At 49.8% G+C, this 57,671-nt stretch carries 52 protein-coding genes, 4 tRNA genes, 3 rRNA genes, 1 pseudogene and 1 riboswitch (2 of these 61 only partly in view); of the genes and pseudogenes, 4 read left to right on the top strand and 56 right to left on the bottom strand.

Annotation, left to right across the window (positions count from 1 at the left end; translation table 11 throughout):
* The 14 genes from VV089_RS22580 to tsaE form a co-directional block, all read right to left on the bottom strand.
* Nucleotides 1-2,631, bottom strand: a 23S ribosomal RNA gene (locus VV089_RS22580) (it extends 263 nt beyond the left edge of the window).
* Nucleotides 2,632-3,028: 397 nt separating this feature from the next.
* Nucleotides 3,029-3,101: transfer RNA gene (locus tag VV089_RS22575), tRNA-Ala, on the bottom strand.
* A 94-nt stretch (nt 3,102-3,195) separates the two neighbouring features.
* Nucleotides 3,196-3,269 (bottom strand) — tRNA-Ile (locus tag VV089_RS22570).
* Between the two features lie 45 nt (nt 3,270-3,314).
* Nucleotides 3,315-3,432 (bottom strand): 5S ribosomal RNA (gene rrf / locus VV089_RS22565).
* 132 nt (nt 3,433-3,564) lie between these two features.
* Nucleotides 3,565-5,100 (bottom strand): 16S ribosomal RNA (locus VV089_RS22560).
* The 16S, 23S and 5S rRNA genes sit together here with 4 tRNA genes alongside, the layout of an rRNA operon.
* A 265-nt stretch (nt 5,101-5,365) precedes the next feature.
* Nucleotides 5,366-5,455: transfer RNA gene (locus tag VV089_RS22555), tRNA-Ser, on the bottom strand.
* Between the two features lie 47 nt (nt 5,456-5,502).
* Nucleotides 5,503-5,588: transfer RNA gene (locus tag VV089_RS22550), tRNA-Ser, on the bottom strand.
* 54 nt (nt 5,589-5,642) lie between these two features.
* Complete coding sequence (gene ispD, locus VV089_RS22545; protein WP_334337494.1) at nt 5,643-6,419, bottom strand: 2-C-methyl-D-erythritol 4-phosphate cytidylyltransferase; 777 nt, start codon at nt 6,417-6,419, stop codon at nt 5,643-5,645.
* Entirely contained in the window at nt 6,416-7,447 is a 1,032-nt protein-coding gene (tsaD, locus tag VV089_RS22540; protein ID WP_334337493.1) for a tRNA (adenosine(37)-N6)-threonylcarbamoyltransferase complex transferase subunit TsaD, read from the bottom strand. The genes ispD and tsaD overlap by 4 nt, the downstream gene beginning before the upstream one ends.
* Before the next feature lie 85 nt (nt 7,448-7,532).
* Entirely contained in the window at nt 7,533-8,447 is a 915-nt protein-coding gene (locus VV089_RS22535) for a ribonuclease Z (RefSeq protein ID WP_334337492.1), read from the bottom strand.
* A gap of 112 nt (nt 8,448-8,559) precedes the next feature.
* Nucleotides 8,560-8,808: a hypothetical protein gene (locus VV089_RS22530; RefSeq protein ID WP_334337491.1), complete on the bottom strand. Its 249-nt coding sequence runs from the start codon at nt 8,806-8,808 to the stop codon at nt 8,560-8,562.
* A gap of 224 nt (nt 8,809-9,032) precedes the next feature.
* Nucleotides 9,033-9,482, bottom strand: a complete 450-nt coding sequence (gene rimI, locus VV089_RS22525) for a ribosomal protein S18-alanine N-acetyltransferase (protein WP_334337490.1) — start codon at nt 9,480-9,482, stop codon at nt 9,033-9,035.
* On the bottom strand, nt 9,475-10,206 hold the full coding sequence (tsaB, locus tag VV089_RS22520) for a tRNA (adenosine(37)-N6)-threonylcarbamoyltransferase complex dimerization subunit type 1 TsaB (protein WP_334337489.1): 732 nt from the start codon (nt 10,204-10,206) through the stop codon (nt 9,475-9,477). Before tsaB ends, rimI begins: the two co-directional genes overlap by 8 nt.
* Before the next feature lie 22 nt (nt 10,207-10,228).
* Entirely contained in the window at nt 10,229-10,690 is a 462-nt protein-coding gene (gene tsaE, locus VV089_RS22515; protein WP_334337488.1) for a tRNA (adenosine(37)-N6)-threonylcarbamoyltransferase complex ATPase subunit type 1 TsaE, read from the bottom strand.
* A 186-nt stretch (nt 10,691-10,876) separates the two neighbouring features.
* Here tsaE and VV089_RS22510 point away from each other — a divergent pair, with 186 nt between their 5' ends.
* On the top strand, nt 10,877-11,605 hold the full coding sequence (locus tag VV089_RS22510) for a GntR family transcriptional regulator (protein WP_172541327.1): 729 nt from the start codon (nt 10,877-10,879) through the stop codon (nt 11,603-11,605).
* Nucleotides 11,606-11,763: 158 nt separating this feature from the next.
* On the opposite strand, the gene VV089_RS22505 is transcribed toward VV089_RS22510, so the two are convergent.
* From VV089_RS22505 to VV089_RS22400, 22 genes and pseudogenes are all read right to left on the bottom strand, one after another.
* On the bottom strand, nt 11,764-12,330 hold the full coding sequence (locus tag VV089_RS22505; protein ID WP_334337487.1) for a chromate transporter: 567 nt from the start codon (nt 12,328-12,330) through the stop codon (nt 11,764-11,766).
* A complete protein-coding gene (locus VV089_RS22500) occupies nt 12,323-12,868 on the bottom strand; it encodes a chromate transporter (protein WP_172541329.1) in 546 nt (181 codons plus the stop codon). The genes VV089_RS22505 and VV089_RS22500 overlap by 8 nt, the downstream gene beginning before the upstream one ends.
* A 326-nt stretch (nt 12,869-13,194) precedes the next feature.
* Nucleotides 13,195-14,805 (bottom strand): gamma-glutamyltransferase family protein, encoded by a 1,611-nt coding sequence (locus VV089_RS22495; RefSeq protein WP_334337486.1) that lies wholly within the window; start codon nt 14,803-14,805, stop codon nt 13,195-13,197.
* A gap of 42 nt (nt 14,806-14,847) precedes the next feature.
* A complete protein-coding gene (locus VV089_RS22490) occupies nt 14,848-15,330 on the bottom strand; it encodes a PTS system mannose/fructose/N-acetylgalactosamine-transporter subunit IIB (protein WP_334337485.1) in 483 nt (160 codons plus the stop codon).
* 313 nt (nt 15,331-15,643) lie between these two features.
* Nucleotides 15,644-16,447, bottom strand: a complete 804-nt coding sequence (locus tag VV089_RS22485; RefSeq protein ID WP_172540558.1) for a PTS system mannose/fructose/sorbose family transporter subunit IID — start codon at nt 16,445-16,447, stop codon at nt 15,644-15,646.
* 1 nt (nt 16,448) lies between these two features.
* On the bottom strand, nt 16,449-17,195 hold the full coding sequence (locus tag VV089_RS22480) for a PTS mannose/fructose/sorbose/N-acetylgalactosamine transporter subunit IIC (protein ID WP_334337484.1): 747 nt from the start codon (nt 17,193-17,195) through the stop codon (nt 16,449-16,451).
* Between the two features lie 275 nt (nt 17,196-17,470).
* Nucleotides 17,471-18,297, bottom strand: a pseudogene (gene folK / locus VV089_RS22475) (2-amino-4-hydroxy-6-hydroxymethyldihydropteridine diphosphokinase).
* A 28-nt stretch (nt 18,298-18,325) separates the two neighbouring features.
* Entirely contained in the window at nt 18,326-19,147 is an 822-nt protein-coding gene (gene folP / locus VV089_RS22470) for a dihydropteroate synthase (protein ID WP_334337483.1), read from the bottom strand.
* A gap of 11 nt (nt 19,148-19,158) precedes the next feature.
* Nucleotides 19,159-19,635, bottom strand: coding sequence for an HD domain-containing protein (locus tag VV089_RS22465; RefSeq protein WP_334337482.1), 477 nt, complete (start codon nt 19,633-19,635; stop codon nt 19,159-19,161).
* The gene (gene folE, locus VV089_RS22460; protein ID WP_334337615.1) at nt 19,632-20,192 is read right to left on the bottom strand and encodes a GTP cyclohydrolase I FolE; all 561 of its coding nucleotides are present in this window, start codon (nt 20,190-20,192) and stop codon (nt 19,632-19,634) included. Before folE ends, VV089_RS22465 begins: the two co-directional genes overlap by 4 nt.
* A gap of 200 nt (nt 20,193-20,392) precedes the next feature.
* A riboswitch (THF riboswitch) is annotated at nt 20,393-20,502 on the bottom strand.
* Nucleotides 20,503-20,589: 87 nt separating this feature from the next.
* A complete protein-coding gene (locus VV089_RS22455) occupies nt 20,590-21,627 on the bottom strand; it encodes a CPBP family intramembrane glutamic endopeptidase (protein ID WP_334337481.1) in 1,038 nt (345 codons plus the stop codon).
* A gap of 160 nt (nt 21,628-21,787) precedes the next feature.
* Nucleotides 21,788-22,537, bottom strand: coding sequence for a LytR/AlgR family response regulator transcription factor (locus tag VV089_RS22450; protein ID WP_334337480.1), 750 nt, complete (start codon nt 22,535-22,537; stop codon nt 21,788-21,790).
* Between the two features lie 3 nt (nt 22,538-22,540).
* On the bottom strand, nt 22,541-23,905 hold the full coding sequence (locus VV089_RS22445) for a sensor histidine kinase (protein WP_172541064.1): 1,365 nt from the start codon (nt 23,903-23,905) through the stop codon (nt 22,541-22,543).
* Between the two features lie 165 nt (nt 23,906-24,070).
* A complete protein-coding gene (locus VV089_RS22440) occupies nt 24,071-25,357 on the bottom strand; it encodes a M24 family metallopeptidase (protein ID WP_334337479.1) in 1,287 nt (428 codons plus the stop codon).
* Between the two features lie 68 nt (nt 25,358-25,425).
* Nucleotides 25,426-26,502, bottom strand: coding sequence for a M24 family metallopeptidase (locus VV089_RS22435; RefSeq protein ID WP_334337478.1), 1,077 nt, complete (start codon nt 26,500-26,502; stop codon nt 25,426-25,428).
* Between the two features lie 89 nt (nt 26,503-26,591).
* Nucleotides 26,592-28,163, bottom strand: coding sequence for an ABC transporter substrate-binding protein (locus VV089_RS22430; protein ID WP_334337477.1), 1,572 nt, complete (start codon nt 28,161-28,163; stop codon nt 26,592-26,594).
* 140 nt (nt 28,164-28,303) lie between these two features.
* A complete protein-coding gene (locus VV089_RS22425) occupies nt 28,304-29,251 on the bottom strand; it encodes an ABC transporter ATP-binding protein (RefSeq protein ID WP_334337476.1) in 948 nt (315 codons plus the stop codon).
* Entirely contained in the window at nt 29,244-30,221 is a 978-nt protein-coding gene (locus VV089_RS22420) for an ABC transporter ATP-binding protein (protein ID WP_442891591.1), read from the bottom strand. Before VV089_RS22420 ends, VV089_RS22425 begins: the two co-directional genes overlap by 8 nt.
* A 17-nt stretch (nt 30,222-30,238) precedes the next feature.
* The gene (locus VV089_RS22415) at nt 30,239-31,117 is read right to left on the bottom strand and encodes an ABC transporter permease (protein WP_334337475.1); all 879 of its coding nucleotides are present in this window, start codon (nt 31,115-31,117) and stop codon (nt 30,239-30,241) included.
* Entirely contained in the window at nt 31,098-32,075 is a 978-nt protein-coding gene (locus VV089_RS22410; RefSeq protein ID WP_334337474.1) for an ABC transporter permease, read from the bottom strand. The genes VV089_RS22415 and VV089_RS22410 overlap by 20 nt, the downstream gene beginning before the upstream one ends.
* 27 nt (nt 32,076-32,102) lie before the next feature.
* Nucleotides 32,103-33,326 (bottom strand): pyridoxal phosphate-dependent aminotransferase, encoded by a 1,224-nt coding sequence (locus tag VV089_RS22405; RefSeq protein WP_334337473.1) that lies wholly within the window; start codon nt 33,324-33,326, stop codon nt 32,103-32,105.
* A 27-nt stretch (nt 33,327-33,353) separates the two neighbouring features.
* Nucleotides 33,354-35,294 (bottom strand): DUF4910 domain-containing protein, encoded by a 1,941-nt coding sequence (locus tag VV089_RS22400; protein WP_334337472.1) that lies wholly within the window; start codon nt 35,292-35,294, stop codon nt 33,354-33,356.
* Nucleotides 35,295-35,644: 350 nt separating this feature from the next.
* Between VV089_RS22400 and VV089_RS22395 the strand changes: the two genes are divergently transcribed.
* Nucleotides 35,645-36,472 carry a hypothetical protein gene (locus VV089_RS22395; RefSeq protein WP_334337471.1) on the top strand — a complete coding sequence of 276 codons (828 nt, stop codon included), beginning with the start codon at nt 35,645-35,647 and terminating at the stop codon, nt 36,470-36,472.
* A gap of 27 nt (nt 36,473-36,499) precedes the next feature.
* Here VV089_RS22395 and VV089_RS22390 read toward each other — a convergent pair whose 3' ends face one another.
* Nucleotides 36,500-38,653, bottom strand: coding sequence for a Tex family protein (locus VV089_RS22390; protein ID WP_334337470.1), 2,154 nt, complete (start codon nt 38,651-38,653; stop codon nt 36,500-36,502).
* Between the two features lie 149 nt (nt 38,654-38,802).
* Here VV089_RS22390 and VV089_RS22385 point away from each other — a divergent pair, with 149 nt between their 5' ends.
* The gene (locus VV089_RS22385) at nt 38,803-39,177 is read left to right on the top strand and encodes a hypothetical protein (RefSeq protein WP_172543502.1); all 375 of its coding nucleotides are present in this window, start codon (nt 38,803-38,805) and stop codon (nt 39,175-39,177) included.
* The gene (locus VV089_RS22380; protein WP_334337469.1) at nt 39,174-39,935 is read left to right on the top strand and encodes a DUF975 family protein; all 762 of its coding nucleotides are present in this window, start codon (nt 39,174-39,176) and stop codon (nt 39,933-39,935) included. The genes VV089_RS22385 and VV089_RS22380 overlap by 4 nt, the downstream gene beginning before the upstream one ends.
* Before the next feature lie 121 nt (nt 39,936-40,056).
* Here the strand turns inward: VV089_RS22380 and VV089_RS22375 are convergent, their stop codons facing one another.
* The 19 genes from VV089_RS22375 to VV089_RS22285 form a co-directional block, all read right to left on the bottom strand.
* Nucleotides 40,057-41,265, bottom strand: a complete 1,209-nt coding sequence (locus VV089_RS22375) for an aspartate kinase (RefSeq protein ID WP_172543500.1) — start codon at nt 41,263-41,265, stop codon at nt 40,057-40,059.
* A gap of 70 nt (nt 41,266-41,335) precedes the next feature.
* Complete coding sequence (locus tag VV089_RS22370; RefSeq protein ID WP_334337468.1) at nt 41,336-42,538, bottom strand: cofactor-independent phosphoglycerate mutase; 1,203 nt, start codon at nt 42,536-42,538, stop codon at nt 41,336-41,338.
* Nucleotides 42,539-42,544: 6 nt separating this feature from the next.
* Nucleotides 42,545-43,759, bottom strand: coding sequence for a homoserine dehydrogenase (locus tag VV089_RS22365; RefSeq protein WP_334337467.1), 1,215 nt, complete (start codon nt 43,757-43,759; stop codon nt 42,545-42,547).
* Between the two features lie 6 nt (nt 43,760-43,765).
* Nucleotides 43,766-44,215: an ACT domain-containing protein gene (locus tag VV089_RS22360; RefSeq protein WP_334337466.1), complete on the bottom strand. Its 450-nt coding sequence runs from the start codon at nt 44,213-44,215 to the stop codon at nt 43,766-43,768.
* A 436-nt stretch (nt 44,216-44,651) separates the two neighbouring features.
* A protein-coding gene (gene prfB, locus VV089_RS22355; RefSeq protein WP_172543496.1) for a peptide chain release factor 2 occupies nt 44,652-45,771 on the bottom strand; the annotation gives its coding sequence in 2 pieces (ribosomal slippage) (nt 44,652-45,695 and nt 45,697-45,771; 1,119 coding nt in all).
* Between the two features lie 178 nt (nt 45,772-45,949).
* Nucleotides 45,950-46,141, bottom strand: coding sequence for a PspC domain-containing protein (locus VV089_RS22350; protein WP_172543495.1), 192 nt, complete (start codon nt 46,139-46,141; stop codon nt 45,950-45,952).
* Between the two features lie 162 nt (nt 46,142-46,303).
* Nucleotides 46,304-47,386: a DUF4097 family beta strand repeat-containing protein gene (locus tag VV089_RS22345; protein WP_172543494.1), complete on the bottom strand. Its 1,083-nt coding sequence runs from the start codon at nt 47,384-47,386 to the stop codon at nt 46,304-46,306.
* On the bottom strand, nt 47,383-48,093 hold the full coding sequence (locus VV089_RS22340) for a DUF1700 domain-containing protein (protein WP_172543493.1): 711 nt from the start codon (nt 48,091-48,093) through the stop codon (nt 47,383-47,385). The genes VV089_RS22345 and VV089_RS22340 overlap by 4 nt, the downstream gene beginning before the upstream one ends.
* Complete coding sequence (locus VV089_RS22335; RefSeq protein WP_172543492.1) at nt 48,093-48,413, bottom strand: PadR family transcriptional regulator; 321 nt, start codon at nt 48,411-48,413, stop codon at nt 48,093-48,095. The genes VV089_RS22340 and VV089_RS22335 overlap by 1 nt, the downstream gene beginning before the upstream one ends.
* A gap of 413 nt (nt 48,414-48,826) precedes the next feature.
* Nucleotides 48,827-49,303, bottom strand: coding sequence for a low molecular weight protein-tyrosine-phosphatase (locus tag VV089_RS22330; RefSeq protein ID WP_334337465.1), 477 nt, complete (start codon nt 49,301-49,303; stop codon nt 48,827-48,829).
* A gap of 176 nt (nt 49,304-49,479) precedes the next feature.
* Complete coding sequence (locus VV089_RS22325) at nt 49,480-51,288, bottom strand: DUF4209 domain-containing protein (RefSeq protein WP_334337464.1); 1,809 nt, start codon at nt 51,286-51,288, stop codon at nt 49,480-49,482.
* Between the two features lie 101 nt (nt 51,289-51,389).
* Nucleotides 51,390-52,673, bottom strand: coding sequence for a site-specific integrase (locus tag VV089_RS22320; protein ID WP_334337463.1), 1,284 nt, complete (start codon nt 52,671-52,673; stop codon nt 51,390-51,392).
* Nucleotides 52,639-52,884, bottom strand: coding sequence for a DNA-binding protein (locus VV089_RS22315; RefSeq protein ID WP_334337462.1), 246 nt, complete (start codon nt 52,882-52,884; stop codon nt 52,639-52,641). The genes VV089_RS22320 and VV089_RS22315 overlap by 35 nt, the downstream gene beginning before the upstream one ends.
* A 110-nt stretch (nt 52,885-52,994) precedes the next feature.
* Nucleotides 52,995-53,219: an excisionase gene (locus VV089_RS22310; RefSeq protein WP_300858409.1), complete on the bottom strand. Its 225-nt coding sequence runs from the start codon at nt 53,217-53,219 to the stop codon at nt 52,995-52,997.
* Nucleotides 53,220-53,415: 196 nt separating this feature from the next.
* Nucleotides 53,416-54,363 (bottom strand): phage major capsid protein, encoded by a 948-nt coding sequence (locus VV089_RS22305; RefSeq protein WP_334337461.1) that lies wholly within the window; start codon nt 54,361-54,363, stop codon nt 53,416-53,418.
* Nucleotides 54,364-54,375: 12 nt separating this feature from the next.
* Nucleotides 54,376-54,678 carry a hypothetical protein gene (locus VV089_RS22300; RefSeq protein ID WP_300858411.1) on the bottom strand — a complete coding sequence of 101 codons (303 nt, stop codon included), beginning with the start codon at nt 54,676-54,678 and terminating at the stop codon, nt 54,376-54,378.
* 23 nt (nt 54,679-54,701) lie between these two features.
* The gene (locus tag VV089_RS22295) at nt 54,702-54,986 is read right to left on the bottom strand and encodes a hypothetical protein (protein WP_172545641.1); all 285 of its coding nucleotides are present in this window, start codon (nt 54,984-54,986) and stop codon (nt 54,702-54,704) included.
* A gap of 3 nt (nt 54,987-54,989) precedes the next feature.
* Complete coding sequence (locus VV089_RS22290) at nt 54,990-55,616, bottom strand: hypothetical protein (protein ID WP_172545642.1); 627 nt, start codon at nt 55,614-55,616, stop codon at nt 54,990-54,992.
* A gap of 330 nt (nt 55,617-55,946) precedes the next feature.
* A protein-coding gene (locus VV089_RS22285; protein ID WP_334337460.1) for a phage/plasmid primase, P4 family crosses the window boundary here: on the bottom strand, nt 55,947-57,671 show its 3' portion. 612 nt of this gene lie beyond the right edge of the window; 1,725 of the gene's 2,337 nt are visible here — the last part of the coding sequence; its start codon lies off the right edge, out of view; its stop codon occupies nt 55,947-55,949.

Raw genomic sequence — 57,671 nt, 5'->3', positions numbered from 1 at the left:
ATATCCTGCGCCCACGCCGGATAGGGACCGAACTGTCTCACGACGTTCTGAACCCAGCTCGCGTACCGCTTTAATGGGCGAACAGCCCAACCCTTGGGACCTGCTGCAGCCCCAGGATGCGATGAGCCGACATCGAGGTGCCAAACCACTCCGTCGATGTGAACTCTTGGGAGTGATAAGCCTGTTATCCCCAGGGTAGCTTTTATCCGTTGAGCGATGGCATTCCCACTTAATACCACCGGATCACTAAGTCCTACTTTCGTACCTGCTCCACCCGTCGGTGTCACAGTCAAGCTCCCTTCTGCCTTTGCACTCTTCGAATGGTTTCCAATCATTCTGAGGGAACCTTTGAGCGCCTCCGATACCCTTTCGGAGGCGACCGCCCCAGTCAAACTCCCCGCCTGACATTGTCCCACCGCCGGTTCACGGCGGCTGGTTAGAAACCCAATACTGCAAGGGTGGTATCCCAACAGCGGCTCCGGGACAACTGGCGTCATCCCTTCTCTGCCTCCCACCTATCCTGTACATGCAGTACCGAATCCCAGTATCAAGCTGGAGTAAAGCTCCATGGGGTCTTTCCGTCCTGGCGCGGGTAGCCAGCATCTTCACTGGCACTTCAATTTCACCGGATGCATTGTTGAGACAGCGCTCAAATCATTACGCCTTTCGTGCGGGTCGGAACTTACCCGACAAGGAATTTCGCTACCTTAGGACCGTTATAGTTACGGCCGCCGTTTACTGGGGCTTAAGTTCAAAGCTTCGCGTTTCCGCTAACCTCTCCCCTTAACCTTCCAGCACCGGGCAGGCGTCAGCCCATATACCTCACCTTTCGGTTTCGCATAGACCTGTGTTTTTGCTAAACAGTTGCTTGAGCCTATTCTCTGCGGCCGGTTCGCACCGGCACCCCTTCTCCCGAAGTTACGGGGTCATTTTGCCGAGTTCCTTAACAATGCTTCTTCCGTCGGCCTTAGGATTCTCTCCTCATCTACCTGTGTCGGTTTACGGTACGGGTACCATATAAACAATAGCGGCTTTTCTTGACGCATGGCTCACGGACTTCCCTACTCTAATTCGGTACGCATCACGCCTTTGGATTGCAAGGGGGATTTGCCTCCCCTGCTCCTGCTTCGCTTGCACCGGCTTTTCCATTTCCGGCTCCCGCTCTCCACACGTGTCCCCACAGTTCTGTTATACGGCAGTACAGGAATCTCAACCTGTTGTCCATCGGCTACGCCTCTCGGCCTCGCCTTAGGTCCCGACTTACCCAGGGCAGATCAGCTTTACCCTGGAAACCTTAGATATTCGGCCGGAAGGATTCCCACCTTCCTCTCGCTACTCATTCCGGCATTCTCTCTTCTTAACAATCCACAGCTCCTTACGGTACTGCTTCGTCTCGTTAACAATGCTCCTCTACCAATTGACATTCATCAATTCCTGAGCTTCGGCGGCGTGTTTTAGCCCCGGACATTTTCGGCGCAGGACCTCTCGACCAGTGAGCTATTACGCACTCTTTTAATGTATGGCTGCTTCTGAGCCAACATCCTGGTTGTCTTTGAAATCCCACATCCTTTTCCACTTAACACGCACTTTGGGACCTTAGCTGCAGGTCTGGGCTCTTTCCCTTTTGACTGCCCAACTTATCTCGTGCAGTCTGACTCCCGGTCATCATCTCCATGGCATTCGGAGTTTGATATTCTTCGGTAAGCTTTGACGCCCCCTAGGAAATTCAGTGCTCTACCTCCATGAGACTAAACCGAGGCTAGCCCTAAAGCTATTTCGAGGAGAACCAGCTATCTCCGGGTTCGATTGGAATTTCTCCCCTACCCACACCTCATCGCCACCCTTTTCAACGGATGTGCGTTCGGCCCTCCATCGCCTTTTACGGCGGCTTCAGCCTGGACATGGGTAGATCACCCGGTTTCGGGTCTGCCTGGTCTGACTTAATGCCCTGTTAAGACTTGGTTTCCCTTCGGCTCCGGACGTATGCGTCCTTAACCTCGCCAGACCCGGCAACTCGCCGGACCGTTCTACAAAAAGTACGCGGTTGACCTCTTAAGGGTCTTCCACAGCTTGTAAACACAGGGTTTCAGGTTCTCTTTCACTCCCCTCCCGGGGTCCTTTTCACCTTTCCTTCACAGTACTATGCGCTATCGGTCACTAAGGAGTATTTAGGCTTACGGGGTGGTCCCCGCTCGTTCCCACAAGGTTCCACGTGTCTCGTGGTACTCTGGATACCGCCTTGTCAGCTCATCTTTCATGTACGGGGCTTTCACCCTCTCTGGCCGGCTTTCCCAAAACCGTTCCATTAAACCTGCTGAATCAATTATGCGGTCCGAACCCCAGGATGCACGCATCCTGGTTTGGCCTCTTTCCATTTCGCTCGCCGCTACTTTGGAAATCGATGTTTCTTTCTTTTCCTCCGGGTACTTAGATGTTTCAGTTCCCCGGGTTCCCCTCCATACGTTATGGATTGGCGTATGGATACCTGAGGTTTGCTCAGGTGGGTTTCCCCATTCAGATATCTCCGGCTCATAGGATATTTGCTCCTCCCCGAAGCTTTTCGCAGCTTATCACGTCTTTCATCGGCTCTTAGTGCCAAGGCATCCACCCTGCGCTCTTTATGCTTGACCATTCAGACAGCGGCAGTATGGCAGGAAGATTCTTGATTCTTCCCATTCTCTTTCCGCTCTCTGCCCGTGCATAGCGTTGCACGTTTGGCCATAGGGTTATTTTTTTAAGAAGTTTTCTTCTTCTAATGACTATTCTCTTGATATCTCTATCTTAAGGATAATCACCTCGGATGTCTTGTCCAGATTCTCTCTTTCGATTGAATCTGACTTAGATATTTTCAGTATATAGTTTTCAAGGTACATGGCTACACGATAGTCCGAAGTGCCGCCCGAGTCCGCCCTGCGGCCTCTCGCTCACGGGCTTCGCCCTATAAAATTTGAAAACCCTGTCTGCTTACGTGCGGGCACGACGCAGCCATGCTTTCCAAATTTTGCACTTCTCATTGCCTTCGTGTAAATGGAGATGGAGAGATTCGAACTCTTGACCCCCTGCTTGCAAGGCAGGTGCTCTCCCAACTGAGCTACACCCCCACGAAAGGAACTCTATTCGTTTCTTTCCGACTGGTGCGGGTCTTTCCTTCCAGTCATTGGATTTGACAATCTTCTTTTTAATTCTCAAATCCTATGGGCTTAAGTGGACTCGAACCACCGACCTCACGCTTATCAGGCGTGCGCTCTAACCGGCTGAGCTATAAGCCCTCTTGCTTTCTATCAAACACTCTCTCGAGCTGTTCTCTTTTGATAATCTGGCAGCCACCTGCTCTCCCATATCGTCTCCAATATAGTACCATCGGCCGCTTAAGGCTTAACCAGCGTGTTCGGGATGGGTACGGGTGTGCCCCCTAAACGTATCGCCACCAGATATCTTCTTTGATTCAATTGTTTCTCAGTTCCGCTGCTTCTTCTCTTTGCAGCTCTCCTGTCTTCAACCGAACCCTCATAACTAAACAGTGCTTATCACATTCCTGCGTTTCCCTCTACTCGTTCTCCCTAGAAAGGAGGTGATCCAGCCGCACCTTCCGATACGGCTACCTTGTTACGACTTCACCCCAGTTATCGGTCCCACCTTCGACAGCTCCCTCCTCTAAAGGTTGGGTCACTGGCTTCGGGCGTTACCAACTCCCATGGTGTGACGGGCGGTGTGTACAAGACCCGGGAACGTATTCACCGCGACATGCTGATTCGCGATTACTAGCGATTCCAGCTTCATGTAGTCGAGTTGCAGACTACAATCCGAACTGAGACGTTATTTTTGAGATTTGCTTACATTCACACGCTCGCTTCCCTTTGTTTACGCCATTGTAGCACGTGTGTAGCCCAAATCATAAGGGGCATGATGATTTGACGTCATCCCCACCTTCCTCCAGGTTATCCCTGGCAGTCTCTCTAGAGTGCCCGGCTTCTTCCGCTGGCTACTAAAGATAAGGGTTGCGCTCGTTGCGGGACTTAACCCAACATCTCACGACACGAGCTGACGACAACCATGCACCACCTGTCTCGGATGCCCCGAAGGGAAGGAACGGTTAAGTTCCGGTCATCCGGATGTCAAGACTTGGTAAGGTTCTTCGCGTTGCTTCGAATTAAACCACATGCTCCACCGCTTGTGCGGGTCCCCGTCAATTCCTTTGAGTTTCATTCTTGCGAACGTACTCCCCAGGTGGAATACTTACTGCGTTTGCTGCGGCACCAAAGAGCCTTGCTCCCTGACACCTAGTATTCATCGTTTACGGCGTGGACTACCAGGGTATCTAATCCTGTTTGCTCCCCACGCTTTCGAGCCTCAGCGTCATTTACAGTCCAGTAAGCCGCCTTCGCCACTGGTGTTCCTCCTAATATCTACGCATTTCACCGCTACACTAGGAATTCCACTTACCTCTCCTGCAATCTAGCAACACAGTTTCAAAAGCAGTCCCGGAGTTGAGCCCCGGGCTTTCACTTCTGACTTGCATCGCCGCCTACGCTCCCTTTACACCCAGTAAATCCGGATAACGCTTGCCCCCTACGTATTACCGCGGCTGCTGGCACGTAGTTAGCCGGGGCTTCTTAGTCAGGTACCGTCATTTTCTTCCCTGCTGATAGAAGTTTACATACCGAAATACTTCTTCCTTCACGCGGCGTCGCTGCATCAGGGTTTCCCCCATTGTGCAATATTCCCCACTGCTGCCTCCCGTAGGAGTTTGGGCCGTGTCTCAGTCCCAATGTGGCCGTTCACCCTCTCAGGCCGGCTACTGATCGTCGCCTTGGTGGGCCGTTACCCCGCCAACCAGCTAATCAGACGCGGGTCCATCCCATACCACCGGAGTTTTTCACACTGTTCCATGCGAAACCGTGCGCTTATGCGGTATTAGCAGTCATTTCTAACTGTTATCCCCCTGTATGAGGCAGGTTACCCACGCGTTACTCACCCGTCCGCCACTCAGTCAAAGAAAGCTTCAAACCGAAGTAATCTGCTTTCAGTGCTTCGTTCGACTTGCATGTGTTAAGCACGCCGCCAGCGTTCATCCTGAGCCAGGATCAAACTCTCATGTTTAAGTGTTTGTCTGGTCAGAAATCGCTGCTAGCAATTTCTTTCCCGTTCTTACTGTTTTTAGGTCGCTTATCTCTAAGCTGTTCTTGAATGATAACCGTCCGGCTCTTTACAGAACACGAACCATTATCCATGATTCTCTTTCAGAATTTTCAAGGTTTTACACTGTTTAGTTATCAAGGTTCGCTTGCTCCTGTTTGTCCAACAGGTCAGCTTAAACATATTATCACATTTGCCGAAGCTTGTCAACAATAAATTTTAAGCTTAACGGAGAAGGAGGGATTTGAACCCTCGCGCCGCTATTAACGACCTACTCCCTTTCCAGGGGAGCCCCTTCGGCCAGCTTGGGTACTTCTCCAAGATGCTCGATTTCTAAAATCGAATGATACCTTTTGTGGTAATAAACGGAGAGGATGGGATTCGAACCCATGCGCCCTTTCGGACAAACGGTTTTCAAGACCGCCTCGTTATGACCACTTCGATACCTCTCCACACTCTGACTTTTATACCGCCTTTGCGTGGCGACGATTAGTATTGTAACACCTTTATTTTTCCATGTCAACAGCTTTTTTAAGATTTTTTTGCTTTTCTAAAAATGCCTCCGCAATCCCCAAATCCCCGGGTGTTGTAATCTTAATATTCTCGTAGGAGCCCTCCACCAGCTTCACCTTTACATCCGTAAAATTCTCCACGATCATAGCATCATCCGTCATGTCTGTGCGGCCGCTCTCTATGGCTGCCCGGTAAGCCCCAAAGACCAGCGGAAAATCAAATACCTGGGGCGTCTGAATTCCCCAGAGCCGGTTCCGGGCCGGGGTGCTTTCAACAAAATCATTTTCATCCGCCAGCTTGATGGTTTCCTTTACAGGCATAGCCGCAACACAGGCTTTGTACTCGGAAGCCGCCTCCAGGGTTCTCGCTAAGATCCCCTCATCTATAAAAGGACGCACCCCGTCGTGGATAAATACGATCCCCTCCCGGTCTGCCTGGGTCATATCCTCCTCAATCACCTGCAGCCCGTTCCACACAGAGGTATAACGCTCCGCTCCGCCAGTGGTGATGGTGTCCGCCTTGGTCAGATTGTATTTATGTACCAGCTCCTCCTTGCACCAGGCCATCTGCTCCGGGCCTGTTACCAGAATGATACTGTCAATCAGAGGAGAATTTTGAAAAGCCGCCAGAGAATAATATAGAATCGGCTTTCCATGAAGCTCCAGATACTGCTTCTGCACCTTCCCTCCCATGCGCTTTCCCTGTCCCGCCGCCAAAACAACAGCCGTGCAGCGCCTTCTTAGCTTATCCTTATTTTCCTCTTCCCTCATTGCCGTTCCCCCAATTTCAGATTCGGCACCGCATTGAGATCCAGCCCGTGCCGCACACCTTTCTGATATTCATAGTAGGCCGCCGCCCCGATCATAGCCGCGTTATCCGTACAGAGAATCGGCGAAGGGTGGTAAAAGCGAATCCCTTCCTTCCCGCAGGCCGCTGCAAAGGCGGCGCGCAGCGTAGAATTAGAAGCCACTCCGCCGGCAATGGCCAGTTTATCTCCTCCAAGCTCTTTCATAGCTCCCATGGCATGCTCCACCAGAACATCACAGACCGCTTTTTGAAAGGAAGCCGCCACATCCGCCCGGTTCACCGCCTCCCCCTTCATCTGGCAGCTGTTCAGATAATTGAGAACCGCCGATTTCACGCCGCTGAAGCTGAAATCATAGGGGGAATCCGCAATTTTAGCCCTGGGAAATGCAATGGCCTCGGGATTTCCCTCTTTGGAGAGCTTGTCAATCTTCGGGCCGCCGGGATAACCAAGGCCGATCGCCCTGGCCACCTTGTCAAAGGCCTCCCCGGCCGCGTCATCCCTGGTGCGTCCCAGAATCTCGTAGACACCGTAATCCTTCACCCTTACCAGATGGGTGTGCCCCCCGGATACCACCAGACAGATAAAGGGCGGCTCCAGATCGAGATTTTCAATATAGTTAGCAGAAATATGGCCTTCAATATGATGGACGCCCACCAGGGGCAGCTTTTTGGCATAGCTGATGGCCTTAGCCTCCGCCACGCCCACAAGAAGGGCTCCCACCAGTCCCGGGCCGTAGGTCACGCCAATGGCATCCAGATCATCCAAAGTAACCTGCGCCTGGGCAAGGGCCTCCTCAATCACCTGGTTAATTTTCTCAATGTGCTTTCTGGAAGCAATCTCCGGCACCACTCCTCCATAAAGCTTATGAAGCTCAATCTGGGAGGAAATCACATTGGACAGCACACAGCGGCCGTTCTTCACCACGGAAGCGGCCGTCTCGTCGCAGGAGCTTTCAATTGCCAGAATATAAATATCTTTTTGTTCGCTCATATCAGTCTCCATTCCACCCTCTGAAAGCCTCCGTTTTCCGGATCCCGGATGCTTGTGCAAAAGGGATATGAATCATCGCCGTTTTTTACGCTTCCTCAAAGTCCAATTCTATGGACTTCCGATCCTTCCCTGCCTCGGCCCTGGGAAAGATCCGGCGCACCTCGTCCATGTACTCCTCCGGCCGGTTGAGGGAGGGGCTGTAATGGGTCAGCCAGAGGGCCTTTACATCCGCATCCTTTGCCAGCTTCGCCGCCTCATAAAAGGTCATATGCTTATAGGACGCCGCCTTCGCTTCCTTTCCCTTCTCTCCGTACATGCCCTCGCAGATAAAAAGATCCGCATTCTTTGCATTTTCTCCAATGGAGGCTGTGGGCCGTGTGTCGGTACAGTATACGACCTTGATTCCTTTTCTCGGAGCACCCATAACCATGTCCGGCGTGTAGGTAATTCCCTCCTCTGTGGCAATGGTCTCGCCCTTTTGAAGCCTACTCCAGTAATGCTTGGGAATCTGACGCTTTACGGCCTCCTCCACCTGGAACTTTCCGGCCCGGTCGATCTCCAGGGAATAGCCGTAGCAGGTGATATTGTGGTTCACCCGAAAGGCCTTGATTCGATAGCCCCCCAGGCACAGCTCTTCCTCCGCCTGGGTCAGTTCTATAAACACTATGGGAAACGGCAGCTCCGGCGCAATCACACGCAGGGCATTTACTACACGCTCCAGGCCCTTGGGACCAATCAAGGTCAAGGGTTCTGTGCGCTCTGCATTTCCCATGGTCAAAAGAAGGCCCGGAAGGCCGCTGATATGATCCCCGTGAAAATGGGTAAAGCAGATGATATCAATGGGCTTAAAGCTCCATCCCTTTTCTTTAATCGCAATCTGTGTTCCTTCGCCGCAGTCAATGAGCAGGCTGCTTCCATTGTATCTGGTCATCAGCGCTGTGAGCCAGCGATACGGAAGAGGCATCATTCCGCCGCTTCCCAGCAAACATACATCTAACATTTCCAACTCTCCATACTTTCCTTATTGTAAACACTTGAATTCCTTCGTCTCTCTGGGCGTAATCGACAGGGTATTCTCTATGTACAGGGCCGCTTTTGACAGCCCTCTCTGCTTATATCAGTTCCACCACTTCCGTTGTGGCGGGCGGAATCTGAAACTGCTCTGTCATCCGGTCGTAGCACTCCTCGCACAGATCAAAGCTGTCCATGCGGCCGTCCTTGCCGGACATATATTCCCATACCTGGCGCACCTCCAGTACCCCTTCCATGGGCATTCCGTGCTTTACGGCAATGACCTTGCCGCATCCGTTGCAAACGATCCGCTCCAAAACCTTTGTTTCTTCCTTTTTGTACTCACGCATACTGCCTGTCCTCCCTATCTGCTCTGCATACTGCCCAAAACACTCTGTACCCGGCCCTATCCTGCGGCTTCCATGCCGGATACATATGTGGTTTCAAGTGTAGATTCTGTCTGCTGCAGTTCTATTTTACATAAGAATTTCATGTACAGATAGTGGGAATTGCTTACAACCACGAATTTCCGTTACTGTTCACTCCGCCCAGTAACGAATTTCCTTCACGTATCCTATACTTCCCAATGCCGCCACATAATCATGGCATCTTCTTTTGGCTTTTCGTAAAAATTTTTGCGGATGCCAAAGGACACAAAGCCAAGGCTTTCGTACAAATGAATGGCCGCCTGGTTGCTTACCCGTACCTCCAGGGTGTAGGCGAAAGCCCCCTGCTCTTTCCCAATGCGCATCAGCTCCTCCAGAAGCCTCCGGCCGATTCCATGGCCCCGAAGCTGGCGCTTTACTGCAATATTGGTGATCTCCGCTTCCTCCAGGCTTTGATAGCAGCCGCAGTAGCCTGCAATCTCCCCGTCAAGCTCCGCTGTCAGAAACAGGGTATGGTAATAGGAAAGGGTTTCCTGGAAGGAGCTCCTGGACCAGGGCATAGAAAAGGTTTCTTCCTCTATGGCGCATACCTGGGCAAGATCCTCTTCCTTCATCCGCCTTATTATCAGCTCACTCATGGTTCTTTGCTTCCTTTTCCGCCCGTTCCCGTTCCGCCTGGGGCAGACGCAGGTAGTCGGGCCTGTGCTCCATAGCCGTCTCGATCCTTCCTTCCCGGATATACTGCAGGGCCAGCATTCCTACGGCTCCCGCACGCTGGCGGCTTATGTGAGCCGGCGCAAAGGAGAACTGCTGCCCCGCCATCAGGACTTCTGTCAGAGGGCTTCGGTATACGGGCACCCCGTCTCCCAGAAAAATAACCTCCCGGCCCAGCGCACAGAGTTTTTCCGCTATCTCCTGGATACTGACTGCCATCTGAGGCTCCAGCACATGAAGGCAGTTATTTTGAAATTCATAGATTCCCGTATACACCTGGTTTCTTCTGGCATCCATCAGAGGGCAGATGAGCCGGTCTGTTCCATAGAGATTGTAAGCCAGGGCATCTACGGTAGGAATGTGCACCAGGGGCTTGTCAAGGGCAAGTCCCAGGCCCTTTGCCGTGGCCGATCCGATCCGCAGGCCTGTGAAGGAACCAGGACCGGCTGCCGCCGCAATGGCGTCCAGGGTGTTTAGATCCAACTCTATCATGGACGCTATTTCATCCAGCATGGGGAGCAGGGTCTGGGAATGCGTCTTTTTGTAATTGACTGTGTATTCTGCCAGCAGATTGCTGTTTACTCCGTCATCTTCCACGACAGCCACAGAGGCCGCGAGCCCGGAGCTGTCCAATGCTAAAACCTTCATATCATACCTCTATTCCAATACCTCAATATTTTATCCGGACCTCTTGCCCTGTCTGCTCCCAGCCGCCTTCGACAGTGATTTTCCGGTAGTCAAAGCCTTTGTTTAAGTCTTTCTCTATGGTTATGGCAATTCGTTCCTTTGGCAGAATCTCTTCTATAAGATTCGCCCACTCAATCAGGCAGACGCCTCCGCCGTAAAAATAATCTTCGCAGCCTATCTCATCCATCTCGTCCACATTTCCAATGCGGTATACATCGAAATGATAGAAAGGAAGGCGGCCTTCCCCGTACTCCTGGACAATGGTGAAGGTCGGGCTGTTCACAGGCTCTTCCACTCCCAGCCCTCTGGCAAAGCCCTGGGTGAATACGGTTTTTCCCACACCGAGATCACCGGTCAGCGTATAGATGCTTCCCGGCTCTGCCCGGACGCCTAAGCGCTCTCCGAAGGCTCTTGTTTCCTGTTCTGAAAATGTCTCTATGATCATAGGGTATCTTCCTTATCCTTTTATGCCAGGCGCCGCCCGGGCCCTGTATCCTTGCATGTTTCAAATGTAGTAGTCTGTAAAAGTTATAACATAATCATACCTGTTTTGCAATACGCCATGGGAACACGATTTTGCATTTGTCTTATATGGGAAAATGTGTTAATATCTACGAGAAAGGAGACAGCTATGACGAACGGTAACAAACGAAGCGCATCCAAAAAGCAGACTCTGGAGAATTATCTGATTTCCGAAATCAGCAAAGGCAATTTGAAAGTAGGCGATAAAATTCCTTCGGAAGCCGAATTGGTAGACATGTTTCATTTTGGACGGCAGACGGTTCACAACACATTGGCCGAGCTGGCTGTCCGTGGTATTATAGAGCGCATTCCCGGCAAAGGTTCTTTTGTTTCCTCCAGGCCGGTAAACAGAAATATACAAAAGAAAATGAGCTTCACGGAAGATATGCAGAATATCGGAATGACTGCCGCAAGCCAGCTTCTGGAATTCAGGGTTGTCACGGGGGAGGAATTTCCCAACGTGGCGGAGGAATTGAAGATTTCCCCAAAAGAGACCCTTTATCTCATTTCCCGGCTGCGCACGGGGAACGGAACTCCCATTGCCCTCCAGTACACATATATTCCTACCCACTACCTTCCAAACCCTGATCTGAATTCCATGGTTTCTTCCATCGACGCCTATACAAAGGAATGCGGCATCGAGGTAAATGGTTTTGTAACAAGACTGCGCGCTATTGAGGGGAGCGACGAACAGATCCGGATTCTCCAGTCCACAAGCCGCGCTCTCTTAAACAGTGTTTCCATCCGCTATTCGGATAAGAACACTCCGGTTCATTACACTTCATCCTTTTACCGATCCGATCTCTATGAATATACTTTTTCGTCTTTCAGTCAATAAAAAGACAGAGGTCTGTCGGGAAATATGACATCAGAAATGTCTGATGCTGCACTTCCCGACAGACCCTCTTTTTGTTTATTGCTGTAGAATCCTTGACTTTCCCATTTTCTTTGGATAAAAGCCTTCCACGCCCTTTGGGCGCAGGATGCCTCTCTGCCTTAAAAGGAAAATATAATGCCTGCCGCAGCAGCCGCAACAATGATCACGATTGGATGCAGCTTGGAAAACTTCTTTTTCGCAGCGTAAAGCACCGCAAAAAGGCAGATGCATTTCCAGTTAAACAGCTGCCCGATTCCGGCGTCCAGCCCCTTTTCCGCATGCAGCAGGGTAGAGACAAAGAGATTCAGACAGGCAGAGACGATAAAGCCTACGACCGCCGGCTTCAGGCCTGCAAAAATCATCTTCACCAGCTTTGCATTCTTAAATTTTTGGAAATAATTGGCAATAATACAGATTACAATAATGCTGGGGGTAACAATGCTTAAGGTCGCCGCTACGGCTCCTCCGGCTCCCGCCACGGAATATCCCACGTAGGTAGCCATATTAATGCCGATGGGGCCAGGCGTAGACTCGGAAACCGCAATCATCGTTGACAGCGTTTCCATGGTAAACCACCCGTACCGCACTCCCATTTCATTCAAAAAGGGTATGGTCGCAAGGCCTCCTCCCACGGCAAAGAGTCCCGTTTTTAAAAATTCCCAGATCAGCAGTCCCAGATTATTCATGCTTCAACCACCCCGCCTTACTCATTAAGATTCCAAGAGCTCCCGACAGAATCACAAGCCATACGGTAGAAACGCTTGTAAGTGCAGACAGAAGCAGTGCCATGGCAAATACGCAGAAGGCCGCAATATTTTTGATGCTTTTCTTCCACAGATTCGTAATCGCCTCAATCATAAGCACACACACGGCTACATTGATGCCCAGAAGGGCATGCTGCACCACTGCCAGCTCCGCAAAATTGGAAATAAGAGAAGCAATGAGCCCGATGATAATAACGGAAGGGCTCACAACGCCGAGAGTGGCTGCAATTCCGCCCAGCACTCCCTTTTGATAATAGCCTACAAAGGTAGCCGTATTTACTGCGATAATTCCGGGCGTGCATTGTCCGATGGCATAGTAATCCATGATCTCGTCCTCTGTGGCCCAGTGGTATTTCTCAATAACCTCCCTCTGAATCATGGGAAGCATGGCGTAGCCGCCGCCAAAGGTGAAAAGTCCCATTTTAAACCATGCCGTATACAACTGCAACAACACTTTCATTACAACAAGCCTCCTATTTTGAGTTCCGTAATATCCCTCCCAGTACACTTGTATGAAATCAATTTCCAGCCGCAGAAAGCATGCGTCTGTAAATTGATTTGTGCACTGTGAGGGATATTACTGTTTTTAAGTCGCTGCGCGACAGCACTAAAGGGTAAAGTCGCTTCGACACACCGGTAATGAGAGAAACTTTTATTCGGAAGGGCTCTCATAAAAGTTTCTCTCGTGCGTCTTTGCGACTTTACCATAGCATTTCTTAGTTAAACTATTTGAAGTCTCTGCGCGACAGCACTAAAGGGTAAAGTCGCTTCGACACACCCATTTTCTCAATATGCGGCGCAGCATCCGTCGGTACGGGATTCTGTCGCTCCCACGTAAATCCCGTTTTCCATGCGCACAATCATCTCTGCGCGGCCGAAGGAAAAACGGTTCTCCGCCACCTCAATCTGATGTCCCCGGCGGCTCATAGACTCCATCCATTCCGGCTCAAAGCCAGGCTCAACCTTAAAGCTTAGCCCTTCCTTCCACTGCCACCTGGGAGCATCCAGACACATCTGGGGATTCAGGTGAAAGTCGAGCAGATTCATAACAACCTGCAGATGTCCCTGAGGCTGCATATAACCGCCCATGACACCAAAGGGTCCTATGGGACGGCCGTTCTGTGTCAGAAAACCGGGGATAATTGTATGATAACACTTTTTCCCCGGAATGAGAACATTAATATTTTCCGGATCAAGAGAAAAATCGTAACCGCGGTTCTGCAGGGAAACACCGTAATCCTCAATCACGATTCCGCTGCCGAAATCCATATAGTTGCTCTGGATGTAGGATACCATATTTCCTTCCTTGTCCGCAGTGCACAGATACACCGTTCCGCTCTTAGGCGGTTTTCCGGTCTTTGGAAGCCCGGCCTTTTCTCCAATCTCCGCAAAACGCTTCTTTCCATAGGCTTCACTGAGATATGCATGGTAATCCGTGCGCATATCCGCCAAATCCGTAACGGTTGCCAAAGCGTCTGCAAACGCCATTTTGATGGCTTCAAACTGCAGATGTGAAATCTCCTCCGGCTTCATGGCTGCTATATCAAAATTTTTAAGGATGTTCAAGGCCATAAGGGTGACGATGCCCTGCCCGTTGGGGGGAATTTCCCAGACGTCCACTCCCCGGTAATTGACAGAGATAGGCTCCACCCATTCCGCCTCGTACTTTTCCAGATCTGATTTTCGTAAAAATCCGCCGTCGCGTCTGCTCTGGGCATCTATTTTATCCGCTATCTCCCCGTAGTAAAAAGCGTCTCCCTTTGTCTCTCCGATTAAGCGCAGGGATCTTGCCAGGGCGGGGAATCTGACTATTTCTCCAAACTCATAGGGCTTTCCGTCCTTTGTAAACATACGGTACCACTCGTTAAAAGACTTGTCCTTCCCGAACTCCCGGGAATCTTTCTTTACATACTTATCCCAGAGAAAGGCGACTGCGGCCGAAACCGGAACTCCCTGCCGGGCGTACGTGATCGCCGGCTCTAAAACCTCGGAAAGCTTAAGCTTTCCAAACCGCTTGGAAAGCGCAGCCCAGGCCTTCGGCTGTCCCGGCACAGTCACAGGCAGCCATCCTCTCTTGGGAATCTTTTGATAACCTCTCTTTTGAACTTCTTCAACGGAAATGCCTTCCGGACTGCATCCCGATGCGTTCAATCCATACATCTGGTCCTTCATCCATACGATAGCAAAGGCATCGCCGCCCAATCCATTGCTGACCGGCTCTGCCACGCACAGGACGGCTGCGGCTGCAATCGCCGCATCCACTGCGTTTCCTCCCTTTTTCAACATCTCCAGACCGGCTGACGAAGCAAGGGCGCTGCTGCTGCAGACCATTCCGTTTCCGGCAGCCACACTGTACCGGCTTAATTGATAAGGCTGATGTATTGCGTCAAAATTCATAATGTGATTTTTATTTTTTCCTTTCTCAAGAATATCCGACTGTTACAGTTTTCTTAAAACCTCATTGAAATCCGCACTGGGGGAATCCGGAACGGTCTGGGCGTACATTTTCACGCCTCTCTCGGAAATCTCCTTCCAGAGCTTCAGCTCCTCCTCATCTGCATATACGTGGCTCAGAAGCTTTTCCTTTCCGGCTGCGGAGCACAGATTGCCTATATTGACTTCCTTGATTTCAATTCCCCGGTTCAGCAAGTCCAGAAGAGTCCGGGGACCCTTTACCAGAAGCATGACTTTCTTTCTGTCGTACTTTCCGGATTTGATATTCTCTTCCGCATGATCCTCATCCAGAATAAAGGATTTCACGCCTGCGGGGGTGGCCATTTTCAAAAGGGAGCACTGAAAGCTGTCCTTTGCCACTTTATCGTCCACTGCTATAATGGTATCAATACCTCTTGCCCGGCTCCATCCCAGGGCAACCTGCCCGTGAATCAGCCGTTCGTCTACTCTTATTAGTTGTAATCCCATACAATTCTCCTATTCTAAGTCGCTGCGCGACAGCTCTAAAGGGTAAAGCCGCTTCGACACACCGGTTATGAGAGAAACTTTTATTCGAAAGGGCACTCATAAAAGTTTCTCTCGTGCGCCTTTGCGGCTTTACCATTGCATTTCTTAGCTAAACTATTTGAAGTCGCTGCGCGACAGCTCTAAAGGGTAAAGCCGCTTCGACACACTGGTTCTGAGAGAAACTTTTATTCGAAAGGGCAGCTGCCAGAGGCAAATCGGCTGGATCTGCGCCCGGCAGCTTCAAAGCTGTATCTTTTTGATGGGCCTGTTTCAATCAGAGAACCCCGATAAAGCCCAGGACAAAGCCGATGATGATGATGGCGCACATGGCCCACATGGTGCTCTTTCCTTTTCTCAGCACGCCGTAAACGCCAAGGGTGCAGATTAACGGCAGAAGCTTGGGGAAAATATTGTCCAGTGTTGCCTGGAGCGCAACGCTTGCCTCTCCTGTAGTGTAGGTAAGGGGCGTGGTCACATTCAGCCAGGTGGCGGCCAGCCCTCCTACTACAATCAGTCCCAGAATCGTTGCGGCCTCCATCCAGGCCTTGATCTGGAAGCTCTGCATCTTCTCCATAAACTGATCCGCAAAATTGTATCCTGCCATAACGCCCCAGTATTGTACACCAAAATGAATGGCGTTGACAAGCAGAACAAAGATAAGGGGCGCAATCCCGTTTCCGCTCAGTGCCAGGGAGGCGCAGATACCGGCGGCGATGGGCCGCAGGGTCCCCCAGAAAAGGGAGTCTCCGATACCTGCCAGGGGGCCCATCAATGCGCTCTTTACGGCTGTAATATTCTCCTCGGGAACATCCTCGCCCAGGGCTTTCCGCTCCTCCATGGAGGCAACCATGCCGTAAATCGGGCCGCAGGTCCAGGGATGGGAATTGAAATATCCCAGATGACGCTTGTAGGCCGCTATGCGGTCATCCCGGTTTGGGTACAGCTTATTGATCAGCGGTATCATGCCCCACTCAAAGCCAAGGGCCTGCTGACGCTCAAAATTGAACGCAGACTGAACGGCATTGGAACGGACAAACAATCTCGTCAAATCCTTTTTGGTTAAAATCTTCTCCCCCATATTAAGCCTCCTCCTCTTGATTTAATCTGCGGAATGCATACAGCGCCACATAGGCGGTTCCCAAAAATGCGATGCCCATAACTCCAAAGCTTGGTATGTAAGCCGCAATGGCAAAACCGATAAAAAAGTAGGGCATAAATTCTTTTGTGCTTAAGTTATTCAGCAGAAGCCCAAAGCCCAGGGCCGGCAAAAGACTGCCTACAGCCTTGATTCCGGACATGATGTTCGCCGGGACTGCATTCATCAGATCGGTTACATACTGCGCCCCCAGGTACAAGGCCAAAAGCGTAGGAATAAAATACGCCAGAAAGTGAAAGGCGTTTCCTGCATGAACCATTAAGCTGATTCCCTTCCAGTCGCCTTTTTCTGCGTATTTGTCCGCCAGGTGAACCGAAAAAGCGCAGAAGGTCTTTGCAAACATCTCAAAGGTACTTGCCACAACTGCAACCGGAACCGCCACCATCATAGCTCCCTCCAGTCCGGTCTTAGATGTAATGGCAATGGCTGTTCCCAGGGCGCTTCCGATGGCCACATTGGAGGGAACGCTTCCGCCGATAGCCTGCGCCCCCATAAATACCAGCTCCAGGGAGGCTCCCACTTCCAGGCCTGTCCGAAAATCCCCCAATACCAAGCCCACAACAGGCCCCAGAACCAGAGGCCTTTCCAGCTGACAGTCTCCCAGGAATCTTCTCAGAAAATAGGTCAGGCCTGTAAGAAAGCTGATAATAAAAATTGTTGAAAAACTCATAAATACCTCCTTCGTAAAAATAAATTCATTATTCCATCTCCAAGGATTTGAGTATTTGCGGGCCCTTGCTTACACTCTGTTTCCTGTGCTTTGTAGTTCAATCATAACATCATTCCTTTTATTTGTCCATATATTTTTGATTTATATGTACATTTAGTTCACAAAGAGACATTAACGGAAACACGGAGGGTAGGAAGAGCCGAAAAAACAGGAGCCCTGCATGCTTCCTGTCATGCAAAACTCCTGTTTCTGATATCTATTTCCTGCTTCTGTTTTTATTGCTGTGCTTTGCTCTTTAAAGCCTCCAAAAGCTCCAATGCCGTCCGGTTGTATACGGGGTGGCGCACATAAGGAGCAATCTGGCAGAGAGGCTCCAGCACGAAATCCCTCTTGTACATCTCAATATGCGGAATGTGAAGCTCTTCATCATCCAGAATCAAATCATCGTAAAGCAAAATGTCCAGATCCAGCGTCCTGGGCCCCAGCGGACAATCCGCTCCCTTCCGGCCTCCTGTTCTATCTCGTGAAGGCGGTCAAGGAGCTCATGGGGCGGAAGAATTGTGCGTATCTTCATGGCTCCGTTCAGGAACTCGTCCTGCTCCTTCACGCCGTAGGGCTCTGTGGCCAGATAATCGGATACGGCCAAAACACGGCAGCCCTTTGTCTGCCTAAGGCCCTCCACTCCCAGATCCAGATATGCCTTCTTATCTCCCATGTTGGAGCCTAAGGCAATATAAGCCGTATGCCAGCTCCGCTCAATTTCTACGGAAACATCCTCCAGGGGCAGGCCGATGGGCGCCCAGGGCTTTTTGAGCTCCAGTCTCACGCCTTCCAGACGCTCGGTCTTAAGCAGCAGCTCCTCTGCCAGCCTTTCCACTGCTGTTTCCAGAAGCAAGAAGGTATGCTCCTCAAGAAAACGGCGGATAAAGTGGCTGACCTCCCCGTAGTGAATGGATTTTGTGAGATCGTCTTTTTGTCCGGCCTCACGGGTGGAAGTGTAAAGAACGGCCGAGATTACAAACTTCTGTCCCAGAACGTTTTCTTCCGGAAATACGCCGTGCTTTGCAAAAACCTCCAGATTTCTTATGTGTATCCGATCCATATGTTCCTCCATATCGACGCGCTTCTGTTTAGGATTCCTCCGGCCCTGCCGCTAAAATTGCTTTTGTCATCTGAATGGCGCGTTTATTAGCCTTTACGTCGTGAACCCGTACAAAGGCGTACTTTTTCATTACCGCTATCACCGTCGTCGCCAGCGTCCCTTCCTCTCTCTGATCCGCCGGCAGGCCAAGGGTCAGGCCGATGACGGATTTTCTTGAGGTTCCAAGGAGCATTGGATAACCAAGGGAATGGAAACGCTCCATATAGTGAAGGGTTTCCAGGTTCATCTCATAGGTTTTTCCAAAACCGATTCCCGGATCCAGGATGATTTTGTCGCTGGCAATGCCCGCCGCCCTCGCTATCTCAACGCACTGCCGGGTTTCACGCAGCATGTCCTGGTAAAAGTTCTCGTATTCTGCCTTCTCCTTGTTGTGCATCAGGCAGCAGGCCGCTCCTGTCTCTGCTATCAGTCCGGCCATCTTGGGATCGTACTTAAGGCCCCAGATATCGTTCACCAGATCCGCCCCGGCTTTTACAGCCGCCTCTGCCACTTTAGCCTTGTAGGTGTCAATGGAAATGGGAACGTCTATCCGCGCTCTCACTGCCTCTATCACCGGGACTACCCGTTCAATTTCTTCCTCCTCGGTAATCTGCTCGTGGCCGGGCCGTGTGGATTCGCCGCCGATGTCCACAATATCGGCCCCGTCCTTAACCATCTGCTCTGCATGGCCCAGGGCTTCGTCCAGGGTGTTCCATTTGCCGCCGTCAGAAAAGGAATCCGGAGTTATATTGAGGATGCCCATAATATAGGTATGTTCTGTGGTGTCAAAGCTTCTGTCTCCAATTCTCATATCAATCTCCTTTAGATGCGAATCTCCAGGTTCTTCTTCTCCTTTGGCCAGTCGCATTTCTCTCTTGCCGGGCAGGAATAGCAGCTTCGGGACAGCTTGTCGGCCCGGTAAAAGAGGCTTGCCAGGGTTTCCTCCTGTCCCTTTGTCCGATGCTCCCATATCAGCTCCAGTATCTGCTCCCGCTCCTCCTCGTCAAATCCGCAGTCCCTCAATATCTGCTCCGCCAGCTCTGCGCTTGCCTGCTCATGGGGGATCCCCTCCTCATACTGGCGGAAACGGCCGATATCATGGAGCAGTCCCGCTGCATAGACAATCTCTTTTTTGGCCGGAATCCCCTGCTCTAAGGCCAGAATCCAGGTAAGCCGGCCCACATCCAGAAAATGCTCCGGCGTGTGGCGGCAGAATTCCCGTTTTTCCTCCCAGGCTTTCAGCTTCGAAAGGCAGCTCTGATAGGTTTCATGCTGCCAGACGGCATTTACACGGTTCATGGCTGGCGCACCAGTGCCAGAAACCGGTTCTGAAGCTCTGCATTGTCCTGGAACACTCCGGTAGTTACCAGGGTCACGGTCTTACTTCCCGGCTTCTTGATTCCGCGCATAGTCATACAGGTGTGCTCTGCCTCAATCATCACGATGACCCCCTGGGGGTTGAGGCTCTCATCCAGGGCCTCCGCTATCTGGGCCGTCATCTTCTCCTGGATCTGGGGCCTTCTGGCAAAGACATCCACGGTTCTGGCCAGCTTGCTTAAGCCCACAACCTTTCCATTCGGCAGGTAGCCAATATGAGCCTTTCCATAAAAAGGAAGCAGATGGTGTTCACAGGTAGAATAAAAAGTGATATCCTTTTCCACCACCATATCATTGCGCCCGGCCGTAAACTGTTTCTTGAGATGCACAGCCGCATCCTCATAAAGGCCTCCGTAAATCTCCGCACACATCCGGGCAATCCGGTCTGGTGTTTCCAGCAGACCCTCACGTTCCACATCCTCGCCGATTCCCTCAAGCATCAGCCTGACACCGGCTTTTATCTTCTCGTAATCCATCATCAAAAAAGAGCCCCCTTTCTCTGAGCCGCCATACATTTCAGCCTAAAGACATGTGCCTGTAAAGTATTGCGGAACATAATTCCTGGAGACTGCTCTTTTTGCATCCGGCCACAATCCGCGGATCAAAAAAGCATCTCCATAATGTGACAGAACATATGACGAAATATCCCTCCACAATATGAGATGCGATCTTATATTGCTGCAACGGGTGCGGTAATCATATCGTAAGACTGACATTCCCTGCCTGCTTTTCGTTTCGGCGGCAACTCCCCATCCGCTGAACACTTGACGCATGAAAACCTATTTTGCATATTATTCTAAATGTTAATAAATTACCCTCAGCCGGCTGCCTTTCTCTGCCGGCTGAGGGTATTATAGCATAGTGTGGGAAAAAGATCTATAGCTTTTTATCATGGGATCTCCGAAACTCTTTCGATAATAGAAACAGACCGAAGAAAATCCCGTTCAAGATGAGAGCCGAAGGGATCATGGCCCATGTTACCTGCTGATTTTCAAGCACTTCCACAGAATAATCATTGGCAATCACCAGCGTCAGATTATTATTCAGAAAATGCAGGATCACCGGAACCCAGATATTGTCTGTCTTCAGATAAGTCCAGGCAAAAAAGATACCTAAGGCCACGCAGGTGATCATCTGGGAGATCAGCATAACCAATCCCCGGTCTGGGGTCGTGTAGTAAAAAAAGTCCAGGAACACATGCCACACGCCCCATACCACGCCCAGAACCAGCACACCGGCGCGCATGCCGAAGCGTTTCTGAAGCAGGGGCTGCAGGTAATAACGCCACCCGTATTCTTCTCCAAGAAACGGCGCAAAGGCAAGGAAGAAATTCACCACCAGGAAAAGCATATAAATCCACGCGCTGGGATCTGCCAGAATCTCCAGGATAGCCCCCGGTTCGCCCTCCATTGCGTAAGCAGCGGCGGCGCGGCCAAAATAGAGCAGTAAAAATACCAGGATGCAGAAAAAGGAGGCTTTCCATTTCTTCCACCCAAGGCCGTAGGCGGCTCTTCGCTTCTTTCCCGACAGGAGAAGGGGAATCCAGCAGAGGATGCTTCCGCCTATGATCACGTACTGGCTGAGCACGGCCCACAGAGAAACGCTCTGCTCCATCATAGTGACGGTTTGCTGCGGCATTGCCACAGACAATATGCACAAGGCTATCATAGCAGCCGTCACCAGTAAAAAGCAGGCATAAAACCATTTGGGAACAAGACTGTCCTTTTCTTCCGTGAGCATATACGCCAGCATGACGCCGGCGGCCGGGTAGAACATCTGAGCACTGGGAAATATGCTCATTTCCACCGGTATGGTGCTTCCGTACCAGGTGAGAATTCCCATCACATATGTTACCCCGTAAGCGATTAGGAGAAAGATAAGGAACTGCTTCTTTGTTTTTGCTGTTTCTGTCATTTCATACCACTTCTTTCTGTTATGATTCTTTTGCCGCCTTCAGCGAACAAGGGACGAATGCCCTGCTCACCGGACACATGGCTTATTTTATCACACAGCCGTTTCAGATGGATGAAAAATGCCCAGATGGTTTTTTTACTGCCTGAACAGAAGCAGCTTCTCATAAAGGCTGCCCGGCCATACGCTCAAGAAGCTTCTGCTTCATATTTCTGGAAAAGGGGCAGCGCTCTTTGTTTTTTAAAACAACCTCTTTTGTTTTCAGATTCACCTGGGCAATCTCGTCTGTGCGCACCAGGTAAGCTCTGTGAATCCGGATAAACTGTTGTCCCAGCTTTTCCTCCAGCTCCTGGATGCTGCCGATAAAGTCCAGGCGCTCCTGCCGGGCGTGAAGTTCAATCCGGTGGGTGCGTCCGGCTGTGGCAAAGTAAAGGATCTCTTTAAGCGGAATATGACGGACTACATCCAGGGTCTTGACGGTAAAGTATTCCTGCTGCTCTCCCTGTTCCCGGCTCACGCGTTCTTCTATTACCTTCAGACAGTGGGAAAGTCCTTCGTACATTTTCTCCGGATTTTTCTTGCAGATGTAATCCAGGGCTTCCAGATGGTAGCGGAAGGTCTCAAAGGCCAGATCCTGGAAGGCCGTGACATAGACGAGAAAGCCTCTGGCATCTATTTTCCGTATTTCCTGTCCAAGCTGGAAGCCGTCCATGGAGGAGCCCTTAAGCTCCACATCCAGAAAATAGATTCCCCGTTTCTGTTCCCCGGACAGATGCTTTAGAAGCTCCTTGGGGCTTTCTGTACACAGGGCTATTTCCATATCCAGACCCTCTATGAGAATCTTCTTTTCCAGCCAGGCGCGTTCCGCATTCCGGATGGCCTCTTCGTCCTCGCATATATAGATTGGCAGCATATGTTAAACCTCCTGGATTTTCAGCTCCTGCACAAAGCAGCCGTCCTGTATGGCTGTGAAGGGGAAGACAAAATCATACCTTCCCAGTATCCTCTGATAGCTTTCCAGTCCAATCCCGCGGCCTTCTCCCTTTGTGGTGTAGCCGGCTGTTCCAAGCTTCTGAAAGTCTACCCCATGATACATGGTATTTTTGATCCGAAAGGTGGTACAGCCGTCCTGACTGCTGATCATCAGATGAATTTTTGCATTCTCTTTCCCCCGGACCTCGTCCACAGCATTGTCCATAAGGATGCCAAGACACCGGCACAGATCTGTACTCCGCATCCGGGTTCTCTCAAAGGGCCGCAGCACCTCCAGCTCACAATGTATTTCTTCTTTTTGCATCCGGGCCAGCTTTTCCAGAAGGAGACCCTTGATCTCTACCATATGTACATTGGCCAGCTGATTTAGGAGACGGATCTGGTCGCCTGCCTGCCGGTCAAAATCCTCTGTCATTTCCTGGATAAAGGATTGGACTGCATCCATATCTCCTTCCTTTACCTGGAGATACATGCCGGCTGTCATATTTCTAAAATCATGGCGGAACCGGCGGAGCTCCTCCTGGATCTGCTCCATTTTTTCTATGTAAATAGCCTGCTGTCTTAAGTTGGCCTGCTGAGCCAGAATATACTGCTTCTGCTGCCAGTCCCGTCCCACATAAACGAAAATCATATGAATCACCAGAAGCATAACAAAAGGAAGAAGAAGGTATGCCCGGTTTTTTTCCGGATCGTTTATCACATGGTCTAAAGCCTCGCCGTAAACCGGATAAAGTCCCAGAAGGAGCAGAATCCCCTTGTGTATTTTTTCCTGCTGCAGCCATTGGCGGTATATCTTTGCAATGCCGGATTTTACAATGACCAGGCCGCAGAGCAGAAAGCAGCACGGCCTTATTCCAAACATCCAGAAGAGATATTCCCAACGCTGTGAGGCAATCCTAAGATCAAAAAATCTCCCGTACAGATATAATTGGGAAAGCAGATCGCCATAGGAGCCCAAAATCTCGATCATCAGTACGCTAAGGCAGCAATCCCGAAAGGAAACCTTATACGCAATGCGCAGAATCAGAGCCCAGCATACAAGATTAAAGTACTGCCAGGCAATAGTGCCTATGCTATAGGGAAGACGCCAGAAGCCAGTCCGGTAACAGACAGCCCCAACAGTTGAAAGCAGCAGCACCCCGAACAGAGCAGCCAGGATATATGCACTCCTATGCCGGATCCCCCGATTTGGAATACGGCCCAGGAGAATGCCGGACATCCAGAGGAAGAAGAGTAAAGTGACGGCCATACTTAAAATATTTGCAGATACAACTTGTAGAAAGCTCATAGCAGTTCCTCTTCCTTTCCCGATTTCTCTTTATTATATCAAATTTGTTATGTAATTCAATTCTGTTTTTTAAAAGCTTGTCCCTTCTCAACTCATTGGCAGGAAACAAGACTTCCGCCGCTCAGCCTCTCTTGCCGGGCACACAAAAAAAACTGCCGCTGATCCTCAGATCAGCAGCAGTCTTTCTTGATGTCCGTCCAGATATTCAACAGCCCCGTCCTTGCAGATATCCTCCTCCAGATACATGAACACCTGCTGCCCGTCCCAGATCTTTGCGTCATCATACACATTCAGCTCCAGGGCATAGCAGGTTTTATCCTCCACAGGCCGCTGGCCGTGGCCGGGCAGGAAGCCTTGATTGCCGTATTGTCCGATGCTTGGGCCGGCGCCGTGGCCGAAGGTTCCAAGGGGATGGGTATAAAGCATGGGGCGGATGCCCTCGTCCTTTGCCCTCTTTACTGAGCAGGCAAAAACATCATTGCCTGTGACGCCCTCCTTAAGCTCCTCCATTACAATCTCCCGGAAGCGGTTTCCCTTGTCAAGAAGCACCTGGAATTCCTCCGGCGCCCCGGTTTCCCCCTCCTTTAAAATATACGCTGCCCACTGCATGTCCGTGTGCAGATGTACATAGCGTCCGTTGAGCCCGATGTCACAGTGCAGCAGATCTCCCGGCTGAATTACCTCGTGAAACATTCTGGATACACTGCTTCCCTTTCTCTGCAAATCTACATCTGCTCCAAACCAGTAGGAATAACCAAGGGCTGTAATCATCTCGCGCATACACCATTCAATGTCTGTGGTGGTGGTCGTTCCAGGCTTCACAAAAGCTTTGCTAAAGGTATAATCTACAATATCATGGGTTACGCTGGTCAAAACCTTCATGGCCTCCTTTTCCAGCGGAGACACCCTCTGAAGCCAGCGCACTGTCAGTTCTTCTCCATCACAGATGCGTGATGCATAGAGCTCTCCCACTGCCTCCTTAAGATTCTCATAGAGTGTAGAGGACAGTCCGTCGCAAAAACCGTACAGAAAGCTTCTGTTTACCGCTATTTTCTTTGGTGCCAGCTCCGCCACGATACGGGCTGCCGCCTGCCAGACGGTTTCTTCCTTTTCCTGCACATTTTCGTAAATACTGCTCATCTCTGGGGAGTGCATGCCTACTGCCATCCTGCGGATCGCGCCGGTCTCTTCATTCCGGTGAAAGAGTAAAATGCTGATTCTTCTGGCCTCCGGCATATCCCATGTAAAAAGCGTATGGATGATGGGATCCTCACAGTTTTCCCGGGAGAGCACCACCCACATGTCCATCCCGGACTTTTCCATGGCCCAGGGCAGAATTACGTCAAGACGTTCCTTCAAGATACGGGTGCTCAGCTCCGCCTGGGCCTTCAATGGGTAAAGGCCTGCGGCCTCAAGCTTTTGCTTCATCTTCTCAATTGTCTGTTGATACATTCCTCTTCTCCTATTCCAGTTCCGTAATATCCTTCCCAGTTCCGCATTCCCTAAAGAATGCACCATTTTTATAATTCTATCAACTGCTTTGCCGCTCTCGTCAAATTCCTGCAGCCGTTCTCTGTGAGGAGGATATCATCCTCGATGCGGACGCCCCCAAAGCCAGGAAGATAAATCCCCGGCTCCACGGTCATTATCATCCCTGGTTTCAAGGGAATATCGCCTGCCTCATTCTGCGCAAAGCGAGGGCTCTCATGGATATCAAGCCCAAAGCTGTGCCCAAGGCCGTGGCCGAAATATTCCCCGTACCCGGCCTCCTCTATGACCTTCCTGGCAATCCCATCGATCTCCCGTCCGGTTTTTCCCGGCATCACTCCTTGAATGGCCGCCTCCTGAGCCGCAAGCGTGACTTCATAAATCTCCCTCTGCCTCTCTCCTGCTCTTCCTAAGCATACGGTTCTTGTCACGTCGGACCAGTAGCCCCGAAAGCAGCAGCCGAAATCCATGGTAATCAAATCCCCCCGCCGTACACGCCGTTCCCCGGCAATGCCGTGTGGCAGCGCTCCGTGCTCTCCCGACGCCACAATAAACCGGTCTGCCATGCGCTCCACCCCTGGGTAAGCGCGCATATAGCTCTGTAGGATACCGTCAATCTCCGCCTCCGTCATCCCCTCAGTAAGCCTTGCAAGCACATGCTCAAAGGCAAGGTCTGTAATCTCACAGGCCCTTTGTATCCTGCGTTGCTCCTCCTCATCCTTTACCATGCGAAGCTCAAGCAGCACATCACTGATATCCCCCGCAGCATTCAGCCCCTTTTGGGCCAGCAGGTGCGAAAACCGAAGTGTCGCAAAGTCATGCTCCACGCCCAGACGCAAAAAGCCCTGCTCACAAAGCCAGGAACACACATCCGCCTCCCCGGCAATCTTTACCGCCTCCCAGTCCGGGCACTCCTTGATCGCCTGCTCCTGGTAACGGAAGTCCACAAGAAAGCAGCATTTCGTCTCTGTGATTACCACATAGCCGGTGCTTCCCGTAAATCCGCACATATAACGCCTGTTGGAAGGACTGAAAATCAGAGCCGCATCCAGCTCCTTCTCCCGAAGGAACTCCCGGATCCGCAGTATCCGCCCCTTATCACCATTCATGCCAAATATCTCCTTAATCTTTCTGCCTGGTTCACAAAAACCCAAAAAGGAGCTGCCGCTCTGTTCCGACAGCTCCCTAACCTCACTCCTTAGAAGGAAAACTCCGGAATCTTCATCTGTCCGTTGGAGTATACGCTGAAATTCTTCAGATTGGAATTATAAGCATACAAATCCTCCGGGCACTGAAGGAAGATACACGGAACCTCTTCCCATACAATTGCCTGGGCCTCAAGGTAAGCCTCTTTTCTCTCTTCCTGATCCGTAGAAGTACGCCCAAGCTGAAGCAGCCGGTCAACCTCCTCGTTGGTGTAGAAGGACATATTGCCGCCCTCGCCGTGCTGAGAAGAATGGAAGCTTGCATACAAAGCATAGTCCGGATCTCCTGTATCGGATGACCAGCCAAGAGAGAAGGCCTCCAGTGTACCGGCACATACCTCGCCGATGTAAGTAGTACGCTCCAGAGACTGAATCTCTACCTGGATACCGATAGCAGCCAGCTGAGACTGGACAATCTCCGCCGTATCCTGGCGCGCCTGGCTCTCGTCTGTTGTCATCGTCATCTTAAAGCCGTCTGCGTAGCCTGCCTCTGCCAGAAGCTCCTTTGCCTTCTCCACATTGTACTCATGCTTGGGAAGCTGATCGTTATAGGCCCATACCACAGAACTCATAGGAGCCTCTGCAATCGTGCCGGTTCCCTGGTAAACCACATTGTAAATGGCTTCCTTGTCGGTGGCAAGATCAATTGCCTGGCGTACCTTTACATTGTCAAAAGGCGCTTTGGTCGTGTTAAGGCCGATAAAGTTGATGGAGGAAGCTACCTCCCGGAATACCTCAACGCCTTCCTTGCTCTCCAGACGCTCTACATCCGACGCCTGAATATCTACAGCCACATCAACACCGCCTGCCTCAACCTCTATGGAACGGGTGGCAACCTCGGGAATAGTTCTCCAGATAACATTGGGAATAACCGGAGCAGTTCCCCAGTACTCCTGGTTTGCCTCCAGAACGATGCGGTCGCTTGCCGCCCAGCTCACAAACTTGTAAGGGCCGGTTCCCACCGGATTCTGGCCGACTGCATCCCCTGCTTCCGTGTAAGCCTTCTCATTCACGATAGCCATAACCGCATGTCCCAGATGGTTCAGGATCGGGCCGAAGGGCTCAGTCATCTTCATTTCAAAGGTATAATCGTCAACAGCCTTGGAATTCTCAAAGTCAATGGTCGCACGGATAGAGCTTGCATGGGGAGATTCCGCAATCTTAGAGAAGGAAAACGCCACGTCGCTTGCCTTCAGCTCCTCGCCGTTGTGGAATTTCACCCCTTGTCTTAAATGGAACACATAAGTGGTGTCGTCTACGATCTCCCAGGACTCTGCAAGACCCGGAGCAATCTCTCCGTTGTCGTCCCTCGTTACAAGGGTCTCAAAAATACAGCTTGCCACCCGGATAGCCGGCGTATCCGTTGTTCCATAGGGGTCTAAAGATACGGGATCAGCCCCCTGTGCGATTGTGAGGGTATCCTTTGTGCCTCCCTCCGCTCCGGATCCCGTCTCTGTTCCTGTTCCTGTCTGGCCTTCCTCCGTCTTGCCCTTGCCGCCGCATCCTGCTGCCGCCAGCATGGCCAATACAAGAAGAAGCGCCAGTACACGGTTGAACTTTTTCATGTTTTTTCTCCTTTCTCACTCCAGTTTTGCACCCTTTGCCAGATACTGCCCAAAAGGCGCTGTTTTTAATCTGCATTCCTGCATTTATCAAAAAACAGCTTCCAATGAAACTATTTTATGAACCATTTTATGTCAACTGTTTAATACAGATGGCATGCTGCAAAATGTTCCGGCTCCAGCTCCTTAAGCTTTGGCTGTTCCTTGAAGCATTCGGGCTTTGCATAGAGGCACCGTGGCGCAAAACGGCAGCCCGGCTCCGGATTAATGGGAGAGGTAATCTCGCCTTTAAGCAGAATCCGCTCCCTCCTGGCCCCCGCCTTTGCTATGGGAATTGCGGACAGCAGGGCCTGCGTATAGGGGTGGTACTGTTTCTCAAAAAGCTTGTCCGCCGGACACTTCTCCACCAAAGTCCCCAGATACATAACGCAGATGTCGTCCGAGATATGCTTTACCACAGACATATCGTGTGTGATAAAGATGTAAGTCAGTCCCCTCTCCTCCTGCAGATCCTGCATCAGATTCAAGATCTGCGCCTGGATGGATACGTCCAGTGCGGAAACAGGCTCATCACAGACGATAAACTTGGGCTCCAGAGCCAGGGCCCGGGCGATACCGATGCGCTGCCGGCGTCCGCCGTCCAGCTCATGAGGGTAGGAATCCGCAAGGCGTCTTGCAAGGCCGACGGTGTCCATAATCTCCAGCACCTTTTCTTCCTGCATGGCTTTGTCGCCGTTGTACATATTGTGGATTACCATGGGTTCTATAATGATGCTTTTCACGGTCATCCGGGGATTGATGGAGGAAAAGGGGTCTTGGAAGATCATCTGCATATCTTTGCGTGATTCCTTCAAATCCTCTTTCTTGATATTGGTAATATCCTTTCCTTCAAAGAATATCTTCCCGTCCGTGGTGTCCAGAAGATGAATGATACAGCGCCCCAGGGTAGACTTGCCGCAGCCGGACTCTCCTACTACGCCTAAGGTTTTTCCCTTCTCAATGGAAAAGGAAACGCCGTCTACCGCATGGAGCTGTCCTTTTGGGGTTTTAAAATATTTTTTCAGTCCTTCCACTCTCAAAAGCTCAGACATGTTCCTCCTCCTTTCCAATCTGAAAGCATTTTACAAAATGTCCCGGCTCCACCTCTGTCATATCCGGGTTCTCACTCTGGCAGCGGCTGCAGGTACAGGCACACCGGGGACAGAAGCTGCACCCTGCAGGCAGATCTGCCGGATCCGGCATCAGCCCCGGAATGGGGTTTAACCGCTTCACATGGGAGTCCAGATCCGGAATGGAGCCAAACAGCCCCTTGGTATACGGATGGCAGGTGTGATTGTATATCTGCTCCAGATTTCCATACTCCACAATCTCTCCGGCATACATGATTGCTACCTTGTCGCAGACCTCAGCCACAATGCCCAGATCGTGGGTTATCAGAATCATGGAGGTCTGATTTTCCTTCTTAAGCTTTACAATCAGATCCAGCACCTGGGCCTGGATGGTAACGTCAAGGGCCGTGGTCGGCTCGTCCGCCAGCAAAAGCTCCGGATTGCAGGAAAGGGCAATGGCAATCACCACCCTCTGCTTCATGCCGCCGGAAAACTGGTGGGGATACTCTCCGTAGCGTTCTCCCGGAATACCTACCAGCTCCAGCATCCTTACGGCCTTCACGGCAGCATCCGCCTTGGAGCATTTTTCGTGAATCCGGATACTCTCGGCAATCTGACTGCCCACGGTCATTACGGGATTTAAGGAGGTCATGGGATCCTGGAAGATCATGGAGATCTTCTTTCCGCGGATAGAGCGCATCTTTTTCTTGTTCTGCTTTAGCAGATCCTCGCCCTCAAAGAGAATCTCGCCTCCGGTCACAATTCCGGGCGGATCCGGAATCAATCCCATGATGCCAAGAGCCGTCGTCGTCTTGCCAGCTCCGGTCTCTCCCACCAGGCCTAAGCTTTCGCCCTTTCCAAGGGTAAGATTCAGTTTATTTACCGCCTCCACAACCCGGTTATCCGCACGATATTGAATTGTGAGGTCTTTGATTTCAAGTATGTTTTCCATATTCAGTCAGCGCCTCCTTAGTTTTTCAAACGCGGGTCAAGGGCATCCCGAAGACCGTCGCCCAGCATATTCAGAGCAAAAATCGTAATCATAATGGCCACGCCCGGAAAGATGCACATGTGAGGATAGTTCATAATGTACTGTCTTGCAGAGGAAAGCATCGACCCCCACTCCGGCGTGGGCGGCTGAATCCCCAGCCCCAAAAAGCTCAAGGAGGAAGCGGAAAGAATGGCTCCGGCCATGCCCAGGGTTGCCTGTACGATAATGGGTGCGATACAGTTCGGTATAATATGGCGCAGAATAATGCGCGAATCGGATGCGCCGATACACTGTGCAGCCTCTATGTATTCCTGATCCTTGATGGTGAGCACGGAGGAGCGGACCACACGGGCATAGCCGGGAATATCCGCAATGGCTATGGCTATTACCATATTGGCCAGGCCCGGCCCCATAGCCGCCGCCAGAGAGATTGCCATGAGCATACCGGGAATGGACATCAGAATATCCATGGCGCGCATCAGGGAGTTGTCCACTCTTCCGCCGTAGAAGCCGGCGACAGCTCCCAAAAGCCCTCCAACAATAATCGCTGTGATAATGGAGGAAAAGCCCACCAGGAGGGAGATACGTGCTCCGTAGATAATACGGCTTAAAATATCCCGTCCAAAGTTATCGGTGCCCAGAAGGTGGAGCGCGCTTGGCCCCTCAAAGATGTGGGAGTAATCCTGCAGGTCATAAGGGTAAGGCGCAAGCACGCCGGCAAACAAGGCGCACAGGATGAGAGCCAGCAGAAGGAAGAGTCCCAGCATAGCGCCCTTGTTTTTACAGAGCCGGTGCCATGCGTCGCGCCAGAAGCCTGTTTTTACGGTTTTTCCTGTTTCAGTTTGTACTTTTTGCATTGTCTGCACCTCCCTTCTTTCGTTTTACAGTCTTGTACTGGGATTTGATTCTGGGATCCAGGTAAGCATACAGAATATCTACCAGGAGGTTTACCAGGCTGAAGGAAATCGCAAGCAGGAGCACGCCTCCTTGTACCACCGGGTAATCCCGGGTGCTGATGCTGTCGATGATGTATTTGCCCAATCCCGGAATGGCAAATACCGTCTCTATCAAAAGAGAGCCTCCCAAAAGTCCGCCGAACTGCATACCAATAACCGTTACAACGGGAATCATGGCGTTTTTCAGCGCATGGGAAATGATCACCCATTTTTCCTTCTGTCCCTTGGCCCTGGCGGTGCGGATGTAGTCTGCCCGGATTACCTCAAGCATACTGGAACGGGTCATACGCATAACCGTGGCCGAGGAGTGAAGCCCCAGGGTAAAGGAGGGAAGCACCCAGTATTCCGGCCCGTAGGAACCGGAGGCCGGAAGCCAGCCCAGCTTTACGGAGAAGATCAGCACTGCCATCAGTCCCGCCCAGAAGGTCGGCATGGATACGCCAAGAAGGGAAAAGGAGGTGGCTATCCTGTCGAATACGGAGTACTGTTTTGTAGCGGAAATAATTCCTGCAAAAACACCCACAAGCACGGAGATGGACACGCTGAATACAGCCAGCTTCACGGTTGTGGGAAAACGGGAGGCAATCTCCTCAAATACGGGCTTGCCTGTCATATAGGACTCGCCCAGGTTCAGTTTGAACACCACATTTCCGATATACCTTCCCAGCTGGACCAGATAGGGATCATTGAGCCCCAGTTCCTCCGTAACCTGAGCAAGAGCCTCCGGGGTCGCGCCGTCGCCTAAGATCATCCGCGCCGGATCGCCCGGTGTCAGAAAGTTAATGGTGAACACGATGATCATAACGCCCAGCAGAACCGGAATCATCATCAAAAGTCTCTTTCCAATGTATTTGGACACTTTTTTTCGCTCCTTCTTTTTTATTTTTTATTCACACAGGCCCTTTTCTTTGGCAAGCCGGAAAAGCGCCTTTCTCATTTTTCCCACTGCTTCCTCAAGTACCTGGTTATCCGAAAATACGCCGTGCACAATACGGATATGGCCTTTTCCCTCCTCCCCGTAAGGCGCGCCGGAATTGATGGAGACAAGGGCATGCTCCCCCAGATAAGCCAGCACCTCGCTCTCCGTCCCAAGTCCCGAGACGTCCACCCAGGAAAGGAAGCCGGATTCGGAAAGCTGCATGGACACCCCCGGAATATCATGGAGACTGTCGTAGACGATCCTTCTTCGCCTGTCAAAGCATTCGAAGTACTTTCCCATAAAGCTGTCGTCCCTAAGCGCCGCTATGGCGCCTACCTGGGCGGAGGTATTGGTCGCCCCCACTACCGACACTGCCGCGCCGTACAGCTTGTCCATAATCGGATCGTCGGCCACCAGATAGCCCACCCGAAGCCCGCTTAAGCCCATTCCCTTGGAAAAGGAGAATACGGAAACCGTCCGCTCCCACATGCCTGGCAGAGCCGCTATCGTCACCATCTCAATGCCGTCAAATACAGGCTGCTCAAAGGCCTGATCCACAACGACCACCAAATCGTTTTTCACCGCAAAATCAGCCAGCTCAAGAAGCTTCTCCCTTCGGTAAACCGTCGTGGTAGGATTGTTGGGATTGGTGAGGACAATCATTTTCGTCTTCTTCGTGAGTCTCTCTTCAAAATCGGAAATGTTAAACTGATAGCCATTTTCCGCATAGACCGGAATCCGAACTATGACGCCGCCCATAATCTCCGTGTTCTGAAAATTATTGGGATAGCTGGGATCTACGATCATCACCTCGTCGCCCTCATGGATGAAGGGCAGCATTGCAAAAAAGAGACCTGAATCGGAGCCTGGGGTAATGATGATATTCCTGTCGGGAACTACCGTAAGGCCGTTCACTTTTTTCAGTTTCTCTGCAATCTCTGCTTTCAGCTCTCCGCTTCCAATGGGCATCGTGTAATGACTGGCGAATCCGCTTCGAATGGATTCGATCATTGCCTCCGCCACATGGGGCGGCATGGACGGATCCGGGTAAAAGGGATCGGCCCAGGACATCAGCGCCACTCCCCGCTCTTTCAGCTTTACCACAGCATCGCCTACATCCGCCTTTTCCACTGAGGAAAAAAGTCCGCCCTCCGCCTTTTGAAAAGCCGGAATCATCTTTTCAGTTATCATAGTTTTTCTCCCTTTCCATCTTCACTCTCAAAGCTTTTCTCCCTCTGCCAGCTCAATCAGCCCGAGCTCCCGGAAAAATTCATAGAATGCCGGCAGCCCTTCCAGGCAGTCCGTATCTGTCTGGCAGCGCACACAGTCCGCCACTTCTTCGATCGTCCGGACGCCGTCTGTCTCATAAAAAATATAATCCATGCCAAAGGAAAGCTGCGGATAGTGATTCGTAAGCTCCTTCCACCGCCTTCTCTGTCCCTCTGTCATCTCTGCCAAAAGGCAGCGCATAGCCGCCGGTCCCCTAAAAAGACGTTTTGGAACAGGGCCCCGGCTTTTCCTTCCCACAGCCTCTCCAAAGCCTGACAGCAGAGCTTCGTAAAGACGCCTCTCCTGTTCCAGAAGCTCCTCTGCTTCTCTTTTCTCCTCCCCACAAAAGAGGGAGGCGTACCGCAGAAGGGTTGTCTCTATCACTTGCCTTAGATGGCGTGCCTTTTCATCTCTGTCCCCGGAAGCGCTTCTTCGCAGCTTATCAATCCTTGCAAAAAACCGGCGCGCCGTAACAGGAAGCAGCTCCTTAAGCAGCTCTCCTGTCAGAGAGCTGTATAGATAGCAGTAGGATGCCGCCGCTGCTGCACCGCGGCGCAGAAGCCCCGGATCCAGATGTTCCGCCGAATCGGCGCTGGTATGATACGTTTTATCCGGCCACTGGGTCAGAGCCACCGTCGGGATATCCACCGTGGGATCGGAAAGTATGTAATGATCGCTGCCGAACACAAAAGGCACTCTCACAAAGGAGAAGAGAGGAACTGATGTGACGCCTCCAAAGGTGCACTCTGCCAAAAGGGCCTCGAAAACTGCCTCTCCCAAATCCCCGGAAAAGGAATGCGCACAATCCGGAGTGTCCACCAGGATCATAGGGCCTGCATTCCCGTCCTGCCTGCCGGCTGTCATATCAACATTAAAGCCGCCTACGATCCTTTCAAGCTCTCCCTCATGCTCCTCAAGGTAGGCGTAAGCGCCCGTAAATTCCGGTATCAAGAGAAGCCGTATGGTCCGCCTTGGCTTTGGCAGGCCGCCCTCCTTAATCAGCTGGTGAAGGGCAATCATAGCTTCCGCCGCACAGGCCGCCCCGGAGGCATTGTCGTTGACGCTGGAACGGGGATGGCACAGATGGGCCGTAAGCAGCACCTCCTCCTGGCTCTCGCCGGGAATAACGGCCTCCACATTCTCCAGAAAGCCATTTTCAAAGGAGGCGTCTATCTTGAAGCGGGCTCTGGGGTATTTTCCCTCCTTCCCAAGGGAGAGGCAGGCGGTGCGAAGCTCCTTCCCCATGCGCGGAGTGAGGGCGAACCCCCGAAGGGAGGCTTCCGACTCCTCTGTATAGTGATGGAAGCTTAAGTTTGCATGGGCTTCTTTCAGTTCTTCATCCTCGCTCATATTTACCCGGACTGGTTTTATCTCCGGCATGGATACCGTGAGAATGGCTGCTCCCCGGCAGTCCTTCACCTTTTGTATCCAGCGCTCAAAGCCGTTTTCCACAAAGAGGATCTTTCCTTCCAGATCGCCTTCAAATCTCTCCGGATCCGCATCATCCGGCACGTATACAATCGGCGTCTCCCGGCCGGAGTAATCCGCAGGGGCGCTCCGCTGAATCAAAGACATTTCCTCCCTGGAAAAGCATGCCATGCGCTCCTTCCAGGGAAATGTAAGCTCAAGCCACGCTTCCTCACACCTCCACTCCCGGAACATGCGCTGGGTAAAGCATACCTTCTTTAGATCCGCCGGATAGCTCAAAATCCGGGCTTCAAGGCCCGCGTCTCTCAAAAGCCTGCAGGAAGCTTTCGCTGCCTCACGGTAGCCCCGGGATGCCTGAATCCGGTGATATTGCGCAATCTCTTTTACCATGCGAAAGGCTCTTTCGCTCTGGCAGCAGTTGTATATTTTATTCGTAATAGAAAAAATTTTACTGTCTGTCACTGTTTTTCTCCCAAGACTTTTTTAAAACCTCTAAACTTTGCGTCTGTAATTTTCCTGATTCGGGAAATGTAGAAATCTGTTGAATTTAGGTTGTTAAAAGTATATCATAGAAACAAAGATAAAATGAAAATTGCGAGAATTCAGAATCCTTTTACACTTTAACGTGATATCTTATTTTAGGATTTTCGGTTTTTTTCAAGATAATAAGCAAACTGCACAAACGGAATTCTTGATTTTTATGTGATTTTACCAAAGGTGAAGTCTTTTGCCCCCGGTTTCCTTCCTTATACTGGAAATCAAGAATTCAGAATTCTTTTCACCCCTTCGGCTCTCAGAAAGGAGATCAAACAATGGATGCTCTTTTAGGAAAAATCCAACAGCTGAATTCCATTTTCAGCAAATCTGCAACCACTCTCACTCCCTTGAGCGCACTGTGTGATCAGCTCTGCAATATCATCGGCTGCAACATCTATGTATTCAGCCGGGAGGGCCGCATTTTCGCCTACTCCATTGCCGATGCCTTTGAGTGTCCCTACACGAAATGTTCCTTAAAGGAAGAACAGCTTCCGCCTTATTACTATGAAATTTTTCTGTCTGCGGATAAGGCTGTGATTGACCAGTACGAGCAGCTTCCTGTCTGTACTTATCGAGATGTGAAAATCTGTGAATTTGACGACCGCTATTTTTCTCTGTATCCGATTTATTCCAATTTTCAAAAGACGGCTGGTATGCTGCTCATCCGGTACGGGAATCATTTCTCCCAGATGGACAATATACTCTGCGAATATACAAGCGCCATTATCTCACTGGAAATGCTGCGCCAGGCACAGACGCGCATCCAGCAGCAGTCCCTGGAGATTGCCGCTGCAAAGCTGGCTGTCAATTCCTTAACCTTCAGCGAGCTGCGCTCTGTGTCTGCGGTTCTGGATGCCATGGGCGGCACTGAGGGCGATATTTTCCTAAACGCCGTGGCCCAGAAGAGCTACTCCACCCATTCCACAGTGTCCGGCGCCCTCAAAAAGCTGGAGGCCGCCGGCGTCATCAGTACAAAGTCAAAAGGGGTAAAGGGAAAATACATTAAAATAACGAATCCCCGTCTGCATGAGGAGATCTACATGGCCGAGAAGCAGTACCGGAAGGAGAAGCAGAAGGCCCGGAGGAGTCAAAAAGCGACTTGACGGGAAAGGTTCTGTTCCTGTCAATGCCTACTGTCCAAGACCTTTCATCGTCAGCCCAATCCGCTTCTTCTGCAGATCCACGCTCAGCACCTTCACTTCCACCACATCCCCCACGCTCAGCACCTCCAGGGGATGCTTGATAAACTTCTTATCGGTAATCTGGGAAATGTGCACCAGGCCGTCCTGGTGTACGCCGATGTCCACAAAGACACCGAAATCAATGACGTTGCGGACCGTTCCCTTAAGCTTCATGCCAGGTGTCAGATCCTTCATCTCCAGCACATCCGTGCGCAGAATCGGCTTTGGCATCTCGTCTCTTGGGTCTCTTGCCGGCTTCTCCAGCTCTTTTACAATATCCTGAAGGGTGATCTCCCCGATTCCCAGGCTGCCGGAAAGCCTTTTCACATCCTTTACCTGGCGTGAGAGCCCTGTAAGCCCGCCCTTTCGCAGATCCTCGCCGCTGTAGCCCATGGAAGCAAGCAGCTTCCCGGCCGCCTCGTAGGATTCCGGGTGCACGCTGGTTGCGTCTAAGGGATTGTCCCCTCCGGCAATGCGCATAAAACCTGCACACTGCTCATAAGCTTTGGGACCTAGCTTGGCCACCTTTAGAAGCTGGCGGCGGTTCGTAAAACGGCCGTTGGCCTCCCGGTAAAGGACGATGTTTTTTGCCAGGGTCTTGCTGATGCCGGAAATGTATTCCAGCAGGGAAGCGGAAGCCGTGTTCAGATCCACGCCCACCTTATTGACGCAGTCCTCCACCACCCCGGCCAGAGCCTCGCTGAGCTTCTTCTGATTCATGTCGTGCTGATACTGGCCGACCCCGATGGATTTTGGATCAATCTTTACCAGCTCCGCCAGAGGATCCTGGAGACGCCTTGCAATGGAGGCTGCGCTGCGCTGTCCCACATCAAAATTCGGAAACTCCTCTGTGGCCAGCTTGCTTGCAGAGTAGACAGAAGCCCCGGCCTCATTGACAATGACATACTGAACCTTTACGGGCAGTTCCTTTAAAAGCTCTACAATCACCATCTCCGATTCTCTGGACGCCGTGCCGTTTCCTACGGAAATCAAGGTAATGTGGTACTTGGAAATCAGCTTCTTTAAGACTGCCTTTGCCTCTGCTATCTTGTTCTGGGGCGCCGTGGGATATATCACAACCGTATCCAGAACCTTGCCTGTAGCATCTACCACCGCCAGCTTACAGCCGGTGCGGAAAGCCGGATCCCAGCCAAGAACCACCTGACCCACGATGGGAGGCTGCATAAGAAGCTGCTCCAGGTTCTTTCCAAATACCTTGATGGCTCCGTCCTCCGCCTTTTCCGTAAGGGCGCTGCGCAGCTCCCGCTCGATGGCCGGAGCGATAAGGCGCTTATAGCTGTCCTCTATCACTGCCTTTAGAACCGGGGTTGTGTGGGGATTGTCTCTTACAATCACTTTTTTCTCCAGATAACGCAGAATGCGCTCCTCCGGCGCCTCAATCTTGACGGTGAGAACCTTTTCCGCCTCTCCCCGGTTCAGCGCCAGGATCCGGTGCCCGGCAAGCTTCTTTACCGGCTCCTCGAAGTTATAGTACATCTCGTAGACGCTCTCAGCCTTTTCGTCCTTGGCTGCGGAGATTACTTTTCCCTCGTCAAAGGTGAGCTTCCTGATATAGATCCGGTAATCGGCCTCGTCGGAGACGGACTCTGCAAGAATGTCTCCGGCCCCCTCTATGGCTTCCTCCGGGGTAAGCACGCCCTTTTCCTCTGACACATAGGCAGCCGCTTCCTCGGCAAGGGGACGGTTTGTCATCTGAAGGCGGATCACATCGGCCAATCCCTCCAGGCCCTTTTCCTTGGCGATGGTGGCGCGGGTGCGGCGTTTGGGGCGGTAGGGGCGGTACAGGTCGTCCACCACAACCAGGGTCTCTGCCGCCAGAATCTGCTGTTCCAGCTCCTCCGTCAGCTTCCCCTGCTCCCGGATGCTGCCCAGAACCTGCTCCTTTTTCTCCTCCAGATTGCGCAGATAGGAAAGACGCTCGTTGAGATTGCGCAGAACCTCATCGTTCAAGGAGCCTGTGGCTTCCTTTCGGTATCGGGAGATAAAGGGGATCGTATTGCCCTCGTCAATGAGCTTCACGGCCGCCTCGGTCTGCCAGCGCTGTATGCTAAGCTCTTCGGTTAGTTTTTTCAGAATATCCATGTATTAACTCCTTTGTTCTCTATGTATGGCCCTTCAAGTTGTTTTCTCAATATTCCTATTATAAACAAAACCAGGCGCCTTCGCAAGAAGCATTTGTTTTTCGCCAAAAGCTGTGCTATGATAAAGGCAGAAATACAGGAGGTTTATTTATGGAACCATTACAACGGACGAAAACAAATCCAATGGCTACCTCATCCCTTACATTTGGCGTAATTGCCATTGGACTTTCCTTTACATGGCCGCTTTATGCCCTTTTTTGCGGCTGCTTAAGCATTCTCTTTGCCATCCTCTCCCGGGGAAGCGGCTTTCGGATGCCGGATAAGGCCATCGCCGGCTTTATCGCTTCCTCTTTTGCCATTGTGATTGCAGTGCTGCTTTCCATTGCGGTTCTGTATGTAGAACAATTTCTGAAACAGAGGTTCGGAGCGGATGTCCTGAACGACCCTGTGAAGGTGCAGCAGCTGTTAAACGAGCTTGCAGATAGTTATATGAACAGCCTGCGGACAGGAGGTAACGGATTATGACTACCCCGTCCAGAGAATTGAAGCGCAGGGCCCGCTGCGTATTAGAGGGAAAATATTTCTTTGCCTCCAATGCGGCCTGCTCCTTGATGCTGTATTCCTTTACTGCCGCCATCATTTTGCAGTATACAGGGCTTGGAACTTCGGAAAAGCCGGTGGGCATTGCTTTTTATTATATCTTATGGCTGATCACGGCGCTTTTGGGCTCTCTTTTTGAAGTGGGCCTGATTCGCTATGTCTATCTCTTAAGCCGCAAGAAAAAGGAGCCTGTGGTTCCCGTGCTTTTTTATGCCTATAAAAACCAGCCGGATACCTTTATTCTGGTCTATGCATTCCGCTATCTTCTGGCTCTGGTATGGTTTATTCCTGCTATACTTGAGATTCAGAAGCTTCCGGTCAACCTGGAGCCTCTTGATCTGATAAAGGCCTCTTTGCCCATCTGCCTGCTGGTTCTGGCCGGGATTCTTCCGGCTCTTCTTGCATCCCTTCCTTATGGACTGGCCTGCTACGTGCTTCTGGATCAGCCGTACCTTTCCGCTCACGAGGCTCTTGGAACCAGCCGCCGTCTTTTGAAAGGAAATTACCTGCGCTTATTTAAGCTGTGGCTCAGCTTTCTTCCCTATGTGCTGCTCATCGGAGGAACCTCCGGCGTTGCGCTTCTCTGGGTGAAGCCGTATTTCCATACGACGATGAGCCAGTTTTATATGGAGGTCAGCCATCAGGAGCTTCCGGAAGAACCGCAGATTTCGATCCTTGTGTGATTCTTAAGTTTCCTAAGCAGCTTAAGGCATTAGAAAACAAAAAAGACAGCTGGGAGCATGTATAAAAACCATTTCCCGGCTGTCTTTTTTATATGGATTGGTTAACTGTTTTTCAAAGACTCTACTCTTCCAGGCCGAATGCGTCATGTACCGCATTGGCTGCGCGCTCTGCGTCTCTCTCATGGATAAGTACGGTAACGCGGATCTCGGAAGTGGAGATCATGTTGATGTTGATGTTCTGGTTATAGAGAGCCTCGAACATCTTGGCCGCCACGCCGGGGTTGGACATCATGCCGGCTCCTACGATGGAAACCTTGGCCACTTCCTTGTTGCAGGAAATGCTCTTTCCTCCCACGCGGCTTAAGTTGCCCTCCAGAATCTTTACTGCCTCATCTGCCTCGTCCCTGGATACGGTAAAGGAAATATCCTTGCTGTTCTCCCTGCCGATGGACTGCAGAATCACGTCCACGTTGATGTTCTCCTTTGCAAGCATATTGAACAGCTTAAATGCCATTCCCGGCTGATCCTTTAATCCGATTACGGAAATTCTGGCTGTATTTCTATCCAGTGCCACTCCACTGATTAACATTCTCTCCACGTTTGTTTCCTCCTTAACAATTGTCCCTTCGTGATCATTCAGACTGGAGCGTACCACAAGCTGTACGCCGTATTTTTTTGCCATTTCCACCGAGCGGTTGTGAAGCACGCCTGCGCCCAGAGTCGCCAGATCCAGCATCTCGTCGTAGGTGATCTCCTCAAGCTTCCTTGCCTTGGGCACGTAACGGGGATCGGCTGTGTATACGCCGTCCACATCCGTGTAGATTTCGCAGGCGTCTGCATGAAGGGCCGCTGCCAGGGCTACGGCTGTGGTGTCGGAGCCTCCCCGGCCCAGGGTAGTGTAGTTGTCGTATTTGTTCACGCCCTGAAAGCCTGTGACAATGACGATTCTCCGGTGCTCCAGCTCATGCATAATGCGGTCGGTGTCGATGCGTTTTAATCTGGCGTTTCCGTGGACACGGGTGGTATGCATGGCTACCTGGAAGGCATTTAAGGATACTGCAGGCACGTCCATGGTGTCAAAGGCCATGGCCATCAGCGCCGTGGACACCTGCTCTCCTGTAGTCAGCAGCATGTCAAGCTCCCGCTTGGGGGGATTGGGATTGATGGTCTGTGCCAGGGCAATCAGATCGTCGGTGGATTTGCCCATAGCGGAAAGAACTACGATGATGTCATTTCCCTTTCTGTACTCCTCGGCACACCGTCTGGCTACGTTGAATATTCTTTCTTTGTCGCCTACGGAGGTGCCTCCAAATTTTTTCACTATCAGCATTGCTTTTTCTCCTCGTTATCTATTTATCAGTTTACCGGCTGTGTATGCCGAAATGACTGCCGGGCGGATATCAGTTCTCAAATAATTTTTGAATCAGCTCATACCCCTGCTCCACAAGGATGCCGCTTATCCTTGCTTCTCTTTCATTATATGCGCCAATCCTGCGAAGTTCTTTTTCACTGTCATACAGAAGATACGGAATGGGATCGCTTGTATGAGTCCGCACCCGGATGGGCGTGGGATGATCCGGCAGAACCAGAAGCCGGTAAGGCTCTTTCGCCTTATCAAGGGCTTCCCGGATGGGACGTATCACTCTCTCATCCAGATACTCGATGGCTTGTACCTTCTTTTCCACGCTGCCTTGGTGCCCCATCTCGTCCGGCGCCTCCACATGAACATATACAAAATCAAACCCGTCCTTTAAAAGGGCGGCTGCGGCTGCCTGAGCCTTTCCTTCATAATTGGTATGAAGTCCGCCGTTGGCTCCCTCTACATGGATATTGGCCATTCCTGTTCCCACGGCGATTCCCTTGAGCAAATCCACGGCAGATATCATCGCACCTTTTTTATGGTATTTCCCCTCAAAGGAGGGCAGTGAGGGACGTGTCCCGGCCCCCCAGAACCAGCAGGAGTTGGCGGGATTGAGGCCCTTTGCCTTCCGCTCCAGATTGATTGGATGCTTTGAGAGGATCTCATAGCTTTTTTTCTGCATGGCCCGAAGCTTCTCCTCCGCCGGAAGGTGATCGCCTGCCCGTTGTCCCAGCACGTCGTGGGGCGGCGTCAGCTCTGTGACGCTTCCCTTTGACCAGATGAGCAGATGGCGGTAGCTTGTTCCCACATAGAAATGGTAAGCATCCTCCTCCAGCTCCTTGCGGACGGCTTCCAGAAGGACTGCCGCATCCTCGGTGCTTATCTCGTCGGAGCTGTGATCAAGAATCCGCTTGTCCTCATAAGCCTCTTCCTCCTCAGATAAGGTGACAAGGTTGGTTCGGATGGCAATATCGCCCTCCTTCATATCCACGCCTATGCTCAAAGCCTCCAGCGGAGAGCGGCCTGTGTAGTACTGTCTTGGATTGCAGCCCAGAACCGCAAGGTTGGCGGTATCGCTTCCGGGCTTCATTCCCTGAGGAATGGTGCAGGCCAGGCCCACCTCAGATCGGCCGGCCAGGTCGTCCATCACGGGAGTCCTGGCATATTCCAGGGGCGTTTTTCCCCCCAGCTCTTCTATGGGCTCGTCTGCCATGCCGTCTCCCAGAATGATTACGTATTTCATAGCCTTCTATCCTTCCACGCGGATCATATGGATAACGGCGTCTGTTCTGGCGGCGCGTTCCTTGTACTCCGCTTCTGTATATTCTCCTGTGATAAAGCCGAATTCACCGGCCAGTTCTGCAGTCACTACCTCGATGGGCCCGAAGATCTCGGCCATTTTGATTGCGTCTGTCTTTTTATTTCCCTTAACCCGGACGAAGAAGCGGCGTTTGGCGTCGCTTAGGTCGGTCAGCTCCAGCTTCCGGCTGCTCCAGAATGTCATAATGTTCCGGTGCAAATGCTTGGCCGCGTCTACCACATCGGCCACTACGGCGCTGGCAGTCGGCAGCTTCCCTGCACCGCTCCCGTAAAACATCACGTCGCCCAGTACATTTCCCTTGGCAAAAATGGCGTTGAATACGTCGTTGACGCTGTACAGGGGATGCATCTCATTAATGAGGAAAGGGGCTACCATTGCAAAGAAGCGGCCGTTTTCCTTTTTACTGGTGGCTAACAGCTTAATAGCCCGGCCCATCTTCCGGGCGTATTTGATGTCCTCGGCCGTTATCTTTGTGATGCCCTCTGTATAAATGTCTTCGTAGTCTGCCTGGCAGCCGCTGGCTAAAGAGGTGAGAATGGCAATCTTCCGGCAGGCGTCGTAGCCTTCCACGTCGGCTTCGGGGCTGCGCTCTGCGTAGCCCTTTTCCTGGGCTTCCTTTAAAGCAGTCTCGAAGTCAATACCCTCGTGGGTCATCTGGCTTAAGATGTAGTTGGTGGTTCCGTTGAGAATTCCTGTTATCTCAATGATCTCGTCTGCGGTCAGAGAAGAGTTCAAAGGGCGGATAATGGGAATTCCGCCGCCTACACTGGCCTCGAATAAGTAGTTAAGCTCCCGTTCTCTGGCAATCTCAAGAAGCTCGGCTCCATGTCTGGCAACCAACTCTTTGTTGGAGGTGCAGACGCTTTTTCCCGCCTCTAAGCAGCGCTTGGTGAAGGTGTATGCCGGCTCTACCCCACCCATAACCTCTACCACAATGCGGATCTCGGGATCGTTTACGATGGTTTCAAAGTCATGTATTAATTTGGATTCTACAGGGTCGCCGGGAAATTCTCTCAGATCCAGGACGTATTTGATGTTGATCTCGTCCCCGGCTCTGCGGTTGATGCTGGCCTGGTTGGTGTTCAATACCTCTACGACTCCGGACCCTACGGTTCCGTAGCCCATAACTGCTATTTGTACCATTTTTGTCTACTCCTTTTCCTTTGCCAGTATTTTCAGATAATGTATGCCCTCCTGGCTCTCTATCTGCTCTATCATGGCGGATACGTCCTTGGTGATGGGCAGCAGATCTACGGTGAGGGTCAAAGATGCTACTCCGTTGATAGGGATGGTCTGATGGATAGTGAGGACGTTGCCCTTGTAGTCGGCTATGGTTTTCAGGACTAAGGATAACAGGCCCGGCTGATCTTCCATCTGAAGAACGAAGGTGATGCTTTTTCCCTTGGAATTGTCGTGGAAGGGGGAGATGTCATCCTTGTATTTATAGAAGGAGCTGCGGCTGATGCCTACGCGCTCGGTGGCTTCCTGGATAGTGATGGCTTTTGATGAATCCAGGAGGCGTTTGGCTTCTACTACCTTTAACAATACTTCTGGTACGGCTTTTTGGCTTACTATGAAATATTTTGTTTTCTCTGACATGTCTTTCCCCTCCGTGTGCGTGTGTTGAAAACATTTGTTTTTCTGTGATGGATTCAACAAGGGGTATATTATCACAATTTGGGGAGGATTGCAAGTGGAAATGATGGGATTTTTTTGTTTTTTGAGGGTGGACGGGAACGGGGCAAAAGGAGCCGGCAGGCTTTTCCAATATCTGTGTCCGCGCGGTTCTCGTACAGCCCGTCTGCTCTGGGCGTACATTGCTTTCTTGGTTGTTTATTGCTTTTCGTTTATGATGGCAATGTTCGCCCAGCTCAGACGGGCTGTGCGCGAACAGGCGGACACTTGATATTGGAAAAGTCTGCCGGCTCCTTTTGCCCCGTTCCCTGGTTTTGGATGTGGGTGGGTGTTTTGTTGTTTGTTTTGGGGGTGGGGGGCGTTTTGTTGTTTGCTTTTTGTTTTGTTTTTTATTCTGCTTTTAGTTTTCTTCGGGGGCTGTGGTCAGCCATTTTAGGTAGGCGTTGATGAAGGGGTCTAGGCTGCCGTCCAGGACGGCGCTGGTGTTGCTGATCTCGGTGTTGGTGCGGTGATCTTTGACCATGGTGTAGGGCTGCATGACGTAGGAGCGGATTTGATTGCCCCAGCCTATTTCTTTGACCTCGCCGCGGATGCCGGAGAGTTTTTCGGCGTTTTTCTGCTGTTCCAGGAGATAGAGCTTGGCTTTGAGCATTTGCATGGCTTTGTCTTTGTTCTGGAACTGGGATCGCTCGTTCTGGCACTGGACTACGATTCCGGTGGGCAGATGGGTGATCCGGATGGCGGATGAGGTTTTGTTGATGTGCTGGCCTCCGGCGCCGCTGGAGCGGTAGGTGTCGATGCGCAGATCTTCGTCCTTGATATCCAGATCTATTTCATCCTCAATGTCTGGCATGACATCTAGGGATACGAAGGAAGTCTGGCGCTTACCCTGGGCGTTGAAGGGGGAGATGCGTACCAGGCGGTGGACGCCTTTTTCGGACTTTAAGTAGCCGTAGGCGTTTTCGCCGTTGACCTGGAAGGTTACGGACTTGATGCCTGCTTCGTCGCCGTCCAGATAGTCCAGGACTTCTACGGTAAAGCCTTTGCGCTCGGCCCATCGGGTGTACATGCGGTAGAGCATGCCGGCCCAGTCGCAGCTTTCGGTTCCGCCGGCTCCTGCGTTTAGCTTTAAGATGGCGTTATTGCCGTCGTATTCTCCGGAGAGGAGAGTTTTGATTTTCATGGACTCCAGTTTGCCCACGAAGGCGTCCAGCTCGGCCTGTATCTCTGGAATAAGGGAGGCATCGCCTTCTTCGTAGCCCATCTCTATGAGGGTCTCGATGTCCTCGTACTGCTGACGGAGGCTTTCGTAGTCCTGGGCCTCGTCTTTTAAGTTTTTAAGCTCTTTCATGCCTTCCTGGGATTTCTCGGTGTTATCCCAGTAGCCGGGGGCTTCCATTTCCCGTTCTAGTTCTTCGATTCGCTTTGCCTTGTCAGCCAGGTCAAAGTGAATCCCTCAATTCTACTAATGGTCCCTGATAGTTGTTTAAGGTATACTTAAACTGATCTAACTCTACCATTTTACCACCTCTTTCATTTTAGGATTATCTGGATACCGGCCGGGATTCTAAGGCTTATGCATTGGATACTTTTTGATTCCCTTCCCTGCCGGCCGGCGCCATGATTATTCAGTATAGCAAACTTGTGCTTTAGGCGCAAGGGCTTTAAAAATTACTGTTCTCTCTGCGACCAGTACTTTTAAAATTCTTCTGGTATGATGACGGCTGCTACAATGTAGGCTAAGAGTCCGCTTCCGAAGCCGCCGATGGTCAGGATGACCCATATAAGGCGGATGATGGTGGGGTCAATGTGAAAGTATTCGCCGATTCCTCCACATACGCCGCAAATCATTTTGTTGGTTCTTGATCTGATTAATCTTTTTTCTTCCATTTTTTATTCTCCATTCCAGTACCGTAAAATTAATATTTTGCACCTTTATCCAGAAGCATTTCCGGCCACAAGTGCATGTGTCCGTAAATCCTTCTATGCAAAATATTAATTTTACTGTTTTCCAGTACCGTAAAATTAATATTTTGCATCCTTTATTCTTTTCTACTCTTCTATCATTTTCAGGTTGATGCTGCCGATTCCGCATTCCATGCTTATCTTTTTGGATGCGTTGTTGCTGAGGACTTTTTCCCGGCCCAGGCCGGAATATTGGCGGCCGTTCAGATCGATTTCTCCGATTCCGCAGCTCATGGCGTAATTGTAATCGCTCTCTTTACCTTGTACATTGATATCCAGGGATCCGATTCCGCATTCCAGGGCCAAATCTCCGCCTGCGAACCGTTTTACGCCCAGAATGCCCGTTCCAACCTGTAAATATGCTTTTTCTGCTGTGAGACTGTCCAGCTTAAGCTCACCGGCTCCCAGTCCTATGTCGGCTTTTTCTGCTTCTATGGTATTGATCTTTGCCTCGCCGGCTCCCATATCCAGTTCCAGCTTTTCCGCCAGGAGGGATTCTATCTGAAGCTTGCTGGCTCCCAGCTCTAGTTCTATCTTTTCCAGAGAGCGCTCCGGAAGATAAAGCTCCAGAAGGAGTGCATTTCTGCGGTGGTTGCCCCGGTGATCTTCCAAAAGCAATGTGTCGCCGTTTTCTATGATCTTGAAATAATCTTTGGTATTCTGGGCTTTTATCTGGATACCTTCTCCGTCGTGGGTGTAGATTTTTACAGAGCTCCGATCCAAATCCAGCTTTAGCTTTTCTGTGTGTGCTCCTCCAAAAACGCCTTGGTCTACATACATGCCTTCTCCAGCTGCCTCCTCTTTCTCAGTAATGCCCGGCACATTGCCCCACTCGTCCATTTCATTTTCCCAATCCTCGACATCCTCCTGCCAGTCATCGTTCCAATCTTCCACGTCTTCCTGCCAGTCGTCCATATCGTCTCTCAAGTCATCCAGCTCGTCCTGCAGATCTTCATGCAGATCGTCTATGTCGTCTGCCAGATCCCAATCGTTCCAGAATCCCCAGTAATTATGCCCCCAGCCCCAGGGCAGTATGTCATTATGGTAATTTACCATCCGCAGAAACTGGTCAGGCCTTGCGCCTAAGCTTACACCTGCCACTACACCTACAAGCCCTAGCACTACAAATATGGATGCCACAATCAGGCAAAATTTTGTTAATGATTTCATTTATCTGCACCTGCCTTTCGAAATGGATAGCTGACGAGACCTACGATTCCCCGAACCAGCCATGGTAATATTTTTATGCCGCACCAGATGGTGAAAAGCGACAGCAGAATTCCCAGTGCAAAGATGAGGCACCCTACACCGGCCAGCGCAAGACCTACAGCCGGCGTCACAAAGATTTCTGCTATTCCGGCTCCTATCAGAACAATACCGGCAATCAGAATTGCAAACCCAGCTGCAGCAATTCCGATGCATACGCCTCCAATGCCGAAAATTACGGCGGCTATGGCTGCAAATATGGCTCCGCCTACAGGAATAATAATTGGGGCGGCCAATACGCACAGCAGAATAATAGCTATTATCTTCCAGGTATTTGCTTCGGAATTCCTTCCTGGGCTTCTGCAGGCTCCATTGCTGCTGTCCGCCCTCTCCCGCTCGGCTTCCTCCTTGGATATTACCTCCTGGGACGCCCGGAAACGGGTGTCTTCATAGCCCTGTTCCGAGTATTCGGACGTCTGGTCGGAGCATCCGGCTTTGATTTTCTGGGCTACCTGGCTGGGACTTCCCAGCTCTTCGATGACCTTTTCCTCATTTTCCTCTCCCGCATCATCGAAGTAATCGTTGTAGTACTGTAAGGCTTCCTCCCGTTCGCTGTCTGAGATATTCCACAGCATACGTTCAAGCCTTTCCATAAATTCCTTCCGATTCATTACACACCTCTCCCCGCAAATAGTTTCGAAATTTTGGTGGAATACTGCTTCCACTCTGTCTTGTACAGATTTAGCTGTGCCGTTCCTGCCTCTGTGATCCGGTAGTATCTGCGGTTTCTGCCTCCGTATTCCATATCGTAAGTTTCCAAGCAGCCGTCCTTTTGGAGTCGGCGCAGTACCGGATATAAGGTGGACTCGGATATCTCGATGGCCTGGCGTACATCCTGGGTGATCTTGTAGCCGTAGGTTCCCTCTGCGTCGTTGGATACTACGGCCAGCACGATTGCGTCCAGGAGGGCCGCTCCTGTATTAAATACCATGTAGCTCTCTCCTTATCCTGATTTTTATACCTGTCTCCTTGGGCTGCTTCCTTCTAATATCAGATACCCTGTGATAAGAAATCAGTCTGTCCTTAGAGACGCGTATAGTGTTTTCATAAAATGAAATATAATATTATATATCATATAGTATTATGGGATGTTTATACTATACAATGTATAATATAGCGCTGTCAATAGTATTCATAGAATCTTAATAATTACTGAGCACGAAGCGAACAGTAACTCTTAATAAATGCTTTCGGAAAATGATTGTGCCGGAATATAGACAGATAAGGCTGCCTGGATAAACCACCTGGTTTTCCGACAGCCTTTTTGTATTGAGTAATGCGCCCTTTGGGGTCGATGGACTTTGTCCAATAAGGTATCCCTTCATTATATATAGGAACGACATGCTAACTATAAAGCCTGTCTCTGTCCTCGCTTACTATATGGGCAAGGAGCGCTTCGCAGCCTTCCAGTATATCGTCAAATGTAATGTCAAAGTTCCCGGTATACCATGGATCTGCAATATCACGGGGCTGCTCTGCAAAATCCAGAAGCAGGGATACTTTGTTCCCGGGATCCTTCCCAAGAATCCGCAGCATGTTCTTCCTGTTCCACTGATCCATGCCGATAATGTAATCATACTCGTCGTAATCGGAGCGCTTAAGCTGCACTGCCCGGTGGTTTCCCAGCGAGATGCCCATCTCATGCAGCTTTCCTCTCGTTCCGTAGTGGACGCCGCTGCCGATCTCTTCGGTACTGGTGGCGGCGGAATCGATGTAGAAGCAGTCGGTAAGGGACTTCTTGTTTACAAGATCCTGCATAACGTATTGTGCCATGGGACTTCGGCAGATGTTGCCGTGGCAGACGAAAAGTATTCTAATCATAGTTTTCAAACTCCTTAATATGCCGTGAAATGCCCCGTTTTACAAGGATTCTTGGCATTTAGTTAAAATGTTTGTTTACCTGCTAATGTTGCAAATCAAGGCAGATTTTAGCAAGTTGAAGTAGTCTGTTAGTAGTAAAATTAGTAGTAAAACAAAATTTCTTACTACTAAGATTTTTATTTTTCTCTTTTGTCAATAATTTTGAGTGCATTTTCACCCGGTTTCTCAAAATGTTTAAGCCTCTCACTATTTTTCAATATTTTATAACAAGAAACAGATGTAAACGATAGAAGCTTGATTACAGCGGCTCCAAAAAACAGGCACACTCCAGAACCGCATGCTTCTTCACTAATGATTCCATGTGCCACCTCATTTCTTATATTAGCACCTGCTTTCTCATTAAGTAAGCCCTTAAAAGTAAAAATAATATCATTATCATAGCAATCTAACAATTCAGGCAAATCAAAAATTGAACTCAATACCTTCTCCATGGATGAACCATCATTTTCCAATGTAACTGTAAGTCCACCAACTTCCCTTGCAATATTTCTAAATAAATTTTCAACCTGCGGGGCAAGGATATGCATTGCCTCATAATACTCTCCTCTAATAAACATACTGACTGCACTTTGAAATATGCGCTCTCTTCCCGCTGGAATAATCGGATTATCTTTAACCAAAAATTCAAGCATCGAATTATCAAAGTCATATTTATTTCTTATATACAATAAAATGTTTTTTATCCAAATATCGCCCACAATTCTTTGATTCTTCAATGCGTTCTGGTGCATATGCAATTCCAATAGTTCTGTATCCCCTTCTAGGTTACGGATATCTAACGGCTGCAGTGCGAGTGTCGTTTGCCCTCGTTCATTAACTATATTTTCTCCAAACAAATGCGATAATGGATAATTCTTGTACTCTTCTATAACCCTTTGTTTTATAATATCTCGTTTTTCAAAGACAAACATCTGTATAAGTCTTATTATGCTTTCCTCAAATGTTAATCCCTCCATATTCACGTGAATATTATCTACCACCCCTTTTATATCCAACTCCATGGTAATAGGAACCATCAATTTAGGTATATCCTTTTGCACCTCAACTAATCTTCTATGTGTATTTTCAGCCTTTTCTTTCTCCCCACTATTTCGATATAATACTATTGCCTTTTGAAAAAAATTTCCCGCTCTCATTGCTCCAAGCATGTCCCTTTGAACCGTTTGTTCTGCAAAATTCACATAATACTCAGCCAATGCAATATTTGCGTTTTTTGCTTCTTCATTCTTTTTTAGCTTATTATAACAATACACTTTCAGTTCATATGCCTGCTCTACTTTTGACACATTATCATGATCCGATGAAATCATCTGATCTAAAACATCTGGAAACGCAGACACATCATACATTTTCTGTTCGGCAAACAATTCCATCAACCTTAATGAGAAGAATCCATCTATTGTAACCGCTTTTTGAGAAATAAAATCATTAACCCAAGCACATATATCCGAAAACAATGATTCTTGCTTTATCTGAAGAGAAATACATACTGCCCTTCTTATCATGTCAATAGTGCCAATATTATCATCATCCGTATACCATAATATAAACAAATTCCAATATGCTTCTGCTGCTAACATAGCTGCGGAATATACTTTTCTTTGGCTCCACAAAATATCAGAAATTAATGCTCTCAAAACTAATGGCACTCTATTTAGTTCCATCGCCTCTAGCATTGAAAAATCTTCTTCTGTAATGTCCTCAACTGAAAAAGTTCTCCTCCCATCTGCCGTAGTAAACAGAGGATGAAATTTTATACTGCCATTATGAATTTCCGTTCCAATTGAAGAAATATTTTTTAGCAAATCAAATAATATAACATCTTTCTCAATTAATTCATCTCTATACTTATCATCAAATAACGCCGATGACAATTTATACCGCTTATTTACAATGATTTTATCCAACACTTCATAAATATTCATTTGATCACCTCATAGTTACAATAACTTTATTAAATATATCGTCCAATTTTCACACAAAAATAACGCCCTAGCCGAAGCCAGAGCGCCATCAATCCCCTATATCAAATCACCTTAAACATTTTCTGCGAGACCGCCTTTGCATCGTTCTTCTTTTCAACCTCCGCCTGCGCCTTTTGAAATTCTTCCATACGCCTCAGTTCCTTCTCTGCATCATCCAATCCGATATGTGTGTACACATTCATCGTAACCGAAATATCCGAATGCCCCATGAGATACTGTAAAGTTTTAGGATTCATCCCGGCTTTGGCTTGATTGCTGCAATAAGTGTGGCGACAGACATGCGGAGTGATGTTTGGCATCTGTACCCGGTAAATATCGTTGTATCTTCCGACCATGTGGTTGAACCTGTGCTGCCAGTGCATCGCCACCAACGGGTTTCCGTCATCATCGTAGAAAAGGAATCCCGTATAGCCGTCAATTACTTTTTCCGTCTTCGGCGGCTCTCTGTCCTCGATAATGGCTCGGAACATGTCGGCCACATCCTCTGTTATCGGTATCTTTCTTGTTCCGGCATCGGTCTTTGTGGACTCAATGATGTACCTCATATCGGAAGTTCTCTGTAGCTGATGGTCAATGTTTACGATCCTGTTCTCAAGGTCGATGTCCTTAAGTGTCAGGCCGCAGAATTCCGAGATCCGCATTCCCGTGTGGAAAAGGATATAGACCACTTCGTAATATTTACAATACACCACATCATCATGTACAAACTTTAGGAATTTCCTCATCTGGTCTTTGGAGATTGCCTCCCTTGTGACAGAATCGTTGACAATGACTCCGGCAAGCTGGAATCCAAATGGGTTCTTTACCAAGACATCATCATCCACTGCCATCTGAAACGCAGGTCTGAGCACTCCCCGTATGGTGTGAATGGAACTGTAGCTTTTTCCATCTTCCTGTTGCAGTTTGATAAGAAATATTTTTGCATCGGAGGTCTTTACACTCCGTATTTTCTGACTGCCGAACTTTTCTTTTGCAAGCAATCTCTGGACGGTAACATATCCCTGTTTCGTGCTTTGCCTTACCCCGGTTTTGGTCTTAAGGTATCTGTCTACTAGCTCACATACCGTCATCTGCCCGTCAGAAACATTCATCAGCTTGTCCAGATCAGCATTGACCCGTTTCTCCAGTTCCCGCAAAGAAAGGCATGGTTTTTTGCCGGGAGGGAGTTTATCTGTCGGCTCCAGCTTCCAGCTGTACACAAAATGCGGTTTCCCATCAATGTGATATTTGTATTGGTATTTTCCGTCCGCCCTTATGCTCTCGCCCGGACGCAGCACCCTGCGCTTCGTGTCACGCCTTGTTTTTCCCCTGCCTGCATTCGCCATTTGCAAGTCCCTCCTTCACATCTGGATTCTTTAACAAATAATGCTCAAAAGCCAATCGGATGATAAGGACTCTTTTTTTATAATAAGCAATGAAGTCCTTACCGTCCGTTTTCTCTAAAAACACATGGAATTTCCTCCTGCTGAAGTTCCAGTACCGGATTGCTTCTTCCGGGTTTAAGACATCTTTTTCTCCTAAGTCGGGCTTTGCCATCTGATAACTCCTTTCCTTCCAAAAGCGGCGTATTTATCAAGTTTCTTGGGTTCACTGTATATTCCCTCTACTCCCCGGAAATAGCAACTACTTTTGGCAGATAAACGGAATTATATTTCTGAGGAATTTCGGATAAAATCTTCAAATTTCGGTCTGATGATCAGGAACCTGTTTCCGCTGTATACGGCAATGTTCCCAAGATTGTCCTCTGCGATCCTTCTCATCTTCTTTGTGCCGATATTAAAGTAAAACGCCGCCTCTTTAACGGTGAGCAGATATTTATCCTTTAAAGATTCCTGCTTATTTTCTCCCTGTCCCATGCCTACAGGATTCATGTTTCCACCTCGCTTCCCTGCGTAATGGAGGGGCGGCCAAAATCTCCACACCTTTCCTTCAGGACAACGGTGCTGCCCCTCCACGCACATTTTTTTGAATTCAAACAGGGTATTGACCCCAATACAGATAAATCATATAAAACCGCCTAATACCTGTATATATCTGCTGTTAATAAAATCAAACAATTTTGGGAAATTACACATTTTGATCTGGATTTTTTATCTGGATAACCTTGACTGCATCACTGCGGATTAATTTTCCGTCAAGGAATTTGAATGCCAGATATCCAACCTGCCCAAGCACTGCGAATCTCTCTATGAGCGTACGCACCGACACCGGCTTCCTGTCTATGATCCAGTAGTATGAAAAATCCCCAAAAGCAATCGGCTTTGCTCCCTCCGCAGCATCCGGCATATACTCCGAAATAATGACCTGCTTTCCTAAAAGGGTATCGTCTGCGTGATTCCAGAGATAATTGCCGTCAGCATCCTTTAATGTCCTGAGCATAAGCGCCGTACTGTCGTTCATCATCCAGACACCGTTTTTTCTATATTCTTTTTCCACACTGAAATATAGGGCAATCACATCATCATAAGTAATGCTTGCCGTTGTTACCCCCATCTCTGCTCCATTGCTGCCATGAAGAATGCCTGTAGGCTCATCTTCCCCGGTTCCATTGATAAAGACATTATCCTCCGCCCTACCAAAATTCTTTGCGAACCTGCCAATAAGATATGGTTCCAAACCGAAAGCTGCGTCACGGACAAAATCCTCATCCATCTTCACAAGAGCAGCCAGTTTATGGCTTCCGATGGCATTTACGTCAAAATCCTTCATACCGTCATAAACAGGAAGTTCTCCATTCTCCGGGATGAACTGTGCCAAGTCCTTACAGTCCTTTGAAAAAATGCGATAGCCGGACTTATAGGCTTTGATTTCGGTTGCTATATTCCTGAATACGCTTTCCTTCTCCATTGCTTTCGCAATCTTCGCGGATGCGCCAGCAGGCAGTTCATAACTGCCTGTTGCTCTAATACGTCCCTTTGCAAGCGCATCTTCATTTCCCTTTATGCCCCTTGCCACATTCCAAAACTGGATGTCATATTCCGGCTGTGCCGTAATGTCTGCATAATTTACACCCATTCCTAACTCCTCCTATTCCCTGTTGCATGCCGTACAGGTATAAAGTCCAAGTTCGTTAAGTGATATCTGCCTGCCGATCTGCTTCAACCTGCCATTGCACTTAGGGCATTTAATGTCGTAAACAAGCGCCATCTCCTGTGTGTGATCATGTTTTGCATGAAGCCGATAGAACTTCCGCACCTTTCCTTCTTCATCCTTTGCCACCTCATCCGAAAGGTAAAGGTTACACATTCTCCGTGCATATTCCTCTGAATAATAACTGTTGGATGGCGTTAAAAGGTTGCCTTTCGCCTGTCCGCGTAATGGATAAATCATAATAAACTCCTCCTTTTTTCTATCTATCTGCACCTGTCACAGGTGTACAGACCAAGTTTTGTTGTAGTGCTGTTTTTTGCAATCTTCATTAAGCCACTGCCGCACTGCGGGCAATGGATTCTCAGTTTATCACTTTCCCCTGTGCTTACAGGCTCCTTGGAATAAAGCCTGAAATAGCCGGGTATCATTTCCTCTAAATACATAGAGCGGACACCCTTAGGATCTGTAGTAAGGAACATGGGTACTTTCTCTGTCCCTTCCGAATTGGCATCTACCAGTGGATGGTATCGAATCTTCTGGATTTCCATAAGCTACACCTCCCTGCCGTCAAGGTCAGTAAATTTCCCCCTGCAGAAAGCCATAGCTTCATCAAATGTTCCAAACACCATGCAGGAAAATCCATACTCTACTTTCCAGACTGGTATGTCTTCATCTTTGCACTGTGAAATGATTGCAAGCTGTCCGTGCTTGTTCCGAAGGAGCCTCCTGCACTCATAACTGCCCCTTGAGAAATCCTGTAAATCCCGGTCAGAGAATTTCGGCTCTGTTCCATAGAAAATCCTGTATTTCATGCCACTCCCTCCATTCATGCAATTCGTGATTTTAAACTGGTGCCCAAGCGGTCCGTCTCCGGCATCAAATCCATCTGCGAGAAGTGCATAGCTGTAATGGAGCAATCCCTCCACCACATCTGCAATCTCGTCCCTTTGTACATCCCGAACTGTCTTCACGATCAGGCATTCCGGCTGTCTCTCCCCATACCATAAATACAAAGTTGCCTTTTTTGTATTGCTTGTGGTATATACGCCGCTGATTTCTACATTGAACCCATTACCAAAATCGCGGTAAATCACAGGTTCAAAATCTATGGTGCATACCCTGTACTCTTTTCCAAGTCTCCTGCACAAAGCCCGGATAGCCGTATCTTTACTGGCCATGTTTGATCTCTCCTTCCTTTTTAATGGTTGCTCTTTCAAAAAAGTGGTCGATATAGTGGTCGTTCCGGTGGTCGGTATAATGTCTCAAATTCAGGGTTTATATGGTGTTTCCCATTTTAGTGGTCGGAGTGGTGGTTTTTGCCACTCCATAATCACAATTTATTTTTTCTGCTGATAAAATCCAAAACAATTTGCAATTTTTCCGAGAAGTTTAAAATGTAACCACTGCGACCACTCAACGCTTGAAACCATTGAAAACACTGAATTTGTGTAGTGGTCGCTGTGATTATTCAGACCACTGCAGCGACCACTTCGACCACCATACGTCCATCACGCAAGAAAATCTGTATCTTCAAATCCATAAACCGATGCATATTCATTTTTGCATTCGTGTGTCAGTGTAAAATCCTTATAAAAAGTGCCGCTGCTGCGTTTTACAACCATATCCTCAAAGGCAGTCGCCAGATGATCGGCAAGCCTTGTACGGAATTCCTTATAGGTCTTGGCAAAACCGTTGTTGTTATCCCGGCACCATTCTTTATACACTTTATAGACCTTTCCTGTAGTACAGGTATCGGTGATCTTTCCGTTTTCACGTCTGCACATACATTCTTCAAAAAAGCTGATGACCGTGTTGTTCTCCATCCTATACTTTTCCCTTGCCGCCGATACACTGTCCGGCTCAGAAAACCTGTATCCGTTTGCGATCACTGTCTGCAATGCTTTTACGGCTTTATAAACGATACCCTCCCGCTCGGCATACATCTTATCCAGAAGCTGTTTATCCTGTTTTTCCGGCGGGATGGCATTGGGGCACTCCACCACCATGATACGGTCATATACCCACCTGCCATCGTCCCCGCCAAACTTAGGCAGCCTGTTCATGCAGAACCAGAGCAGACCGTTATATGTGAATTCAAATGCCTGCTGTCCTTTGAACTCTGCAAAAAGACTGTCACCGCCTGTTACTTTCTTAAAGGTCTTCAGTTCTTCCACAGATAAAAAACTCATATCAGAACTTCCGGCAAGCCTTGTTCCGTAGATGGCTCCCGTCCCAAACCGGGATTCGATTTCTTTCAAGTCAATGCCTATGAAATTCCCCCTGCCAAGCAGACGCTCCACCAGGCTTTTTAACTGCGATTTCCCGGTATCCCCGTCTCCCACAAGAAACAGCGCTCTTTTCATCCTCCATCCCTTCACGTTGGAAATACATGCTCCCATAAATTCCAGCAGAAGCTGTTGCACTTTCTTATCACCATCAGCAAGCGTGTCCAGATACGCATCAAATACCGGCGTCCGCGATGCTGCCGCCTTCCATTCACACGGTATCTGTATGGTAGAAAGCACTGACGGTGTATGGGATTCCAGAACGGTTTCCGCAGCCGACACCCTGAGAAGCCCGTTCTGAAAGTTGATGATGCTTTCATCCGCATCCAGTTCATCCTGCCCTACATAATTCAGATCCGTGTTGATGTGCTGCAATGTTTCATTCACTTTGCTCATTTTGACAAGTTCCTCATCATAATCAGCGATATACTGTTTGATGCGTCCCATCATCATGTTATCAGCATAAAATCTGTAACAGCCATCTTCATATACATATTTCAGAAGTGCCTGCTTGCCGTTATCCCTTACAAGAACATACTGCATATGTTCCCTTACATACTTTGCAAGAAGCGGAACGCTGATATAAGGCTTAGAGGTCTTTTCATCGAATTTGATGAATGCCGGATGCTCCATCACAGACTTGTGGAATACCCCATGACACGCTTCGATTCCCAATGTTATCGTAGATTCACGGTAATCGTCCCGCTCCCACTTATCCCTGTAAAGTTTTGATTCCCGGAACACTTTATCTATTGCCTCCGCATCCCTTCCCACACGGAATGCTATCATGGCGCAGAGAGCCGCATCTGCCTCCGACTGCGAACCGTAACCGCTGATATCGCCATTGTCAAAAAGTTTTATAAATTTCCCGGCATTCTTCTGCCTGCGCAGTCCGGCCACCACATCAAACAGCATTGCATCGTCATTGCCTGCCGGATGCGTTTTCCC

The organism is Candidatus Merdisoma sp. JLR.KK011, from assembly GCF_036941125.1.
Taxonomy (GTDB): Bacteria; Bacillota; Clostridia; order Lachnospirales; family Lachnospiraceae; genus Laedolimicola.
This window is presented reverse-complemented; position numbering and strand designations above follow the sequence as displayed.

Coding starts and splice junctions, on each gene's coding strand:
- ispD (WP_334337494.1), bottom strand. CDS start 6,419: ATGAGGGAAGAGGAAAATAAGGATAAGCTAAGAAGGCGCTGCACGGCT.
- tsaD (WP_334337493.1), bottom strand. CDS start 7,447: ATGAGCGAACAAAAAGATATTTATATTCTGGCAATTGAAAGCTCCTGC.
- VV089_RS22535 (WP_334337492.1), bottom strand. CDS start 8,447: ATGTTAGATGTATGTTTGCTGGGAAGCGGCGGAATGATGCCTCTTCCG.
- VV089_RS22530 (WP_334337491.1), bottom strand. CDS start 8,808: ATGCGTGAGTACAAAAAGGAAGAAACAAAGGTTTTGGAGCGGATCGTT.
- rimI (WP_334337490.1), bottom strand. CDS start 9,482: ATGAGTGAGCTGATAATAAGGCGGATGAAGGAAGAGGATCTTGCCCAG.
- tsaB (WP_334337489.1), bottom strand. CDS start 10,206: ATGAAGGTTTTAGCATTGGACAGCTCCGGGCTCGCGGCCTCTGTGGCT.
- tsaE (WP_334337488.1), bottom strand. CDS start 10,690: ATGATCATAGAGACATTTTCAGAACAGGAAACAAGAGCCTTCGGAGAG.
- VV089_RS22510 (WP_172541327.1), top strand. CDS start 10,877: ATGACGAACGGTAACAAACGAAGCGCATCCAAAAAGCAGACTCTGGAG.
- VV089_RS22505 (WP_334337487.1), bottom strand. CDS start 12,330: ATGAATAATCTGGGACTGCTGATCTGGGAATTTTTAAAAACGGGACTC.
- VV089_RS22500 (WP_172541329.1), bottom strand. CDS start 12,868: ATGAAAGTGTTGTTGCAGTTGTATACGGCATGGTTTAAAATGGGACTT.
- VV089_RS22495 (WP_334337486.1), bottom strand. CDS start 14,805: ATGAATTTTGACGCAATACATCAGCCTTATCAATTAAGCCGGTACAGT.
- VV089_RS22490 (WP_334337485.1), bottom strand. CDS start 15,330: ATGGGATTACAACTAATAAGAGTAGACGAACGGCTGATTCACGGGCAG.
- VV089_RS22485 (WP_172540558.1), bottom strand. CDS start 16,447: ATGGGGGAGAAGATTTTAACCAAAAAGGATTTGACGAGATTGTTTGTC.
- VV089_RS22480 (WP_334337484.1), bottom strand. CDS start 17,195: ATGAGTTTTTCAACAATTTTTATTATCAGCTTTCTTACAGGCCTGACC.
- folP (WP_334337483.1), bottom strand. CDS start 19,147: ATGAGAATTGGAGACAGAAGCTTTGACACCACAGAACATACCTATATT.
- VV089_RS22465 (WP_334337482.1), bottom strand. CDS start 19,635: ATGAACCGTGTAAATGCCGTCTGGCAGCATGAAACCTATCAGAGCTGC.
- folE (WP_334337615.1), bottom strand. CDS start 20,192: ATGATGGATTACGAGAAGATAAAAGCCGGTGTCAGGCTGATGCTTGAG.
- VV089_RS22455 (WP_334337481.1), bottom strand. CDS start 21,627: ATGACAGAAACAGCAAAAACAAAGAAGCAGTTCCTTATCTTTCTCCTA.
- VV089_RS22450 (WP_334337480.1), bottom strand. CDS start 22,537: ATGCTGCCAATCTATATATGCGAGGACGAAGAGGCCATCCGGAATGCG.
- VV089_RS22445 (WP_172541064.1), bottom strand. CDS start 23,905: ATGAGCTTTCTACAAGTTGTATCTGCAAATATTTTAAGTATGGCCGTC.
- VV089_RS22440 (WP_334337479.1), bottom strand. CDS start 25,357: ATGTATCAACAGACAATTGAGAAGATGAAGCAAAAGCTTGAGGCCGCA.
- VV089_RS22435 (WP_334337478.1), bottom strand. CDS start 26,502: ATGAATGGTGATAAGGGGCGGATACTGCGGATCCGGGAGTTCCTTCGG.
- VV089_RS22430 (WP_334337477.1), bottom strand. CDS start 28,163: ATGAAAAAGTTCAACCGTGTACTGGCGCTTCTTCTTGTATTGGCCATG.
- VV089_RS22425 (WP_334337476.1), bottom strand. CDS start 29,251: ATGTCTGAGCTTTTGAGAGTGGAAGGACTGAAAAAATATTTTAAAACC.
- VV089_RS22420 (WP_442891591.1), bottom strand. CDS start 30,221: ATGGAAAACATACTTGAAATCAAAGACCTCACAATTCAATATCGTGCG.
- VV089_RS22415 (WP_334337475.1), bottom strand. CDS start 31,117: ATGCAAAAAGTACAAACTGAAACAGGAAAAACCGTAAAAACAGGCTTC.
- VV089_RS22405 (WP_334337473.1), bottom strand. CDS start 33,326: ATGATAACTGAAAAGATGATTCCGGCTTTTCAAAAGGCGGAGGGCGGA.
- VV089_RS22395 (WP_334337471.1), top strand. CDS start 35,645: ATGGATGCTCTTTTAGGAAAAATCCAACAGCTGAATTCCATTTTCAGC.
- VV089_RS22390 (WP_334337470.1), bottom strand. CDS start 38,653: ATGGATATTCTGAAAAAACTAACCGAAGAGCTTAGCATACAGCGCTGG.
- VV089_RS22385 (WP_172543502.1), top strand. CDS start 38,803: ATGGAACCATTACAACGGACGAAAACAAATCCAATGGCTACCTCATCC.
- VV089_RS22380 (WP_334337469.1), top strand. CDS start 39,174: ATGACTACCCCGTCCAGAGAATTGAAGCGCAGGGCCCGCTGCGTATTA.
- VV089_RS22375 (WP_172543500.1), bottom strand. CDS start 41,265: ATGCTGATAGTGAAAAAATTTGGAGGCACCTCCGTAGGCGACAAAGAA.
- VV089_RS22370 (WP_334337468.1), bottom strand. CDS start 42,538: ATGAAATACGTAATCATTCTGGGAGACGGCATGGCAGACGAGCCCATA.
- VV089_RS22365 (WP_334337467.1), bottom strand. CDS start 43,759: ATGGTACAAATAGCAGTTATGGGCTACGGAACCGTAGGGTCCGGAGTC.
- VV089_RS22360 (WP_334337466.1), bottom strand. CDS start 44,215: ATGTCAGAGAAAACAAAATATTTCATAGTAAGCCAAAAAGCCGTACCA.
- VV089_RS22350 (WP_172543495.1), bottom strand. CDS start 46,141: ATGGAAGAAAAAAGATTAATCAGATCAAGAACCAACAAAATGATTTGC.
- VV089_RS22345 (WP_172543494.1), bottom strand. CDS start 47,386: ATGAAATCATTAACAAAATTTTGCCTGATTGTGGCATCCATATTTGTA.
- VV089_RS22340 (WP_172543493.1), bottom strand. CDS start 48,093: ATGAATCGGAAGGAATTTATGGAAAGGCTTGAACGTATGCTGTGGAAT.
- VV089_RS22335 (WP_172543492.1), bottom strand. CDS start 48,413: ATGGTATTTAATACAGGAGCGGCCCTCCTGGACGCAATCGTGCTGGCC.
- VV089_RS22330 (WP_334337465.1), bottom strand. CDS start 49,303: ATGATTAGAATACTTTTCGTCTGCCACGGCAACATCTGCCGAAGTCCC.
- VV089_RS22325 (WP_334337464.1), bottom strand. CDS start 51,288: ATGAATATTTATGAAGTGTTGGATAAAATCATTGTAAATAAGCGGTAT.
- VV089_RS22320 (WP_334337463.1), bottom strand. CDS start 52,673: ATGGCGAATGCAGGCAGGGGAAAAACAAGGCGTGACACGAAGCGCAGG.
- VV089_RS22315 (WP_334337462.1), bottom strand. CDS start 52,884: ATGGCAAAGCCCGACTTAGGAGAAAAAGATGTCTTAAACCCGGAAGAA.
- VV089_RS22310 (WP_300858409.1), bottom strand. CDS start 53,219: ATGAATCCTGTAGGCATGGGACAGGGAGAAAATAAGCAGGAATCTTTA.
- VV089_RS22305 (WP_334337461.1), bottom strand. CDS start 54,363: ATGGGTGTAAATTATGCAGACATTACGGCACAGCCGGAATATGACATC.
- VV089_RS22300 (WP_300858411.1), bottom strand. CDS start 54,678: ATGATTTATCCATTACGCGGACAGGCGAAAGGCAACCTTTTAACGCCA.
- VV089_RS22295 (WP_172545641.1), bottom strand. CDS start 54,986: ATGGAAATCCAGAAGATTCGATACCATCCACTGGTAGATGCCAATTCG.
- VV089_RS22290 (WP_172545642.1), bottom strand. CDS start 55,616: ATGGCCAGTAAAGATACGGCTATCCGGGCTTTGTGCAGGAGACTTGGA.